The 55,808-nt window shown below is 59.0% G+C and carries 55 protein-coding genes (2 of these 55 only partly in view); 25 read left to right on the forward strand and 30 right to left on the reverse strand.

Going from position 1 to position 55,808, the window contains the following annotated elements:
* The 4 genes from ACR0BZ_RS07170 to trpS form a co-directional block, all read right to left on the reverse strand.
* Positions 1–4: the 5' end (the start) of a DsbA family protein gene (locus ACR0BZ_RS07170; protein ID WP_480486674.1), read on the reverse strand. 590 nt of this gene lie to the left of the window's left edge; the window shows 4 of its 594 coding nt (coding positions 1–4); it begins with the start codon at positions 2–4; the stop codon falls past the left edge of the window.
* A gap of 9 nt (positions 5–13) precedes the next feature.
* The gene (locus ACR0BZ_RS07175; RefSeq protein WP_267366250.1) at positions 14–469 is read right to left on the reverse strand and encodes a universal stress protein; all 456 of its coding nucleotides are present in this window, start codon (positions 467–469) and stop codon (positions 14–16) included.
* A gap of 77 nt (positions 470–546) precedes the next feature.
* Positions 547–1,410 carry a branched-chain amino acid aminotransferase gene (locus tag ACR0BZ_RS07180; protein ID WP_480919843.1) on the reverse strand — a complete coding sequence of 288 codons (864 nt, stop codon included), beginning with the start codon at positions 1,408–1,410 and terminating at the stop codon, positions 547–549.
* A gap of 59 nt (positions 1,411–1,469) precedes the next feature.
* Complete coding sequence (trpS, locus tag ACR0BZ_RS07185; RefSeq protein ID WP_480919844.1) at positions 1,470–2,498, reverse strand: tryptophan--tRNA ligase; 1,029 nt, start codon at positions 2,496–2,498, stop codon at positions 1,470–1,472.
* An 86-nt stretch (positions 2,499–2,584) separates the two neighbouring features.
* On the opposite strand from trpS, the gene ACR0BZ_RS07190 reads away from it, so the two are divergent.
* Entirely contained in the window at positions 2,585–3,271 is a 687-nt protein-coding gene (locus ACR0BZ_RS07190) for a rhomboid family intramembrane serine protease (protein ID WP_480773313.1), read from the forward strand.
* Here ACR0BZ_RS07190 and murJ read toward each other — a convergent pair whose 3' ends face one another.
* The 3 genes from murJ to ACR0BZ_RS07205 are packed head-to-tail and all read right to left on the reverse strand — an operon-like array spanning position 3,272 to position 8,761.
* Complete coding sequence (gene murJ / locus ACR0BZ_RS07195) at positions 3,272–4,813, reverse strand: murein biosynthesis integral membrane protein MurJ (RefSeq protein ID WP_480919845.1); 1,542 nt, start codon at positions 4,811–4,813, stop codon at positions 3,272–3,274. It lies immediately after the preceding gene.
* Positions 4,810–7,629 (reverse strand): [protein-PII] uridylyltransferase, encoded by a 2,820-nt coding sequence (locus ACR0BZ_RS07200; RefSeq protein WP_480919846.1) that lies wholly within the window; start codon positions 7,627–7,629, stop codon positions 4,810–4,812. The genes murJ and ACR0BZ_RS07200 overlap by 4 nt, the downstream gene beginning before the upstream one ends.
* Positions 7,589–8,761, reverse strand: a complete 1,173-nt coding sequence (locus ACR0BZ_RS07205; protein ID WP_480919847.1) for a penicillin-binding protein activator — start codon at positions 8,759–8,761, stop codon at positions 7,589–7,591. Before ACR0BZ_RS07205 ends, ACR0BZ_RS07200 begins: the two co-directional genes overlap by 41 nt.
* An 88-nt stretch (positions 8,762–8,849) precedes the next feature.
* On the opposite strand from ACR0BZ_RS07205, the gene rsmI reads away from it, so the two are divergent.
* From rsmI to gshB, 3 genes are all read left to right on the forward strand, one after another.
* Complete coding sequence (gene rsmI / locus ACR0BZ_RS07210; protein WP_480919848.1) at positions 8,850–9,707, forward strand: 16S rRNA (cytidine(1402)-2'-O)-methyltransferase; 858 nt, start codon at positions 8,850–8,852, stop codon at positions 9,705–9,707.
* A 1-nt stretch (position 9,708) separates the two neighbouring features.
* On the forward strand, positions 9,709–10,080 hold the full coding sequence (locus ACR0BZ_RS07215; protein WP_480919849.1) for a YraN family protein: 372 nt from the start codon (positions 9,709–9,711) through the stop codon (positions 10,078–10,080).
* Between the two features lie 61 nt (positions 10,081–10,141).
* Positions 10,142–11,074, forward strand: a complete 933-nt coding sequence (gene gshB, locus ACR0BZ_RS07220; protein ID WP_480832263.1) for a glutathione synthase — start codon at positions 10,142–10,144, stop codon at positions 11,072–11,074.
* Here the strand turns inward: gshB and ACR0BZ_RS07225 are convergent.
* The 4 genes from ACR0BZ_RS07225 to cobU are packed head-to-tail and all read right to left on the reverse strand — an operon-like array spanning position 11,071 to position 14,671.
* Positions 11,071–12,585 (reverse strand): YifB family Mg chelatase-like AAA ATPase, encoded by a 1,515-nt coding sequence (locus ACR0BZ_RS07225; protein WP_480919850.1) that lies wholly within the window; start codon positions 12,583–12,585, stop codon positions 11,071–11,073. The genes gshB and ACR0BZ_RS07225 overlap by 4 nt on opposite strands.
* A gap of 46 nt (positions 12,586–12,631) precedes the next feature.
* Positions 12,632–13,516: a glutathione S-transferase gene (locus ACR0BZ_RS07230; RefSeq protein WP_480899277.1), complete on the reverse strand. Its 885-nt coding sequence runs from the start codon at positions 13,514–13,516 to the stop codon at positions 12,632–12,634.
* 58 nt (positions 13,517–13,574) lie between these two features.
* Positions 13,575–14,153, reverse strand: a complete 579-nt coding sequence (locus tag ACR0BZ_RS07235) for a histidine phosphatase family protein (RefSeq protein ID WP_480913605.1) — start codon at positions 14,151–14,153, stop codon at positions 13,575–13,577.
* On the reverse strand, positions 14,150–14,671 hold the full coding sequence (cobU, locus tag ACR0BZ_RS07240; RefSeq protein WP_480913604.1) for a bifunctional adenosylcobinamide kinase/adenosylcobinamide-phosphate guanylyltransferase: 522 nt from the start codon (positions 14,669–14,671) through the stop codon (positions 14,150–14,152). Before cobU ends, ACR0BZ_RS07235 begins: the two co-directional genes overlap by 4 nt.
* A gap of 100 nt (positions 14,672–14,771) precedes the next feature.
* Between cobU and ACR0BZ_RS07245 the strand changes: the two genes are divergently transcribed.
* The 6 genes from ACR0BZ_RS07245 (at position 14,772) to ACR0BZ_RS07270 (ending at position 21,342) form a co-directional block, all read left to right on the forward strand.
* Positions 14,772–15,650 (forward strand): RNA polymerase factor sigma-32, encoded by an 879-nt coding sequence (locus tag ACR0BZ_RS07245; RefSeq protein ID WP_267365420.1) that lies wholly within the window; start codon positions 14,772–14,774, stop codon positions 15,648–15,650.
* Positions 15,647–16,471, forward strand: a complete 825-nt coding sequence (locus ACR0BZ_RS07250) for a ChaN family lipoprotein (RefSeq protein ID WP_480518503.1) — start codon at positions 15,647–15,649, stop codon at positions 16,469–16,471. The genes ACR0BZ_RS07245 and ACR0BZ_RS07250 overlap by 4 nt, the downstream gene beginning before the upstream one ends.
* A gap of 63 nt (positions 16,472–16,534) precedes the next feature.
* Entirely contained in the window at positions 16,535–17,731 is a 1,197-nt protein-coding gene (coaBC, locus tag ACR0BZ_RS07255; RefSeq protein WP_480518505.1) for a bifunctional phosphopantothenoylcysteine decarboxylase/phosphopantothenate--cysteine ligase CoaBC, read from the forward strand.
* A gap of 15 nt (positions 17,732–17,746) precedes the next feature.
* Positions 17,747–18,202 (forward strand): dUTP diphosphatase, encoded by a 456-nt coding sequence (gene dut / locus ACR0BZ_RS07260; protein WP_480919851.1) that lies wholly within the window; start codon positions 17,747–17,749, stop codon positions 18,200–18,202.
* A complete protein-coding gene (locus tag ACR0BZ_RS07265) occupies positions 18,202–19,251 on the forward strand; it encodes a HesA/MoeB/ThiF family protein (RefSeq protein WP_480919852.1) in 1,050 nt (349 codons plus the stop codon). Before dut ends, ACR0BZ_RS07265 begins: the two co-directional genes overlap by 1 nt.
* 75 nt (positions 19,252–19,326) lie before the next feature.
* Positions 19,327–21,342, forward strand: coding sequence for a M3 family metallopeptidase (locus tag ACR0BZ_RS07270; protein WP_480919853.1), 2,016 nt, complete (start codon positions 19,327–19,329; stop codon positions 21,340–21,342).
* 2 nt (positions 21,343–21,344) lie between these two features.
* Here ACR0BZ_RS07270 and ACR0BZ_RS07275 read toward each other — a convergent pair whose 3' ends face one another.
* From ACR0BZ_RS07275 to ACR0BZ_RS07300, 6 genes are read right to left on the reverse strand one after another with little or no spacing between them, the layout of a single operon-like run.
* Positions 21,345–22,277 (reverse strand): 2-hydroxyacid dehydrogenase, encoded by a 933-nt coding sequence (locus ACR0BZ_RS07275; RefSeq protein WP_480919854.1) that lies wholly within the window; start codon positions 22,275–22,277, stop codon positions 21,345–21,347.
* A 15-nt stretch (positions 22,278–22,292) separates the two neighbouring features.
* On the reverse strand, positions 22,293–23,432 hold the full coding sequence (gene rodA / locus ACR0BZ_RS07280) for a rod shape-determining protein RodA (RefSeq protein ID WP_209506418.1): 1,140 nt from the start codon (positions 23,430–23,432) through the stop codon (positions 22,293–22,295).
* On the reverse strand, positions 23,429–25,378 hold the full coding sequence (gene mrdA / locus ACR0BZ_RS07285) for a penicillin-binding protein 2 (protein WP_480919855.1): 1,950 nt from the start codon (positions 25,376–25,378) through the stop codon (positions 23,429–23,431). The genes rodA and mrdA overlap by 4 nt, the downstream gene beginning before the upstream one ends.
* A complete protein-coding gene (locus ACR0BZ_RS07290; protein ID WP_480919856.1) occupies positions 25,375–25,911 on the reverse strand; it encodes a rod shape-determining protein MreD in 537 nt (178 codons plus the stop codon). The genes mrdA and ACR0BZ_RS07290 overlap by 4 nt, the downstream gene beginning before the upstream one ends.
* Positions 25,904–26,806, reverse strand: coding sequence for a rod shape-determining protein MreC (gene mreC, locus ACR0BZ_RS07295; protein WP_209506411.1), 903 nt, complete (start codon positions 26,804–26,806; stop codon positions 25,904–25,906). The genes ACR0BZ_RS07290 and mreC overlap by 8 nt, the downstream gene beginning before the upstream one ends.
* Before the next feature lie 58 nt (positions 26,807–26,864).
* Positions 26,865–27,911: a rod shape-determining protein gene (locus ACR0BZ_RS07300; RefSeq protein ID WP_039523195.1), complete on the reverse strand. Its 1,047-nt coding sequence runs from the start codon at positions 27,909–27,911 to the stop codon at positions 26,865–26,867.
* Positions 27,912–28,066: 155 nt separating this feature from the next.
* Between ACR0BZ_RS07300 and ACR0BZ_RS07305 the strand changes: the two genes are divergently transcribed.
* Positions 28,067–28,852, forward strand: coding sequence for a 23S rRNA (adenine(2030)-N(6))-methyltransferase RlmJ (locus ACR0BZ_RS07305; RefSeq protein WP_480919857.1), 786 nt, complete (start codon positions 28,067–28,069; stop codon positions 28,850–28,852).
* 105 nt (positions 28,853–28,957) lie between these two features.
* On the opposite strand, the gene ACR0BZ_RS07310 is transcribed toward ACR0BZ_RS07305, so the two are convergent.
* On the reverse strand, positions 28,958–30,526 hold the full coding sequence (locus ACR0BZ_RS07310; RefSeq protein ID WP_267365497.1) for a 2-isopropylmalate synthase: 1,569 nt from the start codon (positions 30,524–30,526) through the stop codon (positions 28,958–28,960).
* A gap of 290 nt (positions 30,527–30,816) precedes the next feature.
* Between ACR0BZ_RS07310 and ACR0BZ_RS07315 the strand changes: the two genes are divergently transcribed.
* Positions 30,817–31,482, forward strand: a complete 666-nt coding sequence (locus tag ACR0BZ_RS07315) for an SDR family NAD(P)-dependent oxidoreductase (RefSeq protein ID WP_480919858.1) — start codon at positions 30,817–30,819, stop codon at positions 31,480–31,482.
* A gap of 4 nt (positions 31,483–31,486) precedes the next feature.
* Here ACR0BZ_RS07315 and ACR0BZ_RS07320 read toward each other — a convergent pair whose 3' ends face one another.
* Positions 31,487–32,968: an MORN repeat-containing protein gene (locus tag ACR0BZ_RS07320; RefSeq protein WP_480919859.1), complete on the reverse strand. Its 1,482-nt coding sequence runs from the start codon at positions 32,966–32,968 to the stop codon at positions 31,487–31,489.
* A 153-nt stretch (positions 32,969–33,121) separates the two neighbouring features.
* Here ACR0BZ_RS07320 and ACR0BZ_RS07325 point away from each other — a divergent pair, with 153 nt between their 5' ends.
* From ACR0BZ_RS07325 to ACR0BZ_RS07335, 3 genes are all read left to right on the forward strand, one after another.
* Positions 33,122–34,780: an NAD+ synthase gene (locus ACR0BZ_RS07325; RefSeq protein WP_480919860.1), complete on the forward strand. Its 1,659-nt coding sequence runs from the start codon at positions 33,122–33,124 to the stop codon at positions 34,778–34,780.
* 308 nt (positions 34,781–35,088) lie between these two features.
* Positions 35,089–35,313: a hypothetical protein gene (locus ACR0BZ_RS07330; RefSeq protein WP_480919861.1), complete on the forward strand. Its 225-nt coding sequence runs from the start codon at positions 35,089–35,091 to the stop codon at positions 35,311–35,313.
* Positions 35,314–35,450: 137 nt separating this feature from the next.
* Positions 35,451–36,782, forward strand: a complete 1,332-nt coding sequence (locus tag ACR0BZ_RS07335) for an NAD(P)/FAD-dependent oxidoreductase (RefSeq protein ID WP_480919862.1) — start codon at positions 35,451–35,453, stop codon at positions 36,780–36,782.
* Between the two features lie 4 nt (positions 36,783–36,786).
* Here ACR0BZ_RS07335 and ACR0BZ_RS07340 read toward each other — a convergent pair whose 3' ends face one another.
* On the reverse strand, positions 36,787–37,719 hold the full coding sequence (locus tag ACR0BZ_RS07340) for an MBL fold metallo-hydrolase (protein ID WP_480919863.1): 933 nt from the start codon (positions 37,717–37,719) through the stop codon (positions 36,787–36,789).
* A 116-nt stretch (positions 37,720–37,835) separates the two neighbouring features.
* Here ACR0BZ_RS07340 and ACR0BZ_RS07345 point away from each other — a divergent pair, with 116 nt between their 5' ends.
* Positions 37,836–38,270, forward strand: a complete 435-nt coding sequence (locus ACR0BZ_RS07345) for a DUF1801 domain-containing protein (RefSeq protein ID WP_480919864.1) — start codon at positions 37,836–37,838, stop codon at positions 38,268–38,270.
* A gap of 75 nt (positions 38,271–38,345) precedes the next feature.
* Positions 38,346–39,671, forward strand: coding sequence for a glutamate--tRNA ligase (gene gltX, locus ACR0BZ_RS07350; RefSeq protein WP_480919865.1), 1,326 nt, complete (start codon positions 38,346–38,348; stop codon positions 39,669–39,671).
* Positions 39,672–39,723: 52 nt separating this feature from the next.
* Here gltX and ACR0BZ_RS07355 read toward each other — a convergent pair whose 3' ends face one another.
* Positions 39,724–40,293 (reverse strand): gamma-glutamylcyclotransferase family protein, encoded by a 570-nt coding sequence (locus ACR0BZ_RS07355; RefSeq protein ID WP_480495485.1) that lies wholly within the window; start codon positions 40,291–40,293, stop codon positions 39,724–39,726.
* Positions 40,294–40,386: 93 nt separating this feature from the next.
* Between ACR0BZ_RS07355 and ACR0BZ_RS07360 the strand changes: the two genes are divergently transcribed.
* Positions 40,387–40,833 (forward strand): RrF2 family transcriptional regulator, encoded by a 447-nt coding sequence (locus tag ACR0BZ_RS07360; RefSeq protein WP_267366061.1) that lies wholly within the window; start codon positions 40,387–40,389, stop codon positions 40,831–40,833.
* A gap of 2 nt (positions 40,834–40,835) precedes the next feature.
* On the opposite strand, the gene ACR0BZ_RS07365 is transcribed toward ACR0BZ_RS07360, so the two are convergent.
* Positions 40,836–43,364, reverse strand: coding sequence for an ABC transporter permease (locus ACR0BZ_RS07365; protein WP_480919866.1), 2,529 nt, complete (start codon positions 43,362–43,364; stop codon positions 40,836–40,838).
* The gene (locus ACR0BZ_RS07370) at positions 43,361–44,056 is read right to left on the reverse strand and encodes an ABC transporter ATP-binding protein (protein ID WP_480919867.1); all 696 of its coding nucleotides are present in this window, start codon (positions 44,054–44,056) and stop codon (positions 43,361–43,363) included. Before ACR0BZ_RS07370 ends, ACR0BZ_RS07365 begins: the two co-directional genes overlap by 4 nt.
* 65 nt (positions 44,057–44,121) lie before the next feature.
* Between ACR0BZ_RS07370 and ACR0BZ_RS07375 the strand changes: the two genes are divergently transcribed.
* On the forward strand, positions 44,122–44,748 hold the full coding sequence (locus ACR0BZ_RS07375) for an arylesterase (RefSeq protein WP_480919868.1): 627 nt from the start codon (positions 44,122–44,124) through the stop codon (positions 44,746–44,748).
* 18 nt (positions 44,749–44,766) lie between these two features.
* On the opposite strand, the gene ACR0BZ_RS07380 is transcribed toward ACR0BZ_RS07375, so the two are convergent.
* Both ACR0BZ_RS07380 and ACR0BZ_RS07385 read right to left on the reverse strand, forming a co-directional pair.
* Positions 44,767–45,321: a L,D-transpeptidase gene (locus ACR0BZ_RS07380; RefSeq protein WP_209506382.1), complete on the reverse strand. Its 555-nt coding sequence runs from the start codon at positions 45,319–45,321 to the stop codon at positions 44,767–44,769.
* Positions 45,322–45,490: 169 nt separating this feature from the next.
* The gene (locus tag ACR0BZ_RS07385) at positions 45,491–45,697 is read right to left on the reverse strand and encodes a cold-shock protein (RefSeq protein ID WP_209506380.1); all 207 of its coding nucleotides are present in this window, start codon (positions 45,695–45,697) and stop codon (positions 45,491–45,493) included.
* A 532-nt stretch (positions 45,698–46,229) separates the two neighbouring features.
* On the opposite strand from ACR0BZ_RS07385, the gene ACR0BZ_RS07390 reads away from it, so the two are divergent.
* Together ACR0BZ_RS07390 and ACR0BZ_RS07395 are read left to right on the forward strand one after the other, a co-directional pair.
* Positions 46,230–46,667 (forward strand): hypothetical protein, encoded by a 438-nt coding sequence (locus ACR0BZ_RS07390; RefSeq protein WP_480919869.1) that lies wholly within the window; start codon positions 46,230–46,232, stop codon positions 46,665–46,667.
* 134 nt (positions 46,668–46,801) lie between these two features.
* The gene (locus ACR0BZ_RS07395) at positions 46,802–47,401 is read left to right on the forward strand and encodes an REP-associated tyrosine transposase (protein WP_480919870.1); all 600 of its coding nucleotides are present in this window, start codon (positions 46,802–46,804) and stop codon (positions 47,399–47,401) included.
* Positions 47,402–47,583: 182 nt separating this feature from the next.
* On the opposite strand, the gene ACR0BZ_RS07400 is transcribed toward ACR0BZ_RS07395, so the two are convergent.
* Together ACR0BZ_RS07400 and ettA are read right to left on the reverse strand one after the other, a co-directional pair.
* Complete coding sequence (locus ACR0BZ_RS07400; protein ID WP_480919871.1) at positions 47,584–48,123, reverse strand: hypothetical protein; 540 nt, start codon at positions 48,121–48,123, stop codon at positions 47,584–47,586.
* A 52-nt stretch (positions 48,124–48,175) separates the two neighbouring features.
* Complete coding sequence (ettA, locus tag ACR0BZ_RS07405; protein WP_010442471.1) at positions 48,176–49,843, reverse strand: energy-dependent translational throttle protein EttA; 1,668 nt, start codon at positions 49,841–49,843, stop codon at positions 48,176–48,178.
* 140 nt (positions 49,844–49,983) lie between these two features.
* On the opposite strand from ettA, the gene ACR0BZ_RS07410 reads away from it, so the two are divergent.
* From ACR0BZ_RS07410 to dacB, 3 genes are all read left to right on the forward strand, one after another.
* Positions 49,984–50,451: an MOSC domain-containing protein gene (locus ACR0BZ_RS07410; RefSeq protein ID WP_480919872.1), complete on the forward strand. Its 468-nt coding sequence runs from the start codon at positions 49,984–49,986 to the stop codon at positions 50,449–50,451.
* A 32-nt stretch (positions 50,452–50,483) separates the two neighbouring features.
* Positions 50,484–51,104: a nicotinate-nucleotide adenylyltransferase gene (locus ACR0BZ_RS07415; protein WP_480919873.1), complete on the forward strand. Its 621-nt coding sequence runs from the start codon at positions 50,484–50,486 to the stop codon at positions 51,102–51,104.
* Positions 51,105–51,170: 66 nt separating this feature from the next.
* Positions 51,171–52,649, forward strand: coding sequence for a D-alanyl-D-alanine carboxypeptidase/D-alanyl-D-alanine endopeptidase (gene dacB / locus ACR0BZ_RS07420; RefSeq protein WP_480919874.1), 1,479 nt, complete (start codon positions 51,171–51,173; stop codon positions 52,647–52,649).
* A gap of 29 nt (positions 52,650–52,678) precedes the next feature.
* Here the strand turns inward: dacB and ACR0BZ_RS07425 are convergent, their stop codons facing one another.
* The 3 genes from ACR0BZ_RS07425 to ACR0BZ_RS07435 form a co-directional block, all read right to left on the reverse strand.
* Positions 52,679–53,101 (reverse strand): tellurite resistance TerB family protein, encoded by a 423-nt coding sequence (locus ACR0BZ_RS07425; RefSeq protein ID WP_209507905.1) that lies wholly within the window; start codon positions 53,099–53,101, stop codon positions 52,679–52,681.
* 102 nt (positions 53,102–53,203) lie between these two features.
* A complete protein-coding gene (locus tag ACR0BZ_RS07430; RefSeq protein WP_480919875.1) occupies positions 53,204–53,578 on the reverse strand; it encodes an EamA family transporter in 375 nt (124 codons plus the stop codon).
* Entirely contained in the window at positions 53,575–54,312 is a 738-nt protein-coding gene (locus ACR0BZ_RS07435; protein WP_480919876.1) for a class I SAM-dependent methyltransferase, read from the reverse strand. The genes ACR0BZ_RS07430 and ACR0BZ_RS07435 overlap by 4 nt, the downstream gene beginning before the upstream one ends.
* Positions 54,313–54,700: 388 nt before the next feature.
* On the opposite strand from ACR0BZ_RS07435, the gene ACR0BZ_RS07440 reads away from it, so the two are divergent.
* A protein-coding gene (locus ACR0BZ_RS07440; RefSeq protein ID WP_480919877.1) for a lysine--tRNA ligase crosses the window boundary here: on the forward strand, positions 54,701–55,808 show its 5' portion. Its footprint extends 467 nt past the window's final position; 1,108 of the gene's 1,575 nt are visible here — the first part of the coding sequence; the start codon lies at positions 54,701–54,703; its stop codon lies off the right edge, out of view.

Consider the following 55,808-nt stretch of genomic DNA (forward strand, 5'->3'; position numbering starts at 1 on the left):
CCATGTTCGATCCTCAGGTGATTTCTTCCAACTTTTCCTTGCTCAGGTCACCTGGAACAATCGTGATCGGGATCGGTAGGCTGCCAGAGTTTTTTGTGAGCTGGGTTACCAGCGGACCGGGGCCTTTCTTGTCAGTCCCCGCCCCAAGAACAAGAACGCCGATCTCAGGGTCAGACTGAACGTGTTCGATGATCTGCGGCACCGGATCACCTTCGCGAATGGCCAGTTCAGGTTCTACGTTCTGTTTGTCGCGCATCCATTTGGCGAAGACTTCGAAATGGGCATGGATACGTTCCCGGGCTTCTTCGCGCATGGTTTCGGCAACACCGATCCAGTGATTGAACTCGTCCGGCGGAATAACCGACAAGATCGTCACTCCGCCACCTGTATGCGCGGCACGCATCGCGGCGAACCGCATTGCGTTCAGGCATTCACGGCTGTCATCCAGAACAACTAAGAACTTACGCATGGGTGTCCTCTTCAATTTTAAGGGATCATGCCCGAGCGTTTGCGTGCTGGCAACTCGGACACGTTCATGTCGATGTACTAGCGTTCGCTTGCAGCCCAGTCCCAGTAAAGTGCGCGGGCACGGCGGGCAATGGGACCAACCTGAAACTGTGTGTCCTCCAGCGCAGTTACCGGTGTGATCTTGCTCATATTGCCGGACATGAAAACCTCGTCCGCCTGGTGAAAATCCTCGAAACCCAAGACCGTTTCATGAACTGTAACACCATCCTCGCGCAGATTCTTGATATGTCGCGCCCGCGTGATCCCTGCCAAAAATGTGCCGTTGGGGATCGGGGTAAAGACCTCGCCATCCTTGACCATGAAGATGTTGGCCGTTGCCGTTTCGGCCACATTGCCCATCGCGTCAGCGACCAGAGCGTTCGAGAATCCTTTGGAGCGTACCTCTTGCAACATGCGCGCATTATTGGGGTAAAGGCACCCGGCCTTGGCATTGACCACAGCCGATTCCAGTACCGGGCGACGGAATCGCGTGGTCGACAGCGTGGCCGAAGCCGTTTCAGGTGCCATTGGGATTTCTTCCAGACAGATGGCAAACCCTGTGCTGTTTTCCTGCGGAACGATTGCCGTGCTATCGCCGTCAATGCCCCAATACATCGGGCGGATATAGACAGCCGTGTCAGGGCTGTAGGTTTGCAACCCTTCATGTACCAATTCGACCATCTGCTCGGTTGTCATGGTCGGTGTCAGCATCAGGGCTTCGGCGGACCGGTTCACCCGGGCGCAATGCGCGTGCAGATCAGGTGCCAACCCGTCGAAATAACGGGCGCCGTCAAAGACCGAAGACCCTAGCCACGCCCCGTGATCCGCTGCGCGCATGATGGGAGTATCCCCGTTATGCCATTGGCCGTGAAAATAGGTCCGGATGTTTTTGCCGGTTGCCATGACGCCCTCCTGTGGTTCAGGCAGACCCTAGGAGGGCGTCAGGCGAAGGTCCAGTGCATTCAGCGTGATGCTGATCCGACCATACCGACGATTTCATAGGTCTTTTGCAGGATCGGAGCGGCGATCTGACGCGCGCGCTCGGCTCCGTGAGCCAGAATCCGGTCAATCTCGGCCTGTTCTCCCATAAGACGCGACATCTCAGTCGAGATTGGGGCCAGCTTGGCGACTGCCAGATCAGCCAACATCGGTTTGAAATCACCGAACTGCTTGCCCCCAACTTCGGCCAGAACCTGGTCGATGCTCTGGTCGCTGAGGGCTGCGTAAATATTGACCAGATTGCGCGCTTCGGGGCGGCCCTCCAGACCTTCGACATCCCACGGCAAAGCGTCAGGGTCGGTCTTGGCCTTGCGGATTTTCTTTGCGATCGCATCGGCATCATCGGTCAGGTTGATCCGGCTCATGTCCGAGGGGTCGGACTTTGACATCTTCTTGGACCCATCCCGCAAGCTCATGACCCTTGTGGCTGACCCTTCGATCACCGGCTCGGTGATGGGAAAGAAATCGACGCCAAAATCGTTGTTGAATTTTATGGCGATGTCGCGGGTCAACTCCAGATGCTGTTTCTGGTCTTCTCCAACTGGCACATGGGTTGCGTGATAGATCAGAATATCGGCTGCCATCAGAGCAGGGTAGGCAAACAGGCCAAGCGAAGCGTTCTGCTGGTTTTTGCCCGCCTTGTCCTTCCACTGGGTCATGCGCTGCATCCAACCCATGCGCGCGACACAGTTGAATATCCAGGCCAGTTGCGCGTGTTCCGGCACCTGACTTTGATTGAACAAGATTGATTTTTCCGGGTTTAGACCGGAAGCGATGTAACCGGCACAAAGCTCCCGCGTTGCATGCTGCAACTCGGTTGGGTCTTGCCAGACGGTGATCGCGTGCAGATCGACCATGCAATAGATAGTCTCAAATTCCTCGCTCTGCATTCTCACCCAGTTCCGAAGCGCCCCGAGATAGTTGCCGAGATGCAAATTGCCCGAAGGCTGCGCACCGGAAAACACGCGCGGCGTGAATTGGGACTCAGTCATCAAAGGGAACTCCTGTCTGGAAAAATCAGCCCCCGTCGCTTACCCATGAGGCAAAGGGACGTCAACAGCCGCGAAAGGCCAGCCCAATGAGCAGTGAGCATTACACACCGCCTGTGAACCCCCTGCCACCTGCTGTGGTGGCGCTGGTTCTGTTCATCATCGGGATAGAAATTGCCTTCACGCTGGGATCACGCGGGCTTGTCGGAGGGCCAACAGCGGTGGGCTGGCGGCTGGATGCGATCCAGCATTATGCGTTCTCGGCGGATATTTTCGACTGGATGGTACTGAACGGGCGCTGGCCATTCGAACATGTCATCCGCTTCGTGACCTACCCCTTTGTGTCCGCAAATTTCACGCAGGCGATTTTCGTCTGTGTTTTCGTGCTGGCGATGGGCAAAATGGTTGGCGAAGTGTTCGGCGGTTTCCCGATGCTGCTGATTTTTGTTGTGTCGGGCATTGGCGGCGCGTTGGCTTATGCCGTGTTACTGGACCCACGCTATCCGCTGATCGGAGGGTTCCCGCCGGTGTATGGCCTGATCGGCGCATTCACGTGGCTGTTGTGGCGCAAACTGTCACTTGTAGGTGCAAACCAAGCACGGGCATTTCAATTGATTGCAGTCCTTATGGGCATACAGTTTCTTTTCGGCCTGATCTTTGGTGGCAACTGGGAATGGGTTGCCGATCTGGGTGGGTTTGCCACCGGTTTTGGCTTGTCTTTTCTTGTTGCACCGGGCGCGTGGTCCCGGATCGTCGGACGCATTCGCCGGGATTGATCAGGACCGGCGCAGAGTGTGTTTGAACTCCGACAGTTTGAAGGCGCCGAAGATATGACCCAGAAGGAAATATGAGACGGCAGCGACCATGATCAGGATCAGCAGTGCCAGATAACGCCAGCCGGAAACTTCCAGCGCCCACCCGAACAGGTAGAGCGCGGCGTATAAGATCGCGCCCATCCCAAGCGAAGCGGCCACAATCCGGCCCGCGCGCTTTTTGAACCGGACATCAAAGCGCGCCTCTTCACCCATACGTCGTGCGCCGAAAGCCAGTAGCACCACCATCGCCCACCCCGCAGTCGATGCGGCAATTGCTGGCGCGATCCAGCCCACCAGTGGAAACAGACCAAACGCAAGAGCAGCGTTCACGATCATCGCAACAACTGCGTAGTGAAACGGGGAACGCGTATCCTCGCGCGCAAAGAACAGCGGTTGCAGCAATTTTTGCAACATGAAGGCCGGAAGCCCGACCCCATAGATGGCAACCGCAAGGGCCGTGGCGGCCGTATCCTCGGGGCCGAACTGACCACGTTCGAACAGCACCGATACGAGGGGGGTTGGCATAACCACGAAGGCCACAGTCGAAGGCAGCGTCAGCAGCAGTGTGAACTCACCGGCCCGGGAAAAGGCATTGCGTGCGCCCTCTTTGTCCTCCGCACGCAAACGGCGGGACAGGTCCGGCAACAAGACTATGCCGACAGCAATGCCTACAACACCCAAAGGCAACTGGTAGAGCCTGTCTGCGGCAAAAAGCCAGCTGACGGCATTTTCGGTTTTCGATGCAACCAATTGCCCGACAACGAGATTAACCTGTGTGACCCCCATCGCCAGCGCGGCCGGGACCGCGATACGTACCATCCGTCGCATTTCAGGCGTCAGGCGCGGCATGCTGGGGCGGATGCGGATGTCGGCGCGTTCGGTTGCGATCCAGACCAGCGCCAGCTGCGCGACACCGGCCACTGGAATGACAGGGATCAACCACCGGATCACCTCGCCGCCGGACATGGCACCGGCAATCAGGGCGGTGCAAGCGAAGATGTTCAGCAGAACAGGTGCGGCTGCCGCCGCCGCGAACCGCCCGGTTGCATTCAGAACGCCTGAAAACAAGGCAGCCAGAGACATGAACAGGATGTATGGAAACACAACATATCCATAGTCCACCGCCAGATCGAACCGTTCATCGCCGTAAAACCCTTCGGCGGTCAGCCACACCAGACCGGGCATGAAAACCATGGCCAGCCCGACCAGCGCAAGAACAGCCACGGCCAGAAGATTGAATGCGTCCTGCGCAAAACCCTGAGGGTTTTCGTCTGCTTCCAGTCGTTTGGAAAACATCGGCACAAAGGCCGCGTTAAATGCCCCCTCGGCGAAAAAGCGGCGGAACATGTTGGGCAGGCGAAAGGCAGCAACAAAGGCATCCATCACTGGGCCCGGTCCGATATAGGCCGTCAGCAGTATTTCCCGCAGAAACCCCAGAATTCGGCTGGCGAGCGTCCAGAAGCCGACCGTGAACAAGCCCGAGAACAAGCGTATTTGCTTCATGAGGCCGCACGCTCGGCGCCTTCGGTGATTGCCGTGCGCAGCTTCGCCTCAAGTCCGCGCTGCTTGCTTTCCGAGTAATACTTCAAGCCGAACATGTCCTTGACGTAGAACGTATCGACCACCTGCTCGCCATAGGTCGCAATCACGGCATTGGCGATATACACGTTCGCCGCGGCCAGGGTCCGGGTCAGGTCAAACAGCAGGCCGGGGCGGTCGCGTGTGTCTACTTCGATGATCGTGTAGATTTCAGAGCCCTCATTGTCGAACGTGATATGTGTTGGCACGTTGAAAGCGCGTTCGCGTTTCTTGATCTTGTCACGTGACTTCAGTGCTTCCTTGGCGACGACTTCACCGCGCAGGGTCTTGTGAATCATCTGCGTCAGGCGTGGAAGGCGCGATGCCTCGAACGGGTGCCCCTCGGCGTCCTGTATCCAGAACGCGTCCGTTACGTAGCCGTCTTTGGTGGTGTAGCTGCGGGCATCGACGACATTCGCGCCGACCAAGGCCAGTGCCCCGGCGATGCGGGCAAAAATACCGGGGTGATCGCCCATAGCGAAACAGGCCCGCGTCGCATCACGGTCTTCATCAGGTTGCAGGCGAATTTCCATCGCGCCGGGGTCGCCGCTTTGTTCCAGCGCGTGCAGCATCTCGGCAAACTCGATATGCGTCGCAAGATTCAGGCCCTGCCAATACGGGGCGTAGTGGCGCCCGGTCTCGACCTTGAGGTCAGCTTTGGACCAGTTGTCCAAAGCACGGCGCAGCGCTGTTTTGGCTTCGGCCCCCCGGTTTGCCCGGTTCAGGTCTTCCATACCGGTTTCCAGTGCACGCTTTGTTTCAGCATGCAGGGCGCGCAGCAAGGTGGCCTTCCAGTTGTTCCAGGTGGTCGGGCCAACACCGCGAATGTCACAAACCGTCAGAACCGTCAGCAGATCAAGCCGCTTGGTTGTCTGAACGGCCTTGGCAAAATCGCGCACCGTCCGAGGGTCGGAGATATCGCGTTTTTGGGCCATATCGGACATTAGCAAGTGATAGCGCACCAGCCATTCGACGGTTTCGGAGTCCGATTTGTTCAGGCCGAGCCGAGGCGCCACCTTGCGCGCGATCTGCGCCCCCAGAATCGAGTGATCTTCGGGGCGACCTTTCGCAATGTCATGAAGAAGAAGCGCGACATACAGCACCTTTCGGTTCACCCCGCCTTTCAGAATCGATGACGCCAGAGGCAGGGATTCGACCAGCTCTCCGCGTTCGATCTGGGCAAGATTGACGATGCATTGGATCGTATGCTCGTCCACCGTATAGCTGTGATACATATTGAACTGCATCATCGCCACGATATGCTCGAACTCGGGCAGGAAAGCGGACAGTACGCCCAGCTCGTTCATCCTTCGCAATGCGCGTTCTGGGTTGCCGTGTTTCAACATCAGATCCAAGAAAATGCGCTGGGCTTCCTTGTCGCCGCGCATCTCGTCATCGATCAGATGTAGGTTCGCGCTGACCAGCCGCATAGCATCGGGATGGATCAGCATACCTGTCCGCAAACCTTCTTCGAACAGGCGCAGCAGGTTCACTTTGTCGGATAGAAATTTTTCAGGTTCCACCAGATCCAGACGGCCGTGAACCACCTTGTAACCTGCCTTGACCCGTCGACGTCTGCGAAAAATGCGCTCCAGCAACGGCGCACCTTTCATGTGCAGCGCTTCGAGTTTGGTCAGGAAGATGCGCGTCAACTCACCTACGCGTGTGGCTTCGCGGAAATACCGCTGCATGAACACTTCGACCGCGCGACGCCCGGCGCGGTCCTCGTACCCCATGCGTGCGGCGACCTCGACCTGCATGTCAAAGGTAAGCTGCTCGGTCGCGCGACCGGTGACTAGATGCAGGTGCGAGCGCACAGCCCAAAGGAATTCTTCGGCCTGAACAAAGGTTTTGAACTCTTCGGGGGTGAACAAGCCCAAAGGCACCAGTTCGGCCACGTCCTGAACGCCATAGATATATTTCGCGATCCAGTAGAGGGATTGCAGGTCGCGCAGGCCGCCTTTGCCTTCCTTCACGTTGGGTTCGACCATGTAACGCTCGCCTTGTTTGTGGTGGCGTTCGTCACGTTCGTGCAACTTGGCTTCGATGAACTCGCGTTCGGTTCCCTTGAACAGTTCGTCTTTCAGCCTTCGGTCCAACCCGTCCGCCAGTGCCTTGTCACCGGCCAGATAGCGTTGCTCCAACATCGCTGTGCGGATCGTGAAATCCTCGGCACCCAACCGCAGACAATCTTTGATCGTGCGTGACGAATGCCCGACCTTAAGCCGCAAATCCCACAGGATATAAAGCATCGACTCGATGACGCTCTCGGCCCATGCGGTGATCTTGTAGGGGGTGAGGAACAGCAGGTCGACATCTGAAAACGGCGCCATTTCCCCACGCCCGTAACCGCCAACAGCCAGAACGGCGATCTTTTCACCTTGGGTGGGTGTTGCAAGCGGATGCAGGCGTGTGCTTGAGACCAGCATCGCCGTCCCAACCAGTTGATCCGTCAGGTATGTATATGAGCGCGTGAGTGCGCGCGCGTCGAAAGGACGTTCGCCAAATGCCTCTGCAATGGCCGCGCGGCCAGACTTTTGAGCCTCGCGCAGAATGCGCACCGTCTCGGACCGCATTTTGGTGTTGTCCGGGCAGACCTCAAAGGCCTGAGCCAGTGCATCATTGACGGCAGTGCTGTCGAAGATGTCTCCGGCGGGGCAGATCAACGCGCTTTCGGGCACGTTGATCGCGCCCGTCAGATCAGAAACCGGCACCAGAGAAGCTTTGTGGGGCAGGGTCAATCACAACCACCTGTTTGTTCTGGATCGTGGCAACGGCCAGACCGCGTTCGTTGGTGCCGTCCGGGCGTAGGCGGAAGATGCCGCCAACACCCTGGAAACCGGCGTTCTGCGTCAGGGCCGAAGCGGTCAGGGCGTCTGATTTGCCCTGGCTGACCAAGGCACCAATTGCGGCGATGCCGTCATAGGCCAAGCCGCTGATCGGGTGCGGTGCTTCGCCGTAGGTTGCGTTGTAACGCTGACGGTAGGCTTGTGCCTTGGACGGGTCAGGCAACGCAAACCACCCCCCCTGAACCCCCGGAAGCTCCAGAGTTTGCGGAGGGATATCCCAACGTGTCAGGCCAATGAATTGCGTGGTTGACGGAGGAACACCGGCCTCTGGCAGCAATTGCGAGAACAGCGGCAATGCCCCCGCCGTGGTCGCCGTCAGAAAGATCGAATCCGCGCCCGTCGAATCGACAGTGGCCTTGATCGTGGGAACCGCATTAATGACACCCTGTTGCGACCGGTCGTATGCGACGGTCCCTGCATTGTTGACCCGACTGTTCGCTATGGCATTGGCGATTGCGGACCGGCCCAACTGTCCTGCGGCGTCGTTGCTGTGCACGACCACGGTGTTGACCTTGCCCTGACTGCCCGCATAATTCACCAGCCGGTTGGCCGTGTTGTCAAAGGTCGGGCCCAATACAAAGACGTTGCCGCCTGCAATGCTGGCGTTGTTTGAAAACGAAAGAACGTTGACGTTCTTGCTCAGCACCGCCAATCCCGCAGCATTCGCTGCTTGGGCATATACTGGACCAATGATGATTTTTGCTCCGTCCGCGACAGCCTGCTGTGCAACGGCCGTCGCCGTGTTCGGGTTTCCGGCCGTGTCATAAACGCGTAAGTCGATCTGGACATTCGGCAAATCCGACATCGCAAGACGCGCGGCATTCTCAAGGCTTTGCGCCAGCGCTGCATCACCAGATTGCGCAGATCCTCTGGGAACCAGCAAGGCGACAGGAACCGGCTTTGCAGTATTGATCGAGGGACCTCCGCCAAGACCACCTGGTTCACAGGCAGCAAGAAACGCTGCGGTCGTCAGGGCAGCGGCGACTTTCGCCAGCTTGCTTACGGGCTTGCAAACGGTAAACATCTAAATGAAAACTCCCTGATCCGGCGGCTGCGAATGCTTCTGTTCTGTTGAGCCGCGATAATAAACGTCACGCTGTGAGGGTCCAGCTTTGAATTTCCAAAAGATCAAGTTGGCTGCGGGCCTGTATTTTGTTGCCACTCCGATTGGAACAGCACGCGACATTACGCTCAGGGCCTTGGATGTTTTGGCCTCAGCCGATGTGATTGCGGCAGAAGACACCCGCAGTTTACGTCGCTTGATGGAAATACATGGCATCCCGCTGGAAGGCCGACGAATCCAAGCCTATCACGACCACAGCGGCGCAGGCGCACGCGGCAAGATCATCGAGGCGCTGGCGCAAGGGCAATCGGTGGCCTACGCGTCCGAAGCAGGAATGCCGCTAATTGCCGATCCGGGCTATGATTTGGGCAAGCAGGCCGCCGAAGCCGGGTATACCGTGACCTGCGCCCCGGGCGCGTCTGCCGTTGTAACGGCCCTGACGTTGGCGGGGCTTCCCACGGACGCCTTCTTTTTTGCAGGCTTCCTTCCCAACGCATCCAAAGCACGCCGCACCCGTATCGAGGCGTTGAAGGACATCCCCGGCACATTGGTGTTCTACGAATCTCCGAAACGCGTTGCCGCCTGTCTGTCGGACCTGGCTGAATGCCTGGGGCCTGAACGGCAGGCTGCGCTTTGTCGAGAGCTGACAAAAAAGTTTGAGGAGGTCCGCCGCGGCAGCCTGTCCGAACTGGCAGAGGAGTATCGGGACAAGACCGTCAAGGGTGAGATCGTCCTGCTGGTGGACCGCGGTCATTCGCAAAGTGTTAACGAATCCGATCTAGAAGAAGCTTTGAAACGAGCTTTGGAAAATCACTCAGTTCGGGATGCAGCGGATCTTGTCTCGGAAATGTACGACCTGCCGCGCCGACCGATTTATCAGAAAGCATTGAAATTGGGCAAGGGATGACATGGGGCGGCGTGAACAACAGGGTTCGATCTCTTACCACGCCGGACAGGCCGCAGAGTCACAGGTCGCCGCAGATTACGAGCGTCGGGGCTTTGCCATAGCGCATCGTCGCTGGCGGGGCGCTGGCGGAGAGATCGATCTGATTGCACGCGACGGCGACGGGCTTGTGTTCATCGAAGTTAAAAAAAGCACCAGCTTTGAAAAGGCCGCTGCCCGGATCAGCCGCAGGCAGATCGAACGGATTTACGCCTCTGCCGCGCAGTTCTTGGAAAACGAGCCGGACGGGCAGCTGACAAACGTGCGCTTTGACGCGGCGCTTGTGGATGGTTCTGGCGCGGTTCAAATCATCGAAAACGCCTTTGGTTTTGGCTAAGCCCCATTGAACCCACAGGCGTGCTGGTCCATGTATCTGGCGGGAAACTGAGGGACATGCCATGAAAATCGCCTTTCAAATGGACCCGATCGGGGCCGTGGATATCAACGCCGACAGTTCATTCCGTCTGGCGGAAGAGGCACAGGCGCGCGGGCATTCTTTGTTTTTCTACGGTCCGGATCACTTGGCCTATCAACAGGGTCGCATCACCGCGCGAGGTCACGACATGACCGTGCAAAGGGTTGCCGGAGATCCTGCGGTTCTGGGTCCCGAACGTGAGGTGGATCTTGCCGATTTCGATGTCGTCTGGCTGCGTCAGGACCCGCCATTTGACATGCATTACATCACGTCCACGCATTTGCTGGATCGTCTCAAGGGTCAGACGCTGGTCGTCAACGATCCGTTCTGGGTGCGCAACTACCCGGAAAAGCTGCTGGTGCTGGATTTCCCCGACCTGACCCCGCCAACAACGATTGCGCGTGATTTGCAGACGATCAAGGCGTTCAAGGAAAAGCACGGCGATATCATCCTCAAGCCGCTTTACGGGAATGGCGGCGCGGGTGTGTTCCGGCTTGACGCCAATGACCGCAACCTGACTTCCTTGCATGAGCTGTTCACCGGATTCTCGCGCGAACCTTTGATCGTGCAGAAATTCCTGCCGGATGTCAGCAATGGCGACAAACGGGTGATTCTGGTGGATGGCGAAGCGGTCGGCGCAATCAACCGGGTACCCGCCAAAGGCGAAACGCGGTCGAACATGCATGTTGGCGGACGTCCGGAAAAGATCGGCTTGTCCGAACGCGATCTTGAGATCTGTGCGGCGATTGGGCCTTTGCTGAAGGAAAAGGGTCAGGTCTTTGTCGGAATTGACGTTATTGGCGACTATCTGACCGAGATTAACGTGACTTCACCGACCGGCATTCAGGAGTTGGAACGGTTTGACGGCGTAAATATTGCTGAAAAGATCTGGCAGGCCATCGAGGCCAAGCTTTAGGCCATAACCCGGGCAGAGATCCGAAAACTAAGTGCCTCGGCCACGTGTTGGCGGCGGATATCGGTCGCGCCGTCCAGATCGGCGATGGTGCGCGCCACCCTCAGGATTCTATGGAAAGCCCGGGCTGACAGGCCGAAACGATCAGCGGCTTTCAACAGCAGCTCTTTTCCTTCGGCATCGGGCGTGGCGATCTCTTCCAGTATTTTGCCTTCTGCATCAGCGTTTTGTCGTAACTCCGGCGTGTCACAAAACCGGTCTGCCTGAATGGCACGCGCCCTTTCGACACGTGCTGCAACCGTCGCCGAACTGTCGCCCGAAGGGGGCAGATCAAGGTCGGTAAAGCCCACGGGCGGAACTTCGATCCGCAGGTCGAACCTGTCCATCAACGGGCCCGAGATTCGGTTCAGGTAATCTTCGCCACATCCCGGTGCCCGCGAACAGGCACGGGACGGATCGGTCAGATAGCCACATTTGCAAGGGTTGGCGGCGGCGACCAGCATGAAACGACAGGGGTATTTCACATGGGCGTTCGCGCGCGCCACCATGACTTCGCCGGTTTCAATGGGTTGCCGCAGGGTTTCCAGAACGGTGCGTGGAAATTCGGGGAATTCATCCATGAACAGCACACCATTATGGGCCAATGAGATTTCGCCCGGTTTGGCCCCTTTCCCACCACCAACTATGGCCGCCATCGAGGCCGTGTGGTGCGGTTCGCGGAACGGGCGAGTGCGGTTTATTCCGCCTTCATCCAGTAACCCACATAGCGATTGGATCATCGACGTCTCCAGGGCTTCCACGGCAGTAAGCGGCGGTAAAATTCCGGGAAGCCGCGCCGCCAGCATGGATTTGCCCGATCCCGGCGTGCCGATCATGATCAAGTGGTGACGTCCGGCGGCGGCGATTTCCAGGGCGCGTTTGGCGCGCTCCTGCCCTTTCACATCGCGCAGGTCGCGGTTGGACGGTGTCAGGTTCACTTCGCCAGCTTGCGCCGCTGGCAAAGGGGATTGGCCCGAGAAATGACGCACGACCTCTCCAAGTGATCCGGCGCCGATCACTTGAGTGGCATCTACCCAGGCCGCCTCGGCGCTGGAGGCGCGCGGACAAAGCAAGGCGCGGTCTTCTGAAGCTGCCGTCATCGCGGCGGGCAAAGCACCAACAACGGGCACCAGAGAACCGTCGAGTGACAACTCCCCCAATGCAACGGTGCTTTCCGCGGCATCGGCAGGGATGATGTCGAGCGCGGACAAAAGCGCGACCGCGATGGGCAGGTCGAAATGGCTGCCTTCTTTAGGAAGGTCGGCGGGGGACAGATTGATGGTGATCCGCTTGGACGGCAGCGCGATGGCCATCGCGTTCAGCGCGCTGCGGACGCGGTCACGCGCCTCGGACACGGCTTTGTCGGGCAGGCCCACGATGGAAAAGGCTGGCAGTCCGGGTGACACCGCGCATTGCACCTCGACCGGGCGGGCATCGACCCCTTGAAAAGCAACGGTGTGGGCGCGGGCGACCATGGCAGTCCTGTTTTGGTTAACAGGACGTTGCTGCCACGGTTCTGGTTTAAGAGTCGTTAACGGCTGCGCGCATGGCCGCGAATTTGGGCCATGCTCCGGGGTCGGCCACAGTTTTGTTCCGGCAGAATGGGTTGCAGAACCCCCAGCATTGCCCGTCAAGCTCCAGGAAATCGGTGACAGGCTTGCCGGAATACGGGCAGGCGGCGTTGATTGACGGACCACCTGAAACCGGCTTCGCAGCAGAAACACCCCCGACTGGCCAAGGGCCGGACGGCAAGTCCTGCGCGTATGGGAAGGTGTCATACTCTACGGTCAATCCCATGGCGCGCCACTGTCTGACGATGGGATCAGAGAGCAGTTCCATGCAATAAGCCCGGTTCGCCTCTGACACCGGCAGCCCATATCCTATAATCCGCGCAGCAACGGGTGTGTAGAAGACGTCTGCCAGTGAATAGGCACCAAATAACGGGCCTTGGTCTGCCCCTGACACGCTCCTCGCATGTGCCCAGAGTGTTTCAATCCTCTCCAGATCTGACAAAGTCGCCTCAGACGGCGTAAAGCCTTGCCACACGTTGCGCAGCTGCATGGCGCATTCTCCACGCAGGGCGCTGAATCCGGCTACCATTTCAGCGCATAGCCAGCGGGCCGTTGCCCGGGCTGCGGCATCCGAAGGCCACAACCCGGCATCGGGGTGGCGTTCGGCCAGGGTTTCGGCCATCGCCAGGCTTTCCCCCACAACCGTTCCATCCGGCAGGCGCAAGGCGGGAACAAGGCGGGCAGGGGCCAGCGGTTCCATGTCTTGCGCCATGGTACCGGAATAGAGGCCGATCATGTGGCTGCGATAGGGCAGGTTGAATTTCTCAAGCATCAACCAGCCGCGCATTGACCAGCTGGAGAAGAGGCGATCGCCGATATAAAGGTCATAAGTCATGCGCGGACGATGCCTCAGCTTTGCGGACCGGTAAATCAGTGATTTGTGTTGGACCTGTTCACGGAAGGTGATTGATCGACCCGACAGTCCACGCCTCACCGTTGACAGCGATATCCGTCACCGAAAGGTTGTCGATCCGATGCGCAAAGGTCTGCTGCCCGTCCAGACCAAGGGCGCGCTGCACTTGTGTCAGGATCACGCCGAAATGCGCGACGATCACCAGATCGCGGCCCGTATGCGCGGACATAAGCGCGTCGATCGCGGAATCGACCCGGTCGCGAACCTCATTCCAGCTTTCACCTTGCGGTGGGCGGACATCACCGGGGTTGTCCCAATAGGCAAAAGCCAGCTCGGGGTCTTCGGCTTCAATATCGGCAAACCCGCGAAGCTCCCACCGACCGAAATGGATTTCCCGCAGGTCTGGATGATGTGGCAGACGGTGACGCTGGCCCTGAATGGCCGAAGCAGTGTCAATTGCACGCGACAGGTCGGACGAAATCACAAGTGCATCGGGTGGCAAATGATCGTGCAGGCGCTTCAGCGCTGATGTATCGCTTAGATCAGCAGGCAGATCGGACCAGCCAACCATCGTCTTTGCATGCGTAGGCCCATGGCGAACAAGATGCAGTCGCGTCACGGCAGCTGCCCTTTCAGGACCAACGGCAACCCGGCGGTCACTTGCACCACCAGATCAGCCTGTGCCGCAAGTGCGATGTTCAGCCGACCCTGCGCTTCGCGAAAGCGACGGGCAAGCGGGTTATCGGGAACAATACCGTGCCCGACCTCGTTCGACACGATCACTACCTGCGCTGTACATGCGCGCAGGGCCTTTAGCAGGTCAGTTTGGACTGCCCCCAGATCGGTTTCGGCCAGCAAATGATTGCTGACCCATAGAGTGGCGCAATCTACCAGACACACCTGATCCGAGGATAGGCTGGACAGCACCGGCCTCAGATCAAGGGGCTCTTCAATCGTGGTCCAACCGCCGCCCCGCTGTACCAGATGGCGATCAACCTTCTGCCGCATCTCGTCATCAAACACTTGTGATGTCGCTAGGTAAACTCGATTTTTCCCTGTGGAAACAACGAGGTTCTCGGCAAATGCCGACTTGCCCGAAGCAGCTCCGCCCAGAATTAAGGTTAAATCTGACGCCACAGTACTTACCTAAAGATGATCCAATTGGTGCTGTTTTGCGTATCGGTCATAGGTCGGCATGGCAAGCCCGGCCAACGCCTGCAAATCAGGGGAGAGGTTTATGGCACTGGACAACGCGACAGATTTTTCGATGTCCCGGCAAGCGATGAAGGCCGAGTTGCTGGATGCGGAAACGGAACTGAGGCTGGCCTATGCCTGGCGTGACCAGCGTGATGAACAGGCGCTGCACCGCCTGATCACAGCGTATATGCGGCTGGCAATTTCGATGGCGGCCAAGTTCAAACGCTATGGCGCGCCGATGAATGACCTTATCCAGGAGGCCGGTCTGGGTTTGATGAAGGCCGCAGACAAGTTCGACCCTGATCGCGGGGTGCGGTTTTCGACTTATGCGGTGTGGTGGATCAAGGCGAGCATTCAGGATTATGTGATGCGGAACTGGTCCATGGTGCGAACGGGGTCCACCTCGGCGCAGAAATCGCTGTTTTTTAACATGCGTCGGGTTCAGGCCCGGCTGGAACGCGAGGCCGCAACCGAAGGGCTTGAACTGGACCGCCACCAGCTGCATCAGATGATCGCCACGGAAATCGGGGTTCCTTTGCGCGACGTTGAACTGATGGAAGGTCGGCTGTCAGGGTCGGATTTTTCACTGAACGCGGTGCAATCCGCCGACGAAGACGGGCGCGAATGGATCGATGCGCTGGAAGATGAACGCGAACAGGCCGCCGAAGCAGTTGAACACACCCACGACACCGAACAGTTGCGCCAGTGGTTGCTGATCGCGATGAACGCACTGAATGACCGCGAGCGGTTCATTGTGCGCGAACGCAAACTGCGCGAGCCTGCGCGGACACTGGAGAGTCTCGGCGTCGAGTTGGGACTGTCCAAGGAGCGGGTGCGACAGCTTGAGGCCGCAGCGTTCGCAAAAATGCGCAAGAACCTTGAAGCCCAGTCGAACGAGGTGCAACACTTCATCGCATGAAACAGCTTGCGATTCTTGCGTGTGTTCTGGGCCTTACGGTTACAGCGGCGCGACCCGGACTGGCGGAAAATCTTATTTCTGATGATGTGGCTCTCGCGATGCGGGATGCGGATGTGGTCATTCTGGGAGAGGTTCACGACAATCCCCGCCACCACCTTATTCAAGCTGAAGCGATTATGAAAATCTCACCCTCGGCTGTTGTCTGGGAGATGGTTACCGAAGAAGGCGCGCAACGGCTGGCGCAAAAAGCGGTGTCCAACCCTGAAGAGTTGAGCCGCATTCTGCAATGGGCAGAAAGCGGTTGGCCACCTCTTAGGCTTTATTATCCAGTTTTCAAGGCCTCCGGTGCGCCGGTTTACGGGGCCATGGTGCCGCGTGCTGCCGCGCGGGCCGCGATGGAACGCGGAGCAGCCACCGCGTTGGGTGCAGATGCGGCGCGCTATGGTTTGACTGTACCGCTGACGCCTGAGGAGCAGGAGGCGCGCGAGGCGGATCAACTGGCCGCGCATTGCGATGCTCTCCCGCCCGAGATGTTACCCCAGATGGTTGCGATCCAGCGACTGCGCGATGCTGTGCTGGCTCGCGCCGTGATGCGCGCGATGGAAGAAACGGGTGGCCCGGTTGCCGTGATCACTGGGAACGGACATGCGCGCAAAGACCGAGGTATCCCGACATATCTTGAACGGCTTCAACCCGGATGGAAGGTGGTCTCGGTCGGACAGTCTGAGGACGATATTATCGATGGCGACTTTGATCTCGTAATCGATAGCCCCACAGTAGAGCGTGAAGACCCCTGTGTGGCGTTTCAGGTTCAGAATTAATCGCTGGAACAACCTGCTGGCCTTGCCTAATGTCGGGGCCGACCGGGACAGGAAGGGCTGAACATGCTGTCATCCAAACGCATTCTGCTGATCATTGGCGGCGGCATTGCGGCCTACAAATCGCTGGACCTGATCCGCAGGCTGCGTGAGCGTGGCGCAGCCGTGACGCCTGTGCTGACGCGTGCGGCAGAGGAATTTGTAACACCTCTGTCCGTGTCTGCTCTTGCCTCAGAAAAGGTCTATGGCGATCTGTTCGATCTGACCGCCGAGGCCGAGATGGGCCATATCCAGCTGTCACGCTCTGCCGATCTGATTGTTGTGGCCCCCGCAACCGCGGACCTGATGGGCAAGATGGCCGGGGGGTTGGCAAATGATCTGGCATCGACCCTTCTGATGGCGACGGACACGCCTGTTCTGTGTGCGCCCGCGATGAATGTACGCATGTGGGAACACCCGGCGACGCGACGCAACCTGAAGCAGCTTCAAGCGGATGGCGTGCGCTTTGTTGGCCCAAACGAAGGTGATATGGCCTGCGGTGAATATGGCCCCGGACGCATGTCGGAACCGCTGGAAATCGTCGCGGCGGTTGAGGCGCAGCTTGCGGCAGGACCCTTGGTGGGGAAGCGCGTGCTGGTGACGTCGGGCCCGACGCATGAGCCGATTGATCCGGTCCGGTATATCGCGAACCGTTCTTCCGGGGCGCAGGGCTCGGCCGTGGCACAGGCGCTTGCGGATTTGGGGGCCGAGGTGATCTTTGTCACGGGCCCTGCTGACGTACCGCCACCGGCGGGTGTGCAGGTCGTGCCGGTCGAGACAGCGCAACAGATGTCGGACGCGGTTGATGCGGCGCTGCCCGTCGACGCGGGCGTGTTTGCGGCGGCGGTGGCAGATTGGCGCGTGGCCAGTGCGTCGGACAAGAAACTGAAGAAAAGCCGCGACGGTCTGCCGGTTCTGGAATTTGCCGAGAACCCCGACATTCTCAGACGCGTCTCGCGGATGGAAAATGGGCGCCCACCTTTGGTTGTCGGCTTTGCAGCCGAGACCGATGACGTGATCGAACATGCCACCGCCAAGCGACTGCGCAAAGGCTGTGACTGGATTGTTGCCAACGATGTCAGCCCTGCCACCGGGATCATGGGCGGGTCCGAGAATGCAGTTATCCTGATCTCGGACAGCGGAGCCGAAGAATGGCCGCGTATGGGCAAGGCCGAGGTTGCGCGGCGGTTGGCAAGCAGGATCGCAGACGCGTTGGCGGGCTGAAGGAAAGGCAAAACCATGGTTGCAATTCGAGTGATCCGCGAAGACGGGGCAGACCCCGCCGTGGCGCTTCCGTCCTACGAAACTGCGGGTGCTGCTGGCGCGGACGTGCGTGCCAACTTGCCCCAGGGGGCTTCGATCATGCTGGAGCCCGGACAGCGGGCGCTTGTGCCGACCGGACTGCGAATTGAAATCCCGCAGGGATACGAGGTTCAGGTTCGGCCCCGCTCGGGCCTTGCACTGAAACACGGGATCACGCTGCCCAATACGCCGGGCACTATTGACAGTGACTATCGCGGACCTCTGGGGGTGATCGTAATGAATGCCGGTCAGGAACGGTTCGAGATTGCCCATGGTGATCGTATCGCGCAGCTGGTAGTTGCCCCTGTCGTGCAGGCGGCATTCGAACTGGCTGAGGCATTGGGTGAAACAGATCGTGGGGCTGGCGGTTTCGGCTCGACCGGGCGCGGCTGATGCTGCTGGTTCTTGTTCTGGCAGCGGGGCTATGGGGCGTTGGCTATATCGCCGGCACGTCTAAATCGGCGCGCGTGGTGTCGGTGAGTGTGTTGTTGGTCGGGGTGATCCTGTCTCATCTGATCTTGCCGGATGGGCATCCCCTGCGCGAAGCAACCGGTGGGTCTGCGGCGCTGTGGCTGATCCTTGCAGGTTTCGCGGCCATCGTTTTGTTATATGGCCGTGTGTTGAAGGCCCTGCGCAACCGCGCAGTACAAGCCTCCAAGCCGGAAACCACCATGCCCTCTGACCGTTTCACCGAAACCGAACTGAACCGGTACGCCCGTCACATTGTGCTGCGCGAATTGGGCGGGCCGGGTCAGAAAAAGTTGAAACAAGCCCGTGTTCTGGTGATCGGTGCAGGAGGTTTGGGCGCCCCGACGCTGCAATACCTAGCGGCCGCAGGTGTGGGTACAATCGGGGTCATTGACGACGACATAGTCGAGAATGCGAACCTGCAGCGGCAGGTGATCCACCGCGATGCAGATATTGATATGCCCAAGGTCTTTTCCGCCCAGCAAGCGATGGAGGCGCAGAACCCGAATGTGGTAGTTCGGCCCTTTCATCGCAGATTGAGCGATGAAATCGCGGCAGAACTTTTTGCCGACTTCGATCTGATCCTTGACGGTACGGACAATTTTGAGACCCGCTATCTGGCCAACCGGACTGCCGCCGCGCTGGGCAAGCCACTGATTTCGGGGGCCTTGTCGCAGTGGGAAGGGCAGCTCAGCGTGTTTGACCCAGTCAATGGCAGCCCGTGCTACCAGTGTATCTTTCCCGAAGCCCCAGCCCCCGGTCTGGCCCCGTCTTGTTCCGAGGCAGGTGTGATTGGCCCGTTGCCGGGCGTCGTCGGATCGATGATGGCGGTTGAGGCGATAAAGGTGATCACGGGCGCTGGCATGGCGCTGCGGGGCGAGATGTTGATCTACGACGCCCTGTACGGTGAAAGCCGCAAGATCACGCTGACCCGCCGTGCCGATTGCCCCATCTGCGGTACCGCAAGCAATTAACCTTTCTTAACATGGGCTGGGGGTTCTGGAACACCCGGCCATTGCGAACTAGCTATTGGGTCAAAGGAGATCCGCATGACCAACCCGATCCTGTCCAACTGGACCACCCCATTCGAAATAGCCCCTTTCGCCGATATTTCGGACGAAGATTTTGCACCGGCTTTGGATCAGGCGATGACTGCGCATAACGCGCAGATCGACGCGATTGCAGCAAATGCAGAGGCCCCTACTTTCGCCAACACGGTCGAAGCCCTTGAGGCTGCGGGCGAGCAGCTGGACAAGGTTCTGTCGGTCTTCTTCACTGTTGCAGGCGCAGACAGCAACCCCAAGCGGGAAGAGTTGCAGCGCGCGTTTTCACCCAAGCTGTCGGCGCATTTCTCGGGAATTTCTTCGAACAAGGCGCTGTTTGAACGCGTTGCAAACCTTTGGGCGCGGCGCGAAAACCTGAACCTGACCGAGGAACAGGCGCGCGTTCTGATGCTGACCCATCGGGGTTTTGTTCGTGCAGGCGCGGCGTTGGACGGGGACAAAGACGCTCGTATGCAAGAAATCAAGTCGCGCCTCGCCTCGTTGGGGACGTCCTTTACCCAGAACCTGCTGGCGGATGAGCGGGATTGGTTCATGGATCTGACCGAACAAGATCTGCAGGGCCTGCCGGATTTCGTTGTGAATGCGGCGCGCGCTGCTGGTGCAGAAAAGGGTGCGGAGGGGCCGGTTGTTACCCTCTCCCGGTCGCTGATCGTGCCGTTTCTTCAGTTTTCACCCCGTAGGGATCTGCGCGAAAAAGCCTATCGCGCCTGGGCTGCCCGCGGGGCGAATGGTGGCGAGACCGACAATCGCGACATCGCAGCTGAGATTCTGGGCTTGCGTGAGGAACGCGCCAAGCTGTTGGGCTATGACAATTTTGCTGATTACAAGCTGGAAACTGAAATGGCTCGTACTCCGGACCGGGTACGTGAGTTGTTGATGCAGGTGTGGGAACCTGCCAAGGCCCGCGCCGATGCGGACGCGGAAATCCTGACCCAGATGATGCAGGAAGACGGTGTCACCGGCCCGCTGGAAGCATGGGACTGGCGCTATTACGCTGAAAAGCGGCGCAAGGCGGAACATGATCTGGATGAGGCGGAACTGAAACCCTACCTGCAACTGGACCGGATGATCGAGGCATCGTTTGCTTGTGCAAACCGCCTGTTCGGGCTGGAATTCAAGCCTTTGAACGTGCCGCTTTATCACCCGGATTGCCGCGCGTGGGAAGTTACGCGCAACGGTCGGCATGTCGCCGTGTTCATCGGTGACTACTTTGCACGGGGGTCAAAGCGATCAGGTGCCTGGTGCAGCGCGATGCGGGCACAGGCCAGATTCCCGAAAGAACAGGCACCGATTGTCATCAATGTCTGCAACTTCGCCAAGGGTGATCCGGCACTGCTGTCTTATGACGATGCACGCACCCTGTTCCACGAGTTTGGCCATGCCTTGCACCAGATGCTGTCCAACGTTACCTATGAAAGCATCTCGGGTACTTCGGTTGCGCGCGATTTTGTCGAACTGCCCAGCCAGCTTTATGAACACTGGTTGGAAGTGCCCGAAGTTCTGGCCGAGTTTGCCACCCATGCCGAAACGGGTGAGCCGATGCCGCAGCAGATGCTTGGAAAAGTGCTGAACGCCGCCAATTTCGACCAGGGGTTCCAGACGGTGGAATATGTCGCCTCGGCTCTTGTTGATCTGGCCTTCCACGATGGCGACGCCCCGGCAGACCCGATGGCAAAACAGGCCGAGGTTCTTGCCGGGTTGGGGATGCCGCAAGCCATTGGAATGCGCCATGCCACGCCCCACTTTGCGCATGTATTTGCAGGCGATGGCTATAGCTCGGGCTACTACAGCTATATGTGGTCCGAGGTGATGGATGCTGACGCCTTTGCCGCCTTCGAAGAAGCAGGTGGTGCCTTTGATCCTGAACGGGCCAAAGCGCTGGAAGACAATATCTTGTCCACCGGCGGTTCGCGCGAGGCAGAGGATCTGTATCTGGCGTTCCGGGGACGATTGCCGGGCGTGGATGCCCTGTTGAAAGGCCGCGGTCTGATTGCGGCGTGACGTCAGTAGCCCAGCGTGCGGTCGACCAGGTGCACAAAGGGCTCGCCGGATTCCCCGCGCCGGATGTTTTCGCAAATGACCTGTGCGGCAGTGACCGGGCGGGTCTCGGACGCGATATGCGGGGTCACGGTGACATTCGGATGCGCCCAATAGGGGTGATTGGTGGGCAAGGGCTCGACACGGAACACATCCAGCGTTGCGTGGCCCACCTGGCCCGAGTTCAGGGCATCCAATAGCGCGTCATCGTCAATCAGCGGTCCGCGTCCCGGGTTGATGATCCGCGCACCTTTGGGCAGCAGGGCCAGCGTTTCCGCATTCAGCGCGTTTTCAGTGGCAGGTGTGTCAGGCAATAACAAGACTACGATTTCGGCGTGAGAAAGCGCCTGGCGCAGCCCTTCGGCATCATGCAGGCAGGTTACGCCGGGGATGTCCTTGGCTGTACGGCTCCAGCCTAAGACCCGAAACTCAAGCGCGGTCAGCGCGCGGGCCACGGCTTCGCCCAATGCTCCAAGCCCCAGAACACAAACGTTGCGCTCTTGCGCCAGCGGTGGGACATCTGGGGTCCAGACACCGTCCTGTACCGTGATGTGCCGGTCCATCCCCAGATGGTAGCGCAGCACGTGGCCAACCACCCACTCGATCATGCCCTGCGTCAGACCGTGATCCACCATCCGCGCCAGTGGAACGGTCAGTGTTTCGTTACCCACGATTTTTTCGACCCCGGCCCAAAGGCTCAGCACCGCTTTCAGGCGCGTGAAAGGTCTGAAATCCTGTACCCCTCCGTTTGGGGCGTAAACAACGTAATCGACCTGATCCGGTTCGAACTCGGTTCCTAGCTGGACGTCCAGACCCGCCTCATCAAGATATTGGGTCAGCAGCGGCTCATACACCGGCCATAGGGCAGGGCGCGCGGAAAACAGGACGTTCACAGACATCAGAGCCCTTTCAGATCAACGGGGGCGGTGAATATGGGCGCTTTGGACGATGCCAAAGGCTGCCATCAGAACCAGCATGGCCGAGCCACCATAGCTGACCATTGGCAGTGGTACACCCACGACCGGAGCCATGCCCATCACCATCGACATGTTGACGGCAAAAAACAGGAAGAAGTTCAGCGCGATACCCAGCGTGACCAGAGATGAAAACCGGTCCTTGGTTGCCAGGGCCGTGACCATGCAGAAAACCAGAATCAAGGCATAAAGGGTCAACAGGGTCGTTCCCCCGACAAATCCGAACTCTTCGGCCAACGTCGTGAAAATGAAATCAGTATGCTTCTCGGGCAGGAAGTTCAGGCGGGACTGCGTGCCTTGCATGAAACCACGCCCGTTCCATCCCCCGGACCCCAAGGCAATCTTGGACTGGGTAATGTGGTATCCGGCCCCCAATGGGTCGGTGGACGGGTCCAGAAAGGTGTCGATGCGCCGAAACTGATAGTCCTTCAACAATTGCCAGTCGGTCCCCCGGCTGTTGAACACAGCGGCGATCAGGCCCACGACAGCAGCAATAACGGCGGCAAAATAGGCCCAGTGAACCCCTGCCAGAAACATCAACCCACCTCCTGCGGCGAGAAGCAGGATGGATGTGCCAAGATCGGGCTGTTTCAGAACCAGCAAAGTAGGCAGGATGATCAGGACAACCGGGATAAGAACCCAAAGCGGACGAGACGTTTTGTGCGAAGGAAGCCAGTCGTAATAAGCGGCAAGCAACATGACCAGCGTGACTTTCATGACCTCCGAGGGTTGCAGGCGCATGAACCCAAGGTCGATCCAGCGCTGCGCACCCATGCCGATGGTGCCGAACAGTTCAACAAATACCAGCAATGCCACCGAGCCGAGATAGGCCAGCACCGACATGTTGCGCCAAAACCAGATCGGAACCAGTGCGATGATGAACATCACTGTCAGGCCAAGCCCGAAACGTTCCATTTGCGGCTCGGCCCAGGGCGTCCACGAACCGCCCGCAACAGAATACAGCATCAAAAAGCCCGCGCTGGCGGTGCTGATCAACAGCAATGTCAGCGGCCAGTTCATATACAGAAACTTGCGAAACCCCGACGGCGTGGACTTGACGGCATATTCAAGATAGCTCATGCACGGTCCTTTTCATCCGGTCGCGCCTTGGGGCGCTTGTCACCCTCCAGCCGTTTTTGCTGTTCCTTGATGCGTTCGCGATCGGCGACGGGGTAAGCTTCAAGCGGCGGTGTGCCGTCATAAAGAGCTTGCAGCATGATGTCGCGTGCGACCGGCGCTGCGGCTGTGGACCCGCCGCCGCCATGCTCAACAACCACGGCCACGGCATATTTTGGGTTGTCATACGGTGCAAAGCAAACGAACAGCGCGTGGTCGCGACGCTCCCACGGCAAGTCCTCGTTTCGGATCACGCCTGCGGCCCGTTCTGCTTTGGTGATGTTTCGAACCTGGCTGGTTCCGGTTTTCCCCGCCATCCGGAACTCATCCGCGATGATGCGGCTTCGATATGCCGTTCCCCGCCTGTCATTCGAGACCGAGAACATGGCCTTGCGGACCTGTTCCAGATTGTAAGAATTAAGGCCCAGTGGCTCTCCGGCGCCTGAGGGTTGTTCGACACCGTCGATCGAGCGCACCAGGCGCGGCGTGACTGCGCGACCGGTGGCGATACGGGCTGCCATTACAGCCAGTTGCAGCGGTGAAGCCAGCATGAAGCCCTGACCGATGGACGCGTTGGCCGTATCGCCCACAAGCCACTCCTGACCGTGCGCGCGCCGCTTCCATTCCTGATTCGGGGCCAGCCCATCTGCCACCGCCGACATCGGGATGTCATGCTTGACCCCCAGTCCCAATGTGCGGGCCATGTCAGAGATCTTGTCGATGCCAACGCGCAGAGCCACGTCATAGTAATAGACATCGCAGCTGCGTTTCAGCGAAAGGTTGAGGTCGACCGTTCCGTGCCCGCCACGCTTCCAGCAATGGAAGCGACGGCTGCCGACCTTCAGGTGTCCGGGGCAGTACACGGTATTGCCGGGGGAAACTACGCCAGCTTCCAACGCGGCCAGCGCGGTGACCATCTTAAAGGTCGATCCCGGAGGATATGTGCCTTGCACGGATTTATTCGCCAGCGGTCGGTACTTGTCCTCTGTCAGTGCCCGGTAATCTGCGACCGAAATGCCACGAACAAAAAGGTTCGGATCGAAACTGGGTGCAGAGGCGACCGCACGCAAGTCACCGGTTTCGCAGTCTATGACAACTGCGGCCGCACTTTCACCCGCCAGTCGCGCCTGTGCATATTGTTGCAGATCAGCGTCGATGGACAGTTGCAGGTCTGCGCCGGGTTGTCCTTCCTGCCGGTCAAGCTCGCGCATGACGCGGCCCGTCGCGTTGACCTCGACCCGCTTTGCACCGGCCTTGCCGCGCAGTTCGATTTCCTGCTTGGCCTCAAGGCCAACCTTTCCAATCTGGAACCTTGGAATGCGCAATACCGGCTCAGGGTCTTCTATCTTGCTGAGGTCATAGTCGCTGACCGGGCCGACATAGCCCACGATATGTGCGAAATCCTCGTATCGTGGGTATTGCCGTGTCAGGCCGACCTCGGGCGTTACGCCCGGCAGCGCCGGAGCATTGACCGCAACCTTCGAGATATCCTCCCACGTAACCTGATCCGCCAGCGTCACCGGCAGAAACGGGGCCGAGCGGCGCATTTCAGTCCTGGCGCGCTCGATCTCATCTTCGTTCAGAGGGATCAGTTCCGACAGTTTGGCGATGACTTTTTCCACGTCATCAGCGTCTTCACGCACGATGACGATGCGATAGGAAGGTGAGTTCTGGCCGATGACCTGGCCGTTCCGGTCATAGATACGCCCACGGGTCGGCGGGATAAGCCGGATGTTGATACGATTTTCTTCGGCCAACAGGCGGTATTCGTCGGCCTGTTCGACCTGCATGAACCGCATTCGTGCCGCCAGACCGCCTATGAACACCGCCTGTAGACCACCCAGCAACAGCGCTCTGCGTGGCAGGCGTTTGTAGGCAAGGCCCTGGGATTTGGGTTTACGCTGTTTCATGCCCGGCTTCCCACAGCGCTGACATCAGCAGCGGATATGCGGCGAACCCCCAACGCGCTTTGGCTAAGCAACACGACCAACGGGTAGACAGCGACCGTCAGCACAAGCTGAATCACGACCGGCCCCAATGCGGCCTGTTGCACGGACATCACCGATAGTACGACCCTGTTCATCAAAATGACCGCCGTGATCACAATGCCGACAGACATCCATTCTCCGGCAAATCCCGCATCCCTCATACCCAACGCCGCTGACCGCAGATAGGCTGACCCGACTACGGTCAGCGCGGCCAAAAGGCCCGGTGGACGTTGCAGCAGAAAGTCAGCCATCAGCATGACAAGCGCAACCAATACAGTCGGGACGAAATCGGGCCGCCGCAACACCCAGGCAAAAGTCAGGGCAATCAGGACGTCGGGAAAAGGCCAGCGATCGGGTTGAGCGTCCAACGGCAACAGATGCAGAAACAGTACAGCAAAGGCCAGCAAGGCATAAAGGCTGCGCATGGCCCAGATTTGCGAGGCCGGTCTATCCATCGCTGACCTCATCCGGGGTCAGCGCCGCCTCTGGGCGGGTGGGCCCGACTATACTGCCCGGATCCTGAATGGGCGGAGCCGAGTGAAACCGCAGAACCCTGAGAAATTCGAGCCTTTCGAAATCTGCCGACAGGCGGACCCGCAGGCGCCCCCCGGGATCTGCCGCGATTTGACCGATCAACAGGCCCGCAGGAAACACGCCACCATCACCCGAAGTGATCACCCGGTCGCCGGGGCGAACCAGCTCGCGGTTTTCAAGAAACTCCACCGCGGGCGCGGGGTTGTTGTCGCCTTTGATCAGCGCGGTCTGGCCAGAAGGTTGAATGGTTGCGGGAATCGCGCTGGTGGCATCCGTCACAAGGATCACGCGTGCCGTGTCAGGGCCAACACCTGATATCCTGCCGACCAGGCCAATGCCGTCCATCGTGGCCCATCCATCCACGATCCCGTCACGCTCTCCGACATTCAGCAGAACGGATTGCCGGAATGGCGACCCGCTGTCGGCCATGACAACGCCGGTGATATAAGTCAGACGCGGGTCAAGGCGGACATTGTTCAGATCCAGCAGTCGCGCGTTTTCCTGTTCAAGCTGCAAAGCAGCCTCTTTCCAGGCGCGCATCAGGCGCAGTTCGCTACGCAGTTCCCGGTTCTGCTCGCTCAGGCGCTGATAGCTTTGGAAGTCACGCACCAGATTGACGGCGGCAGTCACGGGGACCATGGCCCATTCCATCGACGGTACAACCGTATCCACGATCCGCGCGCGGAACCGTTCAACGCGCGGGCTGTCGATGCGCCACAGAAGGAAGATACCAAGCAGGCACAGCACAACGATCCCCAACAACAAGCGGCGCAGGGGGGTCGTATACTCATCGCGCTGTGATCGGTCTTTTGCCACAGGTTACCTTCCCGTGCTGCTCGCGCCGATATAACCCTATCTTCCGAGGGTGCGCGCCTTAGCTTTCGTAGTCAATCGCGTGGCGCAGCTGTTTTTCATATTCCAGTGCTTTGCCGGTGCCCAAAGCCACACAATTCAGGCTTTCGTCCGCAATGGATACCGCCAGGCCGGTCTGTTCGCGTAGGGCCAGGTCCAAATCGCCCAGCAGCGCGCCGCCGCCGGTCAGCATCACACCACGGTCGACAATGTCCGCAGCCAAATCGGGGGGCGTTGTCTCAAGCGCGGTCATAACCGCCTCGCAGATCTGTTGCACGGGCTCTGACAGCGCTTCGGCCACCTGGGCCTGGCTGATCTCGATTTCCTTGGGCACGCCGTTCAACAGATCACGCCCCCGGATATGCATCGACTGACCGCGCCCGTCGTCGGGCATGCGGGCGGTACCAATGGTTGTCTTGATGCGTTCAGCCGTGGATTCACCTACCAGCAGGTTCTGCTGGCGACGCAGGTAGGAAATGATGGCCTCGTCCATCCGGTCACCACCAACGCGGACCGAACGGGCATAGACAATGTCTCCCAACGACAGAACAGCAACCTCGGTAGTGCCCCCGCCAATATCAACAACCATGTTGCCGGTCGGGTCGGTGATCGGCATGCCGGCCCCGATTGCGGCCGCAATCGGTTCGGCAATCAGGCCCGCGCGACGGGCACCTGCTGACAGGACCGACTGCCGAATTGCACGTTTTTCGACCGGGGTTGCGCCATGAGGAACGCAGACAATGATCTTGGGTTTCGAGAAGGTCGAGCGTTTGTGCACCTTGCGGATGAAGTGCTTGATCATTTCTTCGGCAGTATCAAAATCCGCGATCACACCTTCGCGCATGGGGCGGATGGCTTCGATCGAACCGGGCGTCCGACCCAGCATCAGCTTGGCATCTTCGCCAACTGCCAGAACTTTCTTCACACCGTCCTTGACGTGATAGGCCACAACCGAAGGTTCAGACAGGATGACACCGCGCCCCTTGACGTAAACCAGCGTGTTTGCTGTTCCAAGGTCGATAGCCATGTCCGCTGTGAACAGGCCGCCCAGATTGCCAAAGATCCCCATGTTTTCCCTGATCCTGTAATGTCGGTTTTCTACTGCCCGCGACTCGACGGTTCCGGGACGGATGACTTATAGGGTGCCATCACGCCCGGTAAAAGGGCTGATTCCGCGACAATCAGCACCTTTCCGCCTTATTGAATGGGACTTTAGAAGGCAAAATGCTCTCTTATCAACACATTTACCACGCCGGGAATCTGGCGGATGTCCAAAAGCACGCTTTACTGGCGTGGGTGCTGGATTATCTGACACGCAAGGACAAGCCGCTCAGCTATATCGAAACGCATTCCGGGCGTGGGTTGTACCGGTTGGATGCAGACGAATCCATTCGGACAGGAGAGGCAGAGGCAGGGATCGGTCGCGCACAGCGGCAAGGGTGGTTCGGGCCCGACCACCCGATGGCGCAGGTCCTGAAGCAGGTACAGGCCCGGTACGGCGACATGGCCTATCCGGGATCGCCGATGATTGCAGCGACTATGTTGCGGGAACAGGACAGTTTGCACCTCGCGGAACTGCACCCACAGGAATTTGCGGCCCTGTCGTTGGCGATGTCGCCGTTTGGGGCGAAAGTCTATCAGCAGGATGGGTTCGATCTGGCGCAGTCCTTGCTGCCTCCAGCTCCGCGCCGGGGCATGATGCTGATTGACCCCAGTTACGAGGTGAAAGCCGATTATGACCGCTTGCCCGGCATTTTCGCCAAGCTGCACCGCAAGTGGAATGTGGGCGTGATTGCCCTTTGGTACCCGATCCTGACGGACAATCGACATGCTGGGATGACTGCGGCGCTCAAATCGCGAAACTACCCCAAAGCCATTTGCCACGAAGTGACATTCCCGCCTGCGCGTGAGGGGCACCGGATGATTGGGTCAGGTATGTTTGTTGTGAACGCGCCGTTCGGTATCGGCGACGAAATGAACCGCCTTTCCAAGCTTTTCGCGCAGCTTTAGCAGCAGACGAGACGCTGGTCGGGATAAAGCACCCAATCCATCACCGTGGGTCGTGTTGGATTTTCCGGGCAACCAAACTTGCGGTTGCCCGGATGATTTATGCAATCACGTCAGGTCTTTATAGCTGATCTCGCGCGCATCCGCGCCTGGTCCAGCTTTTTCACGGCGCACAATCAGGCGGTTGAGAGCGTGGATATAAGCCTTTGCTGACGCCACGACGGTGTCGGTGTTTGCCGACTGGCCGGTTGCGATCATGCCATCCTCTTCCAGGCGCACGGAAACCGTCGCCTGTGCGTCCGTGCCCTCGGTTACGGCATGAACCTGATAAAGCTGAAGCCGTGCTGTGTTGGGGTAAATCGCACGGATCGCCTTAAAGGTCGCATCCACCGGGCCGTCGCCATGTTCGGTGGCGGTTTTGTCCACGCCTTCAACCTCCAGTTCGACCGTCGATTCCGCCTGACCACCCGTGCCGCAAGTCACCTTCATCGAAACCAGTTGCAGGTGGTCGTCAGCCTCGTCCAGCGTCATCAGTGCAATGAGATCGTCGTCGAACACCTCTTTCTTGCGATCTGCCAGGTCCTTGAACCGGACGAAGATATCCTTGAGCTGGTTGTCGCCCACCTCAAACCCCAGCGTTTCGAGCTTGTCGCGCAAGGCTGCGCGGCCCGAATGTTTGCCAAGCGGCAAGGATGTTCCCGAAAGACCAATGTCCTCAGGACGCATGATTTCAAAGTTTTCGCGGTTTTTCAGCATCCCGTCCTGATGGATGCCACTTTCATGGGCAAAAGCGTTCTTGCCGACAATTGCCTTGTTGAACTGCACCGGAAAGCCCGAGACCGTCGCAACCCGACGCGAGATGTGCATGATCTTGGTGGTGTCGATGCCAGTGTGCCACGGCATGATATCGTTGCGCGTGCGCAGTGCCATGACAACTTCTTCCAGCGCCGTGTTGCCAGCGCGTTCGCCCAGACCGTTGATGGTGCACTCAATCTGGCGGGCACCGCCAGCGACAGCGGCCAGCGAGTTCGCGGTCGCCATGCCAAGGTCGTTGTGGCAGTGGGTGGCAAAGATCACGTCATCCGCCCCCGGCACCGTTTCGATCAGACGCTTGATCAGGTCCGCGCTTTCCACCGGAGCGGTATAGCCCACCGTATCCGGGATGTTGATCGTGGTTGCCCCGGCCTTGATTGCGATCTCGATCACCCGGCACAGGTAATCCCATTCGGTTCGGGTCGCGTCCATCGGAGACCACTGCACGTTTTCGCACAGGTTGCGCGCGTGGCTGACCGTTTCGTGGATCTTGTCGGCCATCTCGTCCATCGTCAGGTTCGGGATGGCGCGATGCAGCGGCGAAGTGCCGATGAACGTGTGAATGCGGTTTTTCTCGGCGTGTTTTACCGCCTCCCAGCAGCGGTCGATATCGGCAAAATTTGCGCGGGCCAGACCGCAGATACGGCTGTTTTTCGACCGCTGTGCAATTTCGGTCACAGCCTTGAAATCGCCTTCGGACGCGATGGGGAAACCGGCCTCGATGATATCGACGCCCATGTCGTCCAGCAGCTCGGCGATTTCGAGCTTTTCGTCATGGGTCATGGTGGCGCCGGGGCTCTGCTCGCCGTCGCGCAAAGTGGTATCGAAGATCAAGACGCGGTCTTGGTCGGTCACGTTGGTCATGGGGTTCTCTTTCTTCTTCTGTCCTAAAGCCTATGGCGCGCTGGCGTCCTCCTCTGAGCGGGCGCGCCGGATGGCACGCTCAGAGGCGGATTAGGATCAGTAGGCCACGCAGCGACGCACCGCGAAGGGCGGTGTCGACACAAGGGATATCTGCGCGGTTGATCATGGGATTGAGGTTATACAGAGCCCGCCGGGAATGAAAAGAACCAATTTGCAATACGCGAACTTCTGGCAACTGCCCTTGTTTCGACCGCCTTGATTGTTCGCACTGCGCCGCTAGCTGATCACGGATGGAAACTGCATTGATAATTGGCGCTTCTGGCGGGATTGGCGCAGCTGTTACCAGACGGCTGGTTGAGCAGGGCGTTTCGGTCACGCGTTTGTCCCGGTCGGAAGAAGGCTTTGACCTGACCGATCCGGCCGGGGTGATGCTGAAGCTTGATAACCTACCAGGTCAGTTTGATCTGATTCTGGTGGCTTCGGGTGCCTTAGAGATAAACGGCGCTGTGCCGGAAAAAACCCTTCGGGCGATTTCAGCCAGTGCCATGATGGATCAGTTCGCGTTGAATGCCGTTGGTCCGGCATTGGTGCTAAGCCGCGCGTATCATCTGTTGCCGCGACATAGACGATCTGTATTCGCGGTGCTGTCGGCGCGGGTGGGATCAATCGGGGATAATCGAACAGGCGGCTGGATCAGCTACCGTGCGGCCAAGGCAGCGGTCAATCAGGTCGTCCGTACTGCCGCAATTGAATTGGCCCGAACACATAAACAGGCGATTTGCGTCGCCCTTCACCCCGGCACAGTAAAAACAGAGTTCACGAACAAATACCTGGGTCGTCATCCTGCCGCCGAACCTGAAGCAGCCGCCAATAACCTGTTGAACGTGATACGCGGGTTAACGCTCGCTGATACAGGAGGGTTCTATGATTGGGCCGGTAAGCGGGTCCCGTGGTGAGCCTTCAACCGTCCGAGGTTCCGGTTGCCTCTGTATTTGCGTCCGGGTTGGGTTGCGGGGCAGGGGTGTCAGCGTCGCTCTGCTGGTCCGAGGTCTGATCCGGCAACACGCCGTTTTCCCAGACACCGCTTTCCTCCTGGCCGTTGGCATAGCGCATCGTCCCACTGCCCTGCCGTTTGTTGTCGACAAAGCTGCCCTCATACACATCCCCGTTCGAGTAGGTCGCGGTACCCACGCCGTTGATTTTTCCGTCCGACCAGTCGCCCGTATACTTGAACCCGACAGGGGTTATGATTTCCCCTTTGCCGTGCCGTTTTCCGTTCAGGAAATCGCCGGTATATACCGTGCCATCGGAATAGGTCGCCTTGCCTTTGCCCTGACGCACGCCTTCAACCCAGTCGCCGTCATATACCGAGCCATCTGCGCGCGTAACCACACCCTTGCCGTGGCTTTGCGCGTTCTTGAATTGGCCTTTGTAGATCATACCATTGGTATAGGTGGCCGTGCCCTGACCCTCGATAACACCCGCGATCCATTCGCCTTCATAGGTCGATCCGTCCGGATAGGTGATGCTGCCGTTTCCTTCGGCCAGATCGGCAACGAAATCGCCGACATAGACAGAGCCATCCGGATAGGTCACTTCGCCAAGGCCTTCAATCTGCCCGGCGTTCCAGTCGCCGGTATACACAAAGCCGTCCGTTCCGGTGAACGTTCCTTTGCCGTGGCGACGGTCGTCGACAAAATCGCCTTCGTACACATCCCCTTGGGCGTGGGTCACTTTGCCCTTGCCGTGACGGCGCCCTTCTAGAAGCTCGCCTTCGTATACGTCACCGTTGGAGTAGGTCAGGTTACCCATCCCGGTGATCTGGTCCCCGGACCAATCCCCTGAATACACCATCCCGTCTGGCATTGTCTGTGTGCCGGTGCCATCGCGCAAACCTGCGTTGACGTCGCCCTCGTAAACGCTGCCATCGGCATATGTGATCTTTGCTTTGCCCTGCCGTTCACCGTCGACCCAGTCGCCATCATAGATGTATCCGTCGGGAAAACTCAGCACGCCTTTGCCATGTCGCTGGGCGTTCCTGAATTCACCCTCATAGCGCGTGCCGTTCGCGAATTCAGCAATGCCGGTGCCGTTGATTGATCCGTTCGACCAATCGCCATCGTAGCTGCTGCCATTGGCATAGATGATCTTGCCGCGCCCTTCGGGTTGACCCTTGGCGAACATGCCTTCGTAGACTGACCCGTCGGGGTAGTGTGTGGTACCCTGACCCTGAATTTCGCCTTCTACCCATTGCCCGGTGTATTCAAATCCGTTCGGCAGCCGGTACGTTCCTGTCCCGTGCCGCAACCCGTTCTCGTAAGTGCCTTCATAGACACCGCCAACTTCATCATCCTTGACGATGACAGTCCCGTCCTGCGCGAAAGCAGTGGCAGCCGCCAGGCTCATCCCCGCCGCCAAAATTGAGTTTCGGATCACGTTCATTTCTGGTCCTGTCTGCCCGGTCGTCGCTGGTGATATCTCTTGCGCAAAACTAAGGTACCGTTGCAGGCAGAGCAACGGCTTTTGCCGCATTGGTCTTTTACTCGCGCGGTGATCTGCTAAATGGCAATAGGACTTACGAGGCAAGAGGGCAGCATGGCCGACCGTTTCCGCATCACTCTGGCGCAACTGAATCCGACGGTTGGCGATATCGAAGGCAACGCGGCAAAGGCCGTTGCGGCATGGGAACAAGGCAAAGCAGCGGGCGCGAATCTGGTGGCTTTCCCTGAGATGTTCATCACCGGCTACAACACGCAGGATCTGGTTCTCAAACCGGTATTCCACCGCGCGGCCATGTCTGCGGTCGAAGCGCTGGCTGCAAAATGCGCCGAAGGTCCTGCAATTGCCGTAGGTGGTCCCTGGGTCGATGATGGAAAGCTGTACAACGCCTACCTGATCCTGAAGGGTGGCCGGATCACCAGCAAGGTTCTGAAGCACCACCTGCCGAATGAGACGGTGTTCGACGAAGTGCGCCTTTACGATGCGGGACCTCTGGGTGGGCCGTATTCGGTAGGGAATTTCCGGATTGGCAGCCCGATCTGTGAAGACAGCTGGCACCCGGACGTGGCAGAAACGCTGGAGGAAACCGGGGCCGAGTTTTTGTTGATCCCCAACGGGTCGCCCTATTTCCGGGATAAATACGATGTGCGACTGAACCATATGGTCGCGCGCGTGGTCGAAACGGGACTGCCGCTGATTTACCTGAATATGGTTGGCGGGCAGGATGATCAGGTCTTTGACGGTGCCAGTTTTGGCCTGAACCCGGGCGGGGAATTGGCGTTCCGGATGCCTGTTTTCGACGAGCTGCTCTCGCATGTCGATCTTGAGCGCGGCGAAGACGGCTGGCGGATCGCATCAGGTGAAATCGTGCCCCAACCGGATGAGTGGGAGCAGGATTATCGCGCGATGGTGCAGTCCCTTCGCGACTACATGGGGAAAACGGGATTCAAAAAGGCGCTGCTGGGCTTGTCCGGCGGGGTCGATTCCGCGCTGGTCGCGACCATTGCGGTCGATGCCATCGGGGCCGAAAATGTCCGTTGCGTGATGCTGCCGTCGGAATACACCAGCCAGGCCTCGCTTGACGATGCCGAGGCGGTCGCCAAAGCGCTGGGCGTGCATTATGACTACGTGCCGATCTCGGACAGTCGCGCAGCCGTTACCAGTACTTTGGCACCGCTGTTTGCAGGGCTGGATGAAGGGTTGACCGAAGAAAACATTCAATCCCGCCTGCGCGGGTTGCTGTTGATGGCGATCTCGAACAAGTTCGGCGAAATGCTGTTGACCACCGGCAACAAATCCGAGGTCGCCGTGGGCTATGCCACGATCTATGGCGACATGAACGGCGGCTATAATCCGATCAAGGATTTGTACAAGACCCGTGTGTTCGAAACCTGCCGCTGGCGCAATGCCAATCACCGAGACTGGATGATGGGCCCTGCAGGCGAAGTGATCCGTCCGTCTGTCATCGACAAACCGCCCAGTGCGGAACTGCGCGAAGATCAGAAAGACAGCGATAGCCTGCCGGATTACCCGGTTCTGGACGGAATACTTGAGATCCTGGTCGATCAGGACGGATCGATCGCAGACTGTGTCGCCGCCGGGTACAACGAAGCAGATGCACAGCGGGTCGAACATCTGGTCTATATCAGCGAGTATAAACGGTTTCAGTCCGCCCCCGGCACGCGCCTGAGCAACCGCGCGTTCTGGCTGGATCGGCGGTATCCAATTGTGAATCGCTGGCGCGATCGCACCTGATTGCCGCAATTCGTGCGCTGACTTGGAAACAGTAAAGTTTCCCTCCCTTTGATTGTTTTCCGATTTCTCGTTATGGGCCCGCCACAGGCGCTAAAACCGGACTCTGACTTGTTGTGACGCCAACTTTCTGCCACATTTTAGCTTGAAAATTGCCCGATGTGGGGCGGGTGCGACGCAATTCTCAAAGTCGCGAGTTGATTTTGATGAAGTGTGACGCATCCGGGGTTGGATGTCTGAGTAAATGGTTTGGTTTTGACATGTATGAGGAATATCAAGGATCGCATCATGCTCTTTTGACCCGGCGGACAATGGAATCTCCGCCGCAAGAGTTGGATGAGGAAAAGCTGGAAGCGGCGATTGCCGGTGTCCTGAATGAACAGCGGCTGTCCGACGAACAGGCAGCGGCGTCGCTTCGGGCTGAGTTTCCAAGCTTGTTGCCGCAGAAGGACGTAACCGCGCAGACCGTGCAAAATGACACCGGATTAACCGCGAAGCTGCGTCAGAAATGGGCGGAACTGTCCGGCGCAGTGTGATGTGCTGAGGATTTTCGTTGCCATTGGCGTCTGGGCCACAGGCGTAAAAAATAGTGCCGACGTTGTGACAATTCGTGTTGCCAAACTTCTGGACCTTGGTCCCCATACGGGTTCAGGCGACAGAGTAATGCGTATTTATGACGGCACCAAAACCGAACCCCGTAGAATCCGATCTTGCCCTTCCCAAATCTGTTGATGTTGTCGTTGTTGGCGGCGGCATAATCGGCGTTTCAACCGCGCTGGAACTGGCAGAACGCGGCGCTTCCGTCCTTTTGTGCGAAAAGGGTCAGATTGCGGCTGAACAAAGCTCGCGCAATTGGGGGTGGGTGCGTTTGGGCATGCGTGACCCCCGCGAAATTCCCCTGATGCAAGAGGCGTTGCGGATCTGGCAGACCCTTGATGCCCGCCTGGATGGCAATACCGGCTATGCGCAATCCGGCATTCTTTTCGGCGCGTCCGGCAAGCGGGGAGAAGTCAACCTGAAGCGTTGGATGCGCCATGTGGAAGGATTGCAGACCGGGGCAAAAATGGTGTCGGGACGCGAGTTGGCAGAGTTGTTGCACGGGCACGAAACCGGCCTGACATCTGCTCTGTACATGCCGCAGGACGGGCGGGCTGAACCGCAATGGGCCGCCCCGGCCATTGCCGAAGCCGCACGTCGTCTAGGTGCTGTGATCATGACAGGCTGTGCTGTGCGAAGTGTGGACATTCAGGATGGGCGTATTGCTGGTGTATTCACCGAACGCGGCAAGGTCGCCTGCGGGCGCGTGGTTTTGGCGGGGGGTGCGTGGTCGCGTCTGTTTGCGGGTAATGCAGGTATCAACCTGCCGCAGCTTAAGGTTCTGAACACAGTTCTGCGGACCTCTCCGGTGAAAGATGGGCCCGAAACTGCGCTATGGTCGGATGATTTTGCGATCCGAAAGCGCGCAGATGGCGGGCACACCATCGCGTCGGGACATCAGAACACGGTCGATATCGTGCCAGACAGTTTCCGGCTGGGGTTGCAGTTTCGTTTTGCCTTTGCGCAGGAATGGAAATCCCTGCGTTTTCGCTGGTCAAAACAGTGGGCTATCGAGGCCCGTCAGAACAGAAAATGGTTGCCGACCGACGTGACCCCGTTCGAGCTGTGCCGGGTTTTGGATCCTGAACCTTCGCAGAAGTTTTTGCGACAAGCCTGGGCCAGTGCACGAAAAGGGTTCCCTGCCTTGCAGGACAGTGAAATCGTCCAAAGTTGGGCGGGTATGATTGATGTTACCCCCGACGCCATTCCCGTAATCTCGGGCGTGGATGACATGCCGGGTATGTATATCGCCACGGGCTTTTCCGGCCACGGCTTTGGCATCGGGCCCGGCGCCGGCCGCCTGATGGCTGACCTTGTCACTGATTCAACCCCTTGTGTGGATCCGACCGCGTTCCGCCTGTCTCGGTTCACCGACGGCTCAAAGGTGCGACCGGATCCGGGTTACTAGGGGCTTAGCCCATCATCTGATAGCTGACCGGAACAAAGCGGAAGCCCTCGCCTCGTGTCTCGACAAAGCCCGCGGCAGGGAAGGGCATGTGATAGCCGACCATCGGCACCTTGTCGGCTGCCAGCATGCCAAGAACATTACGGCGCGCGGCTGTCGCGGCGGCCTTGTCCATGTCAAACCGAACCTCCCATTCCGGATGGGCAAAGGACCACACGTAATGGTTGGCCAAATCCGCTGTCAGCAGAAGGCGCTGTCCGTTGCTTTCCAGATGATAGACCGTATGGCCCGGAGTATGGCCGTGGGCCGCAACCGCAGTTATGCCCGATGCCACTTGCTCTCCATCACCGATAAAGCTTATCTTCTCGGCCAGCGGCGTGACTTTTGCGGCCACAAGATCACCGACATTGTTTCCGGACTCTTGCGCGGACCAGAAATCGTATTCCGTTGCCGAGGTCACATAGCGTGCGTTGGCAAATGTCGGTGCGCCATCCGTTGTCATGCCGCCAATATGGTCTGGATGCATATGGGTCAGCACGACAACGTCGATCTGATCCGGGCTGACACCTGCATCGGCCAAAGCGGCCTGAATGCCACCCTGCCCCAGACCGGTGTCGAACAACACCAGTTCCGATCCGGTGTTGACCAGTGAGGGGGTGAAGAAGAACTGGGCGGTGTCGGCGGGAATAAAGTTCTCTGCCGAAACCTTTGCGAAGTCTTCATCAGACGCTCCTCCGCCAAAGATATCCTTGGCGCCGTCACGCGGCAGGCTGCCATCCAGCAGGGTCGTGACGGTAAAGTCGCCGACCTTGAAGGATTTGGCGATGGTCGAGTTGGCCTTGGCGTCAGAGCCTGCGGCCAAAATCGGCGCTGCTGCCGTGGCAAACGGTAAGGCGGCAGCAGTTCCCAAGGCGGCACGGCGCGTAAGTTTGATCGTCATTATCGTTCTCCCTGACAGAACACCTTTAGAAAAACTAGAACGGTGTGAGATTCTGACCAGATGTTACGACATCCACGTAGGGTGCATGGATGAACAATACGTGTTAATTTTTGTTCATGTCGCGATCGCAGAACAAAACCGTTCCAACGGATCAAAGTGTAAAAGATTTCCTTAATTCGGTCCAATCAGAACGTCGGGCCGAGGAGGCGCGCGCTCTGGATGAACTGTTTCGGGCTACAACCGGGTTTGATCCGGTCATGTGGGGGCCGTCGATGATCGGGTATGGCCGTTATCACTATCGCTACGCCTCGGGCCGGGAGGGCGATTTTCTGGCAACCGGGTTTTCCCCGCGCAAGTCGGCGCTGGTGATCTATGTCATGCCGGGTTACGCGGATTTTAGCGGCATTCTGGCCCGGTTGGGCAAGCACAAGCTGGGAAAGTCCTGCCTGTATGTGAACACGCTGTCGGATATCGACATGCAGGTTCTGTCGGAACTCATCCGCGCCGGGTTGGACGACCTAGGCAGGATATGGCCCGTGGAACCGCGTTGAATCACCTGATGGATCAAGCGGCGGCTGGACAAAAACGCGCCCATGTGACAAGAGCCGCGCCAACAGGAGACACCCATGACAACCACCCGTTTCGCCCCGTCGCCCACCGGTTACATCCATGTGGGCAACCTGCGCACCGCCCTGATGAACTATCTGATCGCCCGCAAGGCGGGTGGTACGTTCATCCTGCGCATCGATGACACCGACCCCGAACGCTCGAAAGAGGAATATGTCGATGCCATCAAACAGGATCTTGATTGGCTGGGTTTGCACTGGGATCGTGTCGAGCGTCAATCCGACCGTTTGGACCGCTACGCCGAAGCGGCTGACAAGTTGCGCGCGATGGGGCGGTTCTATGAAGCGTTTGAGACGCCGACCGAGCTGGACCTGAAGCGCAAGAAACAGCTGAACATGGGCAAGCCGCCGGTTTATGACCGCGCCGCGCTGAACCTGTCGGATGCCGAGAAGGATGCGCTGCGCGCTGAACGTGGCAACGGTGTCTGGCGTTTCAAGCTGGATCACGAACGGATCGAGTGGACCGACGGTATTCTGGGCGACATCTCGATCGATGCGGCCTCGGTCTCTGATCCGGTGCTGATCCGAGGTGATGGGCAGGTTCTTTATACGATTGCGTCGGTGGTGGACGACACTGAAATGGGCGTGACTGATGTCGTGCGCGGCTCGGATCACGTGACCAACACTGCGACCCAGATTCAGATCATCAAGGCACTGGGCGGGGATTGCCCGCGCTTTGCGCATCACTCGCTGCTGACCGGCCCGCAGGGCGAAGCTCTGTCGAAACGCCTGGGTACGCTGGCCCTGCGCGATCTGCGTGAACAGGGCGTGCAGCCGATGGCACTGCTGAGCCTGATGGCGCGACTGGGTTCGTCCGATCCGGTAGAGCTGCGCTCGGATATGGCCGAGTTGATCGACGGCTTTGACGTGAGCCGGTTTGGTGCCGCGCCGACCAAGTTCGACGTGCAGGACCTGTTCCCGCTGACCGCCAAATACCTGCAATCGCTGCCGCTGGCGAATGTGGCCGATGCTGTCGCGGATGCCGGGGTGCCTGCCGAACTGGCCGAACCGTTCTGGGCCATGGCGCGGGAAAACATCACCACTTTGACCGACCTCAAAGGGTGGTGGGACCTGTGCCGTGACGGCGCCGAACCGTTGGTTGCCGATGAAGATCGCGAATTCATCGCTAAGGCCATGTCGCTGCTGCCCGAAGGCCCGTTCGATGGTGAAACCTGGGGAGCTTGGACCAACGCCGTGAAAGAGGCAACAGGCCGCAAGGGAAAAGGCCTGTTCATGCCGCTGCGCAAGGCGTTGACAGGTGCAGAACGTGGCCCGGAAATGGCGGCGTTGCTGCCGTTGCTGCAGGTGATCCGCGCGCGCGGCTAACGCGGTAGTACACGACATTTAAGGGCCACGCCCTCGGCGTGGCCCTTTGTCGTCAAACCGGTTGTTCAATCCGAACCGACAAACCGGTCAGGCGGTCATCGACAAAATCACGCTCGACAGGTTTGAGTTGTTGATGTCGCGGGTAACGTGGCTCGGCCCGGTCATTCAGGATCGGGGCATCCCATCCGCTGGTTGTTGCAAAGAACCGGTCTGCCCCGTCTTCTCCAAACGCCCGCAAATAACCCTGAACAACAACGTCGATATAGCTGAGCAGCAAGGGATGGCGGTTGCTGGGCTCGTTGTGCCGATCCTGCGGGACGGCGTAGACAGCTATTTCAACTTCATGTTTCAGCGGATGTGAAACCGACCGGGTTGCCGGAATTCGGTCATAGGCCCATTCCCGTTCATCCAGCGCAGCCCAGTCGTTCTTGGGGACATGTGCGATCATGCCTTCGATCTCAGACTCGGGGTCCGGGACAGCTGTCAGGAACGCGACCGGGCGCAGATCAGTGTGTCGCCATGCGCGTTTCCACCCCTTCAGTTTTGCTGGGCGGGGGTCGGGAAAATCATGTGTGGCGAGGTTCACAAGGCTTCCATAACCAAAGAAATAGGGGTCGGCCATGCGAGAGGTGTCCTTTGGGTCGATTGATGTATGTCAAACCGCTTTTTTCCGCGACATGCAATAAGGCTTCATCTTTTATTCAGGGAGGCCTTCATGCGGATTACCAAACGGACGAATATCGCTGTGCGCCTGTTGATGTATTGCGCCGCACACCCGGACCGGCTGGTCACCAAAGCCGAGATCGCCGAAGTCTGCAACATCTCGGAAAACCATCTGGCTCAGGTGATCAACCAGTTAAGCCAGTTGAATTACCTGAGCACTCAGCGCGGCCGCAACGGCGGTATGTCGTTGGCGCGTCCGGCAAGCCAAATCCGGATCGGCGCGGTGTTCAGGCACGTCGAAGGGGCCTTGCCCATCGCCGAGTGTTTTGCGGATGCGGACAACACCTGTCCTTTGACCGATGCCTGTAGGCTGCGGCTGGCATTGCAGGATGCGGCGGAAGTTTTCTATGCATCTCTGGACGAAGTGTCGTTGGATGCGCTGGTTTGTGACAACGACCCGTTGCTGAAGCTGTTGCAGCCCGTGGCCTGCGTACGCTGACCTTAGTCGCTGGCCCGCAAAATGCGGGCTGGCCGGGCAGAGAGAGGGCGCAGCGCGAATGCGAAACCTGCGCAGAGCGTGACGCCGACACCGGCCAGAACGATGCCAAAGGCCGAAGACCAGATCACGGTAAAACCTGTGTCGAAGATGTAGGTGGCCACAGCCCATCCGCCCAGGATGCCAACCAGCAAGGCGACGCAGCCCGCTGCGACGCCCAGCAGGACCGAGCGTAGTCCAAAACTGCGCAGGATGCGGCCACGGTCAGTCCCCAGCGTCTTGAGGATTGCCGCCTCGTATCTGCGGGCGGGTTCGCCGGCGGCTGCCGCCCCGATCAGCACCAGGAATCCTGTCAACAAAGACACGCCCGCGCCATACGAGGTTGCGGCGGCGATCCCTGCCAAAAGGCCCGAAACACGGTCAATTGCGTCGCGCACACGGATGGCCGTGATGTTCGGGAACTGGCCTGCAAGATCTCGCAGAATGGCGGCCTCGGCCTGTTCTTCTGCATATACCGTCGCAATAAAGCTGTGTGGCGCACCCGCCAGTGCCGACGGGTTCATCGACATGACAAAACCCATACCCGCTGTGGAAAAATCCACCTCTCGGGTTGAGGTCAGCTCTGCGGTGATATCCCGCCCCAGGATGTTGACAGTTACCTGATCGCCCAGTTTCAGACCCATCTCTTCGGCTTCTTCGGCTGCAAAGCTGATCTGTGGTGCGCCAGAATAATCCTCTGCCCACCACTCCCCCGCTGTCACCCGTGCATTTGCCGGGGGGCGGGCTGAATAGGTGACGCCGCGATCTCCCTCCAGAACCCAATGATCTCCGGCCACCTCGCGCGCAGGGCGACCGTTTATCTGGGTGATGATGCCCCGCAGCATTGGTGCGCTTTCAATGCGGCTGACAGCAGGATCGGTTTGCAGCCGTTCGGTAAAACCGGGCATCTGGTCTTTTTGAATATCGACAAAGAAGTATGAGGGCGCGACATCCGGCAGATTGCCGGAGATCGCATTGCGCAGCGTGCCGTCAATCTGCCCAACCGCCGCCAGCACTGACAAACCCAGACCAAGTGACAAAACCACTGACCCCGCACCCTCACGCGGATCAGAGATGGCGGACAAAGCCCATCGCAGGGCAGGGCGGCCCCGCGCCAAAGGTGTTCCGGCCCGTGCCAGTTTGCGAATGGCATAGGCTGCGAGCGCCAGCAGGATCAGTGCGCCCGCTAGTCCGCCACTGGTCCACAGGGTTAGGCGCGTTGAGCCGCTGAACCAGGACGCAATCGCGATCAGGGACGCCAATCCAATCCCGGTTGCCACGACGTAAACCGCGCGTGGGATGGGACGAGCTGCGGTCAGCGCATCGCGAAACAGAGTTGCGGCGCGCACATCTTCGGTTCTGGCCAGCGGCCAGAGCGTGAACAGAAACGCTGTCAGCAAGCCATAAAGTGCGGCCTCGATCAGCGGTCGCGGATAGAGCGAGAACACCGCCGGAACCGGCAACCGGTATTCCAGCAGCGGTGCCAGCAAAAGCGGAGCCACCCCGCCCAGCACCAGCCCAATTACAATGCCGGTCAGGGAAAGCACTCCGATTTGAATCAGGTAAGTTTGAAAAATGGTAGCGCGATCCGCCCCCAATGTCCGCAATGTCGCAATGGTTTCCGTTTTCTGGCTCAGATAGGCCCGCACGGCGGCGGACACACCGATGCCACCGACGGCAAGCCCCGACAACCCGACAAGGACCAGAAAGGCACTCAGGCGGTTGACGAATTCCGATATGCCCGGCGCGCCGTTGCGCGCATCGCTCCAGCGCATCCCCGAGCCTTCAAGCGCCGCGCTGGCTCTTGCGGACACCTCCGACAGGTTCGCGTCTTGGGGCAAGGTCAGCCGGTACCTGGTCGAAAAAAGCGTTCCGGGCTCCAGCAGGCCAGATGCCTGCAACGCTTCGGTACGCACCATTGTACGTGGCCCCAAGGCAAAACCAGCCGCGGCGCTGTCGGGTTCATTCCGAAGTGCGGCCATCAGAATGAACTCTTGCGTGCCAAGCGCGAAGTGATCACCGACCGACAAACCAAGCCGGTCTATCAGAACGGGTTCCATAATGGCACCGGGTAATCCGGACCTGCCATTCAGGGCGTCGTCCAGCGTGATGCCCGGCTCCAGTTTGACCGATCCGATGAGCGGGTAAGCCTTATCCACAGATTTGACCTGGGTCAGCGCACGTTCCGGCCCGGCGTCGCGGGGCACAACCGCCATCGAGCGGAAATCGACAATTTCTGACACCTGTTCGGATGACTGCTGCATCCAGAGGCGCTCGGCCTCAGTAGCAAAACGATAGGTGAACTCAAGCTCGGCATCGCCGCCCAGCAGGGATGCGCCTTCACGGGTCAGCCCGGTCTGAATCGCCTGACTCACCGATCCGACGGCTGCGATGGCTGCGACGCCCAAGGCCAGACAGGCCAGAAAGATGCGAAAGCCGCGCAGGCCCCCGCGCAACTCTCGACGGGCCAGCCGCGCGGCCAGCCGAAGGCTCATTCTGCGGCCTCCTGCCGGGTCATTTCGGCAATCCTGCCGTCGCGCAGCCTGATCACCCGGTCACATCGTTCAGCCAGTGAACGGCTGTGCGTTACAAGAACCAGCGTCGCATCATATTTGCGCCGAAGCCCGAACAGCAAATCAACAATCGCGGCACCGTTTGTCTCGTCCAGATTCCCGGTTGGTTCGTCCGCCAGCAAGATCTTGGGGCGTGGTGCCGATGCACGCGCCAGGGCAACTCGTTGCTGCTCGCCGCCCGACAACTGCGCCGGGTAATGATCGCGACGATGGGATAACCCCACGGCATTCAGTTCAGTCTCAGCCCGGTGAAACGCATCTTTGTGCCCTGCCAGTTCCAGCGGTGTCGCCACGTTCTCCAACGCGGTCATCGTTGGGATCAGGTGGAAATTCTGAAACACGACGCCCATGTTGTCGCGCCGAAACCGCGCCAGGGCGTCCTCGTCCATGCTTGTCAAATTCTGATCCAAGGCCAAGATTTGACCACTTGTTGCCTGTTCCAACCCACCCATCAGCATCAACAGCGACGATTTTCCCGACCCCGATGGCCCGATCAGCCCCAGCGTTTCCCCCCTGTTCACGGTCAACGTGATGTCATGCAAAATATCGACCCGCCCGGCATTGCCATCCAGCGATAAAGCGGCATTCTGAAGAGCGAGAACAGCAGGCGTCATGGGTCTTCCCGATAAAGGAGCGGTTTTTGGGATATGGAGTGATCACCGTATTGCGCAAGGTTTTGATGGCAAGTCCATTTGTGTTCTGCGGTTTTGCGGCCACAGCCGATCAGGTGGTGATCGCAGCCCTTGGGGACTCGCTGACGCAAGGCTACGGGCTGGTGGAGGAGAACGGGTTTGTTCCCCAGCTTGACCGTTGGTTGCAGGCGAAGGGCGAAGATGTTCGCGTTATCAACGCAGGCGTTTCGGGCGATACAACGGCGGGTGGCGCTGCGCGGGTAGAATGGACCCTGACACCCGATGTGGACGGACTGATCGTTGCCTTAGGCGGGAATGACGTGTTGCGCGGGATCGATCCTGCAGTTTCGCAAGCCAATCTGCGCAAGATACTTCAGGTTGCACGCGATACAAAGGTTCCTGTCTTGTTGATCGGATTGCAGGCGCCGGGCAACTACGGCGCTGAATACAAGCGGGCATTCGATGGCATGTACCCCGCACTGGCGCAGGAGTTTGAAGCCCTGTTTTTCAGCAGTTTCTTCGAGGGGCTTGCAGCGGAGGGCGACCCCGCGACCGTATCGCACTTCATGCAATCGGACGGCATTCATCCAAATGCGGCAGGGGTGGCGAAAATCGTCGACGCAATGGGTCCGACCGTGCTGCAACTCGTGACGCAGGCGGGCGGGGAAGGTTAGCCATCCCTGTGATAGCGATCAGACGACCGTAACAACCGTTCCGATGGGGACCCGGTTATACAGATCGATGACATGTTCATTCAGCATCCGAATGCACCCGTTTGACACCGCCCTGCCTATGGTTTGTGGCTGTGTCGTGCCGTGGATTCGGAAATAGGTATCGACACCGTTCTGGAACAAATACATCGCGCGTGCGCCGAGGGGGTTATCCCCACCTCCCGGCTGGACATAGTCATTGTCCTTGAATTTAGCGTAGGCGACCGGATCGCGTTGGATCATCTCTTGGGTCGGGCGCCAGGTCGGCCATTCCTTCTTCACATCGATGGTAGCGGTGCCGGTGAATTCCAGACCTGCCTTGCCGACGCCGCAGCCATAGCGGATCGCTTTGCGTGGTTCGGTGACATAGTAAAGATAGAATGAACGGGGGGCGACCAGCAGCTGCCCGGGCAGGAACTGCTTTTTGATGCGCACGAATTGCGGTGTCGGATCATACTCGACCGCTTTCTTGGCGCTGGCGATGCCCGGCAGCAGCGTGGCTGCTGTTCCGGCCAGAAAAACTCGGCGTGTAAACATCGAAACCCTCATCAATTGACCAATGAAACCCAAGAACCAGTTTCATCATGATATGTTATTTGGTCAATTCTGGGGCAAGCATCACGCATCCGTGATGTGATCAATCGGCCACCTGAAACGGCAGCGGTTGAACAAAAGGGTGAGGGGTTTCCCTCACCCTTTCAAGAGCTTATGCAAGCTGGATGTTGTCGGCGCTCTCGCGGCCGTCACGACCCGAACGCAGTTCGTACGTGACTTTCTGGTTGTCGGCCAAACCGGTCAGGCCCGAGCGTTCGACGGACGAGATGTGGACGAAGATGTCCTTGCCGCCATCTTCGGGCGCGATAAAGCCGTAGCCTTTAGTGGTGTTGAACCATTTTACGGTGCCTGCTGGCATATCCGTGTCTCCTGTTTGGTGCTGCCCACGGAGTTGCGGCAGCCTGGCGTCGTAGGTCTGGATCGATAGACTGAGCGCCGTAGAAGGAGACAGTAGGTCGAAATAGAAAAACGTTAGCACCTTGCATATGGCATTGAGGTAAGCCTGTGGCAAGAGTGGTTTGTACGGATTGTACAGGGGCCAGAAGGCAGAAAGCCCAATTTGTACAAGAATCCGCTGATGGGTTTCAGGCGGATTTGGCGGTGATTAACAGCGTCACGGGCGCTCTGACCACCCTGTCTGTTGATACGCGCGACGGCGGTGAAAAACCCGGACCCACACTTTCCTGGTCAGCCATGCGGAGCGGTCACCACGGGCCACGCCTGCGCGGGAGAGTGACACTTTTTCGTTGCAGGCACGTGTTCAGAACCAGTGTTGTTCTGACCCATTGAGCGGGGGGTCTTCTCACAACTGACGGTTATTATTCATTAATCACTATGTTTGGAAAATCTGCGATCCGGTGCTATACTTTCAGGCAGCCGTGGGGGCGGATATGAAAGTTGTCTGTACGATAACCTTGTTGTGCTGGGCCGGAGCCGCGCAGGCCCTGACTGTTCCATATGGAACAGAGGGTTCGACGCCGGGCGCGCGTGAAGGCGGTGTCAGATTTTTCAACACTTTTGAGTTCGAACGCGAGTTGAAGGCGCCAGTCTTCGCGAAAGAGAAGCCGCGCCGTAAGGAAAGACGTCCTCGTTTGGCTGAACGTGGAAGGCCGAAGCATTGGCCGGAGGTTTTGGCTGAACGGACAGAGGTCGTGGACGACTCCGGGCCCGAATTCTGCGAGCTGTGGTGCAATGAGCCAGGGTCCGAAGAAACGCCGGTGGACGTGAACGTCTCGGCCGTGCCGCTTCCGGCCAGTTGGCTGCTGCTGGTTGGGGCGCTGACAGGGCTGTTCGGTGTCGGACGGCTGCGCGGCAACCGGTTCGGGTAAGCGCTGCACCTGCAATCATCCTTGAATGCTGTGATATGTGACGCCGGAGGTTGGTGGGCCTGCCGACCTGCGATGGTTGCCTGAAAAGGTGCGTGTTAACCACTTGGTAGTCATACCTGCGCCACCTTGCGCGCATGAGTGATTATCGCCGCGTCCGCATTCCCGGAGTCAGATATTTCTTTACGGTGTCGCTGGCCGACCGGTCATCGGACCTGTTGATCCGCGAGGTCGCACATCTGCGCGCGGCTTTTGCCGAAGCGCAGCGGGAGCGTCCGTTTTGGTGCGATGCGTTTGTGGTGTTGCCCGATCATCTGCACGCGGTGTGGACCTTGCCGCCGGGCGATGCGGATTATTCCACACGGTGGGGTGCGATCAAGGCGCGGTTCACCATGGGCGTGAACAAGGCAAACCGTAGGCCGGGCTTCAGCCCGGCACCCGAACTCACGCACCTACCCGTCGTCACATCCGGCAGATATGCCGGGCTGAAGCCCGGCCTACGGGCCAACAAACGCGAAGGGGCGGTTTGGCAGCGTCGGTTTTGGGAGCATACCATTCGGGACGAACGGGATTATCGTAATCATATGGCGTATTGTTGGGGGAACCCGGTCAAGCACGGGTTGGTGGCCCGCCCGACCGATTGGCCGTATTCGTCGATCCATCGCGATATCCGTGCGGGCCGGGTTGATCCGGAATGGAGCGGCGGTGTGACGGGCGGCGCGTTCGGAGAACCGTGACACAAAGAACACCCCCCGTAGGCCGGGCTTCAGCCCGGCATTCACCATTCCCCTCAGAGCGATTGAAGGGTTTTGAGGCCATTCATCGGCGGATGTTGGTAAAGGTGTGGGTGTTTCGAGGGGTGGCGGGCTGAAGCCCGGCCTACCAGTTGGCGTAAAGGGAGCGAGAACTCAACTTACGCTTACTTGTTTTCTAGGTATTCCACACATGTGTCTCCAATTCTGCGATGGTTCGCATTTAGATTTCCTTGGCGATAAAAATCCTCAACCAAGCCGGCTGCAAAGCACGAAATAAATGCACCCTTTTGAGCCTGCTCTGTCGAAAATCCGTCTTCTACCAACTTGTTTTGCAATCTTGAAACGGACACAATGTAAACGTCAGAATTTAATGTATCGCCATAGACACGGCTTGGTATTTCATAAAAATGTGCATCAAACATCGACAAAACAGTTTGGAATGAAATGTAGAGTTTTGCCGGAACAAAATCGATATCTTCCCGATTTTCTATGAAAACCATAATCACATCAGACTTTTCTGGATCCACCCATTTGTCTGTGAAATCGAATTTTCCCTGCCCACCATCGTGCTTATGCAAGAAATGAGTGAAATCCGCTGGCGCGGCAAAGGTGGCAACCTTCATTGGCGTGTCAGCCAATGCGCTACTTGCGCCGCAAACCAGGAAAGCAGAAATCTGAGCGCTGCGCGTCGCTAACTTAATCATTAAGAAAGCATCCCCAATTCTGCTTTTCTAGCAATACAGCCGCCACCCAGCCTCACCTCGCAAACTTCTTATGCTTCAACCGCTTGGGCTCCAGTGCGTCCGGTCCCAACCGCCGTTTTTTGTCCTCTTCGTAATCCTCGAAGTTGCCCTCGAACCACTCCACATGCGCGTCGCCTTCGAAGGCCAGAATATGCGTGCAAATCCGGTCGAGGAAGAAGCGATCGTGTGAGATGACGACGGCGCAGCCGGCGAAATCGACCAGCGCGTCTTCCAGTGCGCGCAGGGTTTCGACGTCGAGGTCGTTGGTGGGTTCGTCAAGCAGCAGGACGTTGCCGCCCTCTTTCAGCAGGCGGGCCATGTGGACGCGGTTGCGCTCACCGCCGGATAGCAGCGAGACCTTTTTCTGCTGGTCGCCGCCCTTGAAGTTGAAGGACGAGCAATAGGCGCGGGAATTAACCTGCGCGTCGCCCAGTTGGATGATTTCGGCGCCGCCGGTGATCGCCTCCCACACGGTGTCGTTGTCTTTGAGGTCGTCGCGGGACTGGTCGACATAAGACAGCTCGACCGTGTCGCCCAGCGTGATGGTGCCGCTGTCGGGCTGTTCCTGACCGGTAAGCATTTTGAACAGGGTCGATTTACCCGCGCCGTTGGGGCCGATGACGCCGACAATGCCGCCGGGGGGCAGGGCGAAGTCCAGCCCTTCGATCAGTTGCTTGTCGCCCATGTGTTTCGACAGGCCCTCGACCTCGATCACCTTGCCACCAAGGCGCTGGCCGTTGGGGATGACGATCTGGGCGCGGGTCAGCTTTTCACGTTCGGACTGTTCGGCCAGCTCGTTATAGGCGTTGATCCGGGCCTTGGATTTGGCCTGACGGGCCTTCTGGCCCTGACGCATCCATTCCAGCTCGCGCTGCAGGGTCTTCTGCTTGGACTTGTCTTCGCGGGCTTCCTGCTCCAGCCGTTTGGCCTTTTGTTCCAGCCATGCGGAATAGTTGCCCTCGTACGGAATGCCGCGGCCGCGGTCGAGTTCGAGGATCCAGCCGGTGATGTCATCCAGGAAGTAACGGTCGTGGGTGACGATCAGGATGGTGCCCTTGTAGTCGATCAGGTGCTGTTGCAGCCATGCGATGGTTTCGGCGTCCAGGTGGTTGGTCGGTTCGTCCAGGAGCAGCATGTCGGGCGCTTCCAGCAGCAGCTTGCAGAGCGCCACGCGGCGTTTCTCACCGCCCGAGAGGTTGGCGATGTTGGCATCGTCCGGCGGGCAGCGCAGTGCCTCCATCGACACGTCGATCTGGCTGTCGAGGTCCCAGAGGTTCTCGGCGTCGATCGCGTCCTGCAGGGTGGTCATTTCCTCCATCAGCTCGTCCGAGTAATTCTCGGCGATCTCCATGGCAATCTCGTTGAAGCGATCGACCTTGGCCTTTTTCGCCGCGACGCCCAGCATCACGTTTTCGCGGACGGTGAGCGATTCATCCAGCTGCGGTTCCTGCGGCAGGTAACCGACCTTGGCGCCCTCGGCAGCCCAGGCCTCGCCGGTGAAATCGGTATCGAGGCCGGCCATGATCTTCATCAGCGTCGATTTACCCGCGCCGTTGACGCCGACAACACCGATTTTCACGCCGGGCAAAAAGCTGAGGTGGATGTTTTCAAAGCACTTCTTGCCACCGGGATAGGTCTTTGAGACACCCTGCATGTGGTAGACATATTGATAGGCGGCCATGTCGCGTCCTCTGGGTCGGAAAATTAGGTTGAAACGCTGGATATCCGAGCCGGGCGGGCGGGGCAAGCTGGTGGTTTTGTGAATTTCGTCCCGTATCTGCATGGGCTAGGTTTGCCGGGCTGTATGAGGGGCATGAAGTAGTGGAACTGGCGGAACTGATATCAGGCTGGGCGCAGCCAGGACGTGTCGAATGGATAGGCGTCCGGCCCGAGCGGCGGGTTGGGGTGGAGGTGGTGAGGGAGGCGGTGGTCTCGGCCGATGGGCTGGAAGGCGACCGGGGCCATGCGGGCAAGCGGGCGGTTTCTTTGATCCAGCAGGAGCATCTGGCGGCGATTGGGTCTTATCTGGGGCGGGGACCCGTGGCCCCGGAAACCCTGCGGCGCAATCTGGTGGTTTCGGGGATCAATCTTGCCGCGCTCAAGGGGCGCGTGGTGCAGGTGGGCGAGGCTGTTTTGCGCTTTACCGTGATCTGCGCGCCGTGCAGCCGGATGGAAGAGGCGCTGGGCAAGGGCGGCTATTCTGCCGTGCGGGGGCATGGGGGATGGTGTGCCGAAGTTGTCAGGCCGGGGCGGGTTGCGCTGGGCGACGCCGTGCAACCGATTGATTGACAACGCGGCCCGGTTCTGAACATCAGCAGGGTATGGAGCGATACGACATCCCATACGCGCGGCCCGGGCAGGTCGTTGGGCTGTTCGGCGGGTCATTCGATCCGCCGCATCGGGGCCATGTGCATGTAACGCGTGAGGCGATGAAGGCCTTTGGGCTGGATCGGGTGTGGTGGCTGGTGTCACCCGGCAATCCGTTGAAAGAGCGGGGGCCTGCGCCGATTGCGCGGCGGATGGTGGCGGCGCGGCAGGTGATGCAGCATCCGAAGGTGGATGTGACGGATATCGAGGCGCTGGTCGGCACGCGGGCGACGGCGGACACGTTGACAGCGCTCAGGCGGCTTTACCCGCAGGTGCGGTTTGTCTGGCTGATGGGCGCGGATAATCTGGCGCAGTTTCATCGCTGGAAAGACTGGCGGCTGATCATGGACACTGTGCCGGTGGGCGTGGTGGCGCGGCCGGGCGAGCGGATCTCGGCCCGGATGTCGTCTGCGGCGCGGGTTTATGCGAAGTACCGGATCGACGGGCAGGCGCGGCACCTTTTGGGGCAGGCGCAGGCTCCGGCCTGGTGTTTCGTGAACGTGCCGATGATCGATGTCAGTTCGACCGAACTCCGGACACGCGGCGAATGGGGCGCAGAAGTGTTGCCGGAATAGCCCCAACGGGCGCATAATCTAACACGGTGGTTGTGTGCTTTTGATCTGTGGGATTTTAATTCGGCTATGGCTGGTCGTTTTTCACGTCGTTTATTTCTGGGGGGATTAGGGGCGTCCCTGATCCCGGCAGCGGGCCTTGCGCAGGCGCCGCTTGTATCGCTTAGGCCGCAGGCGCGCGGGGTCATTTTAAGCGGTGCCGAGCGATTGGTGGCCGCAGCAGGCCTGAAGGGCGAGGTTGTGTTTGCGGTTGCGGATGTGGCGACCGGGGCGCAACTGGAAGTGTTTGGTGACGGCGCAAGTCTGCCCCCGGCCAGCGTTGGAAAGGCAATGACCGCGCTTTATGCGCTGGATGTTCTGGGGCCGGAACACCGGTTCGAGACTCGGCTGGTGGCGGATGGCCGGATCGAGAAGGGCGTTCTGCACGGCGATTTGATTCTGGTTGGGGGCGGCGACCCGCTGCTGGATACGGATGCGCTGGCCGCGATGGCGGCCAATTTGCGCGAGGCCGGGATTATCGAAGTGCGCGGCGCGTTCAAGGTTTATGACGGGGCGTTGCCTTATGTGTTCAGCATCGATCCCGGGCAGCCGGATCATGTGGGCTTTAGCCCGGCCGTCAGCGGCATTTCCCTGAACTTCAATCGTGTCCATTTCGAATGGAAACGCGCAGGGAGTGGCTATGACATAACCATGGATGCCCGCAGCGCGCGTTATGTGCCTGCGGTGGATGTCTCGGCCATGCGGGTCGAGGATCGCAGCCTGCCGATCTATACCTATCAGGCAAGCGCGCGGCAGGATCGCTGGACCGTGGCCAAGGGTGCGCTGGGCAATGGCGGGGCCCGCTGGTTGCCGGTGCGCAAACCCGCTTTGTACGCGGGCGATGTGTTTCGCACATTGGCGCGGTCGAACGGAATCGTTTTGAAGCGTGTTCAGGTGACACGCCAGAGCGTGCAGGGTGTCGATCTTGTTGTGCATCGCAGCGACAGATTGGATCATATCCTGCGCGGGATGCTGAAATACTCGACCAACCTGACGGCCGAGATGGTCGGGCTGGCCGCAACCAGGGCGCGCGGTGTTGACCCGCACACCCTGGCGGAATCAGCGGCCGAGATGAACCGGTGGGCGGCCAGTCGTTTCGGCGTGACCGGGATCGCCATGGTCGATCATTCTGGTCTGAGCGATGCCTCGCGCATGGTGCCGGCGGATTTGGTTGCGGCCCTTGTTGCAACACAGAAATCGGGGATGTTGCGACCCCTGATGAAACCTTTTGCACTGACCGACCGGGACGGGCGGCCCGTCAAGAACCACCCAATCAAGGTTGATGCCAAGACAGGGACATTGAACTTTGTATCCGGGTTGGGCGGTTTCCTGACAACTGCGGACGGGGTCGATCTGGCATTCGCGATATTCACCGCCGACGTGGACCATCGCGCAACGATCCCACGCGCGCAGCGTGAGCGCCCGGATGGCGCACGCAGCTGGAACAGCAGATCACGGAAATTGCAGCGCGCCTTGCTGGAGCGCTGGGGATCACTTTACGGAAGCTGAAACCTGAAACCGGCCTGAAGCAGCGGGCGTCAGACGGTGTGGCGCGCCCTAGCCCCGCGCTCGATCGCGGCCGCGTGCAGGCGGTCGATGTTCAGCTCGTACCGGATTTCTTCCAGCAGGCGCAGTTCGGATTCGGCCAGCGTTCCGTCAGCGGCGGCGACGTCACAGGCCAGAGCATAGGCCGTTTCGTTCAGGCGTTCGGGCAGGTTGTCCCGGATCAGGCCAAACAGCGCATCCAGCCCGTCTTCCTGTTCGAACAGGTCAAACACGACCTGCGACACGTGGCGCATCCGGTCGATGTCGTACCCGGCGAAAACCGGCAACATGTTCACGGCGACCTCGATCTTTACCAGCTCGGCGGTTCGGATGGTTTCGTCGGAGGCCGAGATCGCAACCATGATCGCCACAAGGCAATCCTGTGGGGACATCGGGTGGGGAACTTGCTCGGTCATTCGGGGCATCCTGCTTGGGGTTCGTCAATGGCGCAGGATAGAAGGGGGGCAGGGCAGGTTCAACATCTTGTTTTATCCGCATTGTGCGGCAGGTTGAACCGGTCAGGTGTTCATAATCGCCATACCGCCGAGCAAAAGGCCCGCCCCGATCCAATAGCGCAGCCCCAGCGTTTCCCCGAAGAACAGCCACGAGGCGAGGGGGACCAGTACGAAGCTGAGCGCCATAAACGGATAGGCCTGCGACAGCGGCACATGCCTGAGGACGTAAATCCAGAGTATCGTTGCTGTGCCGTAAATCGCCAGAGCGACGAGCAAGAAAGGATCGAGCAGGGTATGCAACACCCCCATCGCCCCGGTCGCGGTGCGGCCGTCGATTCGCCCGCCGGCAAGTTTGAACAGCACCTGTCCGACCGAAATCATGACAGGTGTGAGAAGCAGCCCGGTCCAGATCAGCGCTGTGGGTGCGGTTGCGCTCATGCAGCCTGATCCTTGAGGGGCTTTTCGGTGCGTTCTTCGGCCGGGCGATCCTCGCAGTAATAGATGTCACGCCCGATATCCTCGCAGGTGTGAAACCTGGGGCTGGGATGCACGGCGCGCAGAAAGCTGTGGGTGTAGGGAAAGAAATTGAAATGCGGGTTGAAGCTGTAGCGATATTCCCGTTCGCGCGGGACCACGATGATGACCCGCTTGCGCGCGACCCGGCGCAATTCAGCGATGGCGCGGCGGTAATCCAGAAGATGTTCGATCACATGGGTGCAGATGACCGTGTCGAAACTGTTGTCCTCAAAAGGCAGGTCCTCGATCCGGGCGGCAACATATTTGATGTTTTCGATGGCTTCGGCGTCATCGACAACGAAATCGACACCGGTCATGGCCGTGATGTCCGGGCGCAGAGCGCGGATGCGTTGAAGCAGGGCCCCGGTGCCGCAGCCGACATCGCAGATGCTGTCGCCAACAATGTCGCTGGCGATCCGGTCGATGCAGGCGTCGGAATTGTCCGTTCCGTCATGCACGCGCGGGTGTTCCCGGTAGAGCGTTTCGTATTCTTCGTCCGTCAGAAAAGGCGCGCGTTCGCGGAACGCCGCCAGCCGGGTAATGTGTTCCCCCCAGACACGGCGCGCAAGCCAGTGAAAGGCGGCGCTGTCGCGCAGGATCGGCGGGACGATATCCTCGAGCACAAAGCGGATCAGGTTGGTGGTTTCGCGTCGCATCTCGTTTCCTTTGGTCCGGGGAGGTTTCCCGGCGTCTTTCCATCGTAGCACCGCAGTGCAAACACGCGAAATATCCGGATCAGGTCAAAGCCTGTCGCCCGTGTCTTTTATGTTTCGCGCGCCAAACCCACCCCATGAGTGTGGCTGGAGTAAGGCCTGCGGATGGAAAAACCGGTGCGGGATGGTGGCCGCAGGGGGCGTGGACCAGAGGCTGAGGGCGGGCAGAACAGTCAATTAGCGGCAAAACCCCGTGACAAGGCGGTTTTCCAGGGTTCCGGGCGGTGAAAACACTGGTGCTTTATTGACTCATGCTGCACTGGCACAATAGGAGGGGCCGGTCGGGTTGCGTGGTGCAGCCGCGACCGTTTCCCCAATGGAGCACATTGAAATGTCTGAACTGCGCGAAACCGCGATGTCGTCCAAGGCCTGGCCCTTTGAAGAGGCGCGCCGGTTGCTCAAACGCTATCAGAAAGGTTCTCCGGAAAAGGGGTATGTGCTGTTTGAAACCGGATACGGCCCGTCGGGCCTGCCGCATATCGGCACGTTCGGCGAGGTGGCGCGGACCACGATGGTCAAGCGCGCCTTTGAGGCGCTGTCGGATATCCCGACCAAGCTGATCTGTTTTTCGGACGATCTGGACGGGATGCGCAAGGTTCCCAGCAACGTGCCGAACCCCGAGGCGTTGGAAGAGCATTTGCAGCGCCCGCTGACCTCGGTTCCTGATCCGTTTGGCGAGTATGACAGCTTTGGCGAGCACAACAACGCGATGCTGCGCCGGTTCCTTGATACCTTTGGGTTCGAATACGAGTTCTATTCGGCGCGCGACTTTTATCGCTCAGGCCAGTTCGACGAGATCCTGAAGCGTGCCGTCGAGAAATATGACGACGTGATGGCCATCATGCTGAAAAGCCTGCGGGAAGAACGCCAGCAGACCTATTCGATCTTCCTGCCGATCCACCCGGAAACCGGGCGGGTTCTGTATGTGCCGATGAAAAAGGTCTGCGCCGAGACCTATACCGTCACCTTCGATGATGAAGACGGTAAGGAATGGACCGTTCCCGTCACCGGCGGCAACGTGAAGCTGCAATGGAAGCCGGATTTCGGGGCGCGCTGGGCGGCACTGGGTGTTGATTTCGAGATGTACGGCAAGGAACACGCGACCAACGAAAAGATCTATGACGGGATCTGCCGGGCCTTGGGTGGCCGCGCGCCCGAGCATTTCAGCTATGAGCTGTTTCTGGACGAGAACGGACAGAAGATTTCGAAATCGTCGGGCAATGGTGTCTCGATTGACGAATGGCTGACCTATGCGCCGACCGAGTCGCTGGCTTATTTCATGTACCAAAAGCCCAAGACGGCCAAGCGGATGCATTTCGACGTGATCCCGAAAGCCTATGATGAGTATCATCAGCAGCTGCGCGCCTATCCGGGGCAGGACCTGAAGGCGCAGTTGAACAACCCGGTCTGGCATATCCACGGCGGCGACGTGCCGGAAT

The sequence above is a fragment of the Ruegeria sp. P8 genome (genome assembly GCF_056534665.1).

Bases quoted from the DNA above. Each gene is read 5' to 3' on its own strand.
- ACR0BZ_RS07175 (WP_267366250.1), bottom strand. From the start codon at position 469: ATGCGTAAGTTCTTAGTTGTTCTGGATGACAGCCGTGAATGCCTGAAC.
- ACR0BZ_RS07180 (WP_480919843.1), bottom strand. From the start codon at position 1,410: ATGGCAACCGGCAAAAACATCCGGACCTATTTTCACGGCCAATGGCAT.
- trpS (WP_480919844.1), bottom strand. From the start codon at position 2,498: ATGACTGAGTCCCAATTCACGCCGCGCGTGTTTTCCGGTGCGCAGCCT.
- ACR0BZ_RS07190 (WP_480773313.1), top strand. From the start codon at position 2,585: ATGAGCAGTGAGCATTACACACCGCCTGTGAACCCCCTGCCACCTGCT.
- murJ (WP_480919845.1), bottom strand. From the start codon at position 4,813: ATGAAGCAAATACGCTTGTTCTCGGGCTTGTTCACGGTCGGCTTCTGG.
- ACR0BZ_RS07205 (WP_480919847.1), bottom strand. From the start codon at position 8,761: ATGTTTACCGTTTGCAAGCCCGTAAGCAAGCTGGCGAAAGTCGCCGCT.
- ACR0BZ_RS07215 (WP_480919849.1), top strand. From the start codon at position 9,709: ATGGGGCGGCGTGAACAACAGGGTTCGATCTCTTACCACGCCGGACAG.
- gshB (WP_480832263.1), top strand. From the start codon at position 10,142: ATGAAAATCGCCTTTCAAATGGACCCGATCGGGGCCGTGGATATCAAC.
- ACR0BZ_RS07225 (WP_480919850.1), bottom strand. From the start codon at position 12,585: ATGGTCGCCCGCGCCCACACCGTTGCTTTTCAAGGGGTCGATGCCCGC.
- ACR0BZ_RS07230 (WP_480899277.1), bottom strand. From the start codon at position 13,516: ATGACTTATGACCTTTATATCGGCGATCGCCTCTTCTCCAGCTGGTCA.
- ACR0BZ_RS07245 (WP_267365420.1), top strand. From the start codon at position 14,772: ATGGCACTGGACAACGCGACAGATTTTTCGATGTCCCGGCAAGCGATG.
- ACR0BZ_RS07250 (WP_480518503.1), top strand. From the start codon at position 15,647: ATGAAACAGCTTGCGATTCTTGCGTGTGTTCTGGGCCTTACGGTTACA.
- coaBC (WP_480518505.1), top strand. From the start codon at position 16,535: ATGCTGTCATCCAAACGCATTCTGCTGATCATTGGCGGCGGCATTGCG.
- dut (WP_480919851.1), top strand. From the start codon at position 17,747: ATGGTTGCAATTCGAGTGATCCGCGAAGACGGGGCAGACCCCGCCGTG.
- ACR0BZ_RS07265 (WP_480919852.1), top strand. From the start codon at position 18,202: ATGCTGCTGGTTCTTGTTCTGGCAGCGGGGCTATGGGGCGTTGGCTAT.
- ACR0BZ_RS07270 (WP_480919853.1), top strand. From the start codon at position 19,327: ATGACCAACCCGATCCTGTCCAACTGGACCACCCCATTCGAAATAGCC.
- ACR0BZ_RS07275 (WP_480919854.1), bottom strand. From the start codon at position 22,277: ATGTCTGTGAACGTCCTGTTTTCCGCGCGCCCTGCCCTATGGCCGGTG.
- rodA (WP_209506418.1), bottom strand. From the start codon at position 23,432: ATGAGCTATCTTGAATATGCCGTCAAGTCCACGCCGTCGGGGTTTCGC.
- mrdA (WP_480919855.1), bottom strand. From the start codon at position 25,378: ATGAAACAGCGTAAACCCAAATCCCAGGGCCTTGCCTACAAACGCCTG.
- ACR0BZ_RS07290 (WP_480919856.1), bottom strand. From the start codon at position 25,911: ATGGATAGACCGGCCTCGCAAATCTGGGCCATGCGCAGCCTTTATGCC.
- ACR0BZ_RS07300 (WP_039523195.1), bottom strand. From the start codon at position 27,911: ATGGGGATCTTTGGCAATCTGGGCGGCCTGTTCACAGCGGACATGGCT.
- ACR0BZ_RS07305 (WP_480919857.1), top strand. From the start codon at position 28,067: ATGCTCTCTTATCAACACATTTACCACGCCGGGAATCTGGCGGATGTC.
- ACR0BZ_RS07310 (WP_267365497.1), bottom strand. From the start codon at position 30,526: ATGACCAACGTGACCGACCAAGACCGCGTCTTGATCTTCGATACCACT.
- ACR0BZ_RS07315 (WP_480919858.1), top strand. From the start codon at position 30,817: ATGGAAACTGCATTGATAATTGGCGCTTCTGGCGGGATTGGCGCAGCT.
- ACR0BZ_RS07320 (WP_480919859.1), bottom strand. From the start codon at position 32,968: ATGAACGTGATCCGAAACTCAATTTTGGCGGCGGGGATGAGCCTGGCG.
- ACR0BZ_RS07325 (WP_480919860.1), top strand. From the start codon at position 33,122: ATGGCCGACCGTTTCCGCATCACTCTGGCGCAACTGAATCCGACGGTT.
- ACR0BZ_RS07330 (WP_480919861.1), top strand. From the start codon at position 35,089: ATGGAATCTCCGCCGCAAGAGTTGGATGAGGAAAAGCTGGAAGCGGCG.
- ACR0BZ_RS07335 (WP_480919862.1), top strand. From the start codon at position 35,451: ATGACGGCACCAAAACCGAACCCCGTAGAATCCGATCTTGCCCTTCCC.
- ACR0BZ_RS07340 (WP_480919863.1), bottom strand. From the start codon at position 37,719: ATGACGATCAAACTTACGCGCCGTGCCGCCTTGGGAACTGCTGCCGCC.
- ACR0BZ_RS07345 (WP_480919864.1), top strand. From the start codon at position 37,836: ATGTCGCGATCGCAGAACAAAACCGTTCCAACGGATCAAAGTGTAAAA.
- gltX (WP_480919865.1), top strand. From the start codon at position 38,346: ATGACAACCACCCGTTTCGCCCCGTCGCCCACCGGTTACATCCATGTG.
- ACR0BZ_RS07355 (WP_480495485.1), bottom strand. From the start codon at position 40,293: ATGGCCGACCCCTATTTCTTTGGTTATGGAAGCCTTGTGAACCTCGCC.
- ACR0BZ_RS07360 (WP_267366061.1), top strand. From the start codon at position 40,387: ATGCGGATTACCAAACGGACGAATATCGCTGTGCGCCTGTTGATGTAT.
- ACR0BZ_RS07365 (WP_480919866.1), bottom strand. From the start codon at position 43,364: ATGAGCCTTCGGCTGGCCGCGCGGCTGGCCCGTCGAGAGTTGCGCGGG.
- ACR0BZ_RS07370 (WP_480919867.1), bottom strand. From the start codon at position 44,056: ATGACGCCTGCTGTTCTCGCTCTTCAGAATGCCGCTTTATCGCTGGAT.
- ACR0BZ_RS07375 (WP_480919868.1), top strand. From the start codon at position 44,122: ATGGCAAGTCCATTTGTGTTCTGCGGTTTTGCGGCCACAGCCGATCAG.
- ACR0BZ_RS07380 (WP_209506382.1), bottom strand. From the start codon at position 45,321: ATGTTTACACGCCGAGTTTTTCTGGCCGGAACAGCAGCCACGCTGCTG.
- ACR0BZ_RS07385 (WP_209506380.1), bottom strand. From the start codon at position 45,697: ATGCCAGCAGGCACCGTAAAATGGTTCAACACCACTAAAGGCTACGGC.
- ACR0BZ_RS07390 (WP_480919869.1), top strand. From the start codon at position 46,230: ATGAAAGTTGTCTGTACGATAACCTTGTTGTGCTGGGCCGGAGCCGCG.
- ACR0BZ_RS07395 (WP_480919870.1), top strand. From the start codon at position 46,802: ATGAGTGATTATCGCCGCGTCCGCATTCCCGGAGTCAGATATTTCTTT.
- ACR0BZ_RS07400 (WP_480919871.1), bottom strand. From the start codon at position 48,123: ATGATTAAGTTAGCGACGCGCAGCGCTCAGATTTCTGCTTTCCTGGTT.
- ettA (WP_010442471.1), bottom strand. From the start codon at position 49,843: ATGGCCGCCTATCAATATGTCTACCACATGCAGGGTGTCTCAAAGACC.
- ACR0BZ_RS07415 (WP_480919873.1), top strand. From the start codon at position 50,484: ATGGAGCGATACGACATCCCATACGCGCGGCCCGGGCAGGTCGTTGGG.
- dacB (WP_480919874.1), top strand. From the start codon at position 51,171: ATGGCTGGTCGTTTTTCACGTCGTTTATTTCTGGGGGGATTAGGGGCG.
- ACR0BZ_RS07425 (WP_209507905.1), bottom strand. From the start codon at position 53,101: ATGACCGAGCAAGTTCCCCACCCGATGTCCCCACAGGATTGCCTTGTG.
- ACR0BZ_RS07430 (WP_480919875.1), bottom strand. From the start codon at position 53,578: ATGAGCGCAACCGCACCCACAGCGCTGATCTGGACCGGGCTGCTTCTC.
- ACR0BZ_RS07435 (WP_480919876.1), bottom strand. From the start codon at position 54,312: ATGCGACGCGAAACCACCAACCTGATCCGCTTTGTGCTCGAGGATATC.